A 52,440-nucleotide genomic window follows, 5' to 3' on the forward strand; every position below is an offset into this window, starting at 1 on the left:
ATCTGCCGGCTGCGCTCGACGTATCCGAGGGCCGCGGCGAGCCGCAGCGCCGCGGTGGCGGTGGCGGGGACGGCCGCCTCGATGCGCGTGCAGCCCCAGCCGCGCGCCACCTCCTCGGCGGCCAGCGCCGCGACGACGCCACGGCCGCGCCGCCGGTCGGGCTCCGCGATCCGCAGGTCACGGACGCAGCAGACGCGGGGGCCGAAGGTCTCGTGCGTGGCCAGGCTGATCGACCCCACAGGCCGGCTGTTCACGCAGACGTCGTACGTGCGCGCCTTGGCGCCGTCGGCGCCCTGCTGGAGCGGCCCGGTCGGCCGCAGGGTCGTGGTCATCCCTGACGTTCTACCCGCCCCGCGCCCGCACCGTCACCGGGGTTTTCACCGGGGTTTCAAGGAGGGCCCCACCGGTTCAGGGATCGAGGTCGTCCGCGGCACGCTCCTCGAAGATCCGCATCGCCTTGGCGGTCACCGGGCCGGGGGTGGCGGCGAGTTGGCGCCCGTCGACGCGGTGCACCGCCTGGACGTCGCGCAGCGTCGACGTCAGGAAGACCTCGTCGGCCCGCTCCAGGACGTCCAGGGGCAGATCGATCTCGCGCGCGCCCGTCCACTCGACGGTCAGCGCGCGCGTGATGCCCGCGAGGCACCCGGAGGCGACCGGCGGCGTGTGGATCTCGCCGTCGAGGACGACGAAGACGTTGGACCCGGTCCCCTCGCAGAGCTGTCCGACGGTGTTCGCGAAGAGCGCCTCCGAGGCGCCCGCTTCTCTGGCGCGGGCCAGGGCCACCACGTTCTCGGCGTACGAGGTGGTCTTCAGGCCGGTCAGCGCGCCGCGTTCGTTGCGGGTCCAGGGGACCGTGATCACCGCGGTGGTGTCGGGGCGCCGCGGGGCCTCGCCGAGCGCGACGACGAGCGTGGTGCCCTGGTCGCCGCGGTCCGAGCCGAGCGGTGAGAGCCCACCGGTGTAGGTGATCCGCAGCCGTCCGAGCGGGAGCGGATTGGCGGCCAGGACGGCCTCGCAGGCGCGGCGGACCTCGTCGAGGTCCGGCTCGGGCAGCCCGAGACCGCGCGCCGAGCGCGCGAGGCGGGCCAGGTGGCGGGTGAGCGCGAAGGGCGCGCCCTCGACCGACTTCACCGTCTCGAAGATGCCGTCGCCCACCGTGAGGCCGTGGTCGAGCACGGAGACACGGGCGGAATCGAGGTCCTGCAGCCCGCCATTGAGCCATATCTTCACGTTGGGGTTCCTCCACTCGCTGCGTAGGTCCCCGACGCTACCGCCAGCAGCCGCGCGGCCTTCAGCTCGGTCTCCCGCCACTCCCCCTCGGGGTCCGAGCCCCAGGTGATGCCCGCTCCGGTCCCGAAGCGCAGCATGCCCGCGGCCCGGTCGATCCAGAAGGTGCGGATGCCGACGGCGAGCTCACCGGTGCCCCGGTCGGCGTCCACCCAGCCGATGCCGCCGCAGTACGGGCCGCGGGGCGCCCTCTCCAGTTCGCCGATGATCCGCAGGGCGCTGGACTTCGGGGCGCCGGTGACCGAGCCGGGCGGGAAGGCCGCGCCGAACAGCTCGGACCAGCCCGCTCCGGGGCGCAGCTCGCCTGCGACGGTGGAGACGAGGTGGACGAGGCCGGGGTGCTTCTCGACGACGCAGAGGTCGGGCACGGTCACCGAGCCGGTGGCGCAGACGCGTCCGAGGTCGTTGCGGACGAGGTCCACGATCATGACGTTCTCGGCGTAGTCCTTCTGCAGGAGGTCAGCCTCGGTCCGTCCCGTGCCCTTGATGGGACCCGACTCCACCGTGCGTCCCGCGCGGCGCAGGAAGAGCTCGGGCGACGCGGTGGCCACCTCGACGCCGTGGCCGGGCAGCCGGATCGTCCCGGCGTACGGAGCGGGGTTCCCGCGCGCGAGCAGTGCGGTCAGGGCGTCCACGTCGGCATCGGCGGGGACGGGTGCGGAGAGCACGCGGCAGAGGTTGGCCTGGTAGACCTCGCCCGCGGCTATGTACGCCCGCACCCGGCGTACGCCTTCCAGGTACGCGGCCCGGTCGAGGGACGACGTCCAGGCGTCGATGCCGGGGCCGCGCCACCCGCCGGGGACGGGGGCGGGCACGGCCTCCTCGCGCACGTCGTCGAAGCGGGCGCAGACCAGGCCCCCCTCGAAGTCCGCGGAGACCGCCCAGAAGCCGGTGGAGTCCAGGGCCGCGGGATCGCTGGTCACGTCGCGGAGCCCGGTGGCCACGCGGCCGCCGAAGCGCGCCATGGGAGGGAGCGCGGAAGGTGGGGTCTGAGGGGGGTTGTGCACGGCTTTGAGTCTATGACCGGTGTCCCGGCACCGCCCTGGCCAGCGACAGCGCAGCACGCTGCGCAAACGCGTTTTTGTACTGGCCCAGGAATCCGCTAGAGTTCAACACGTCGCCGGGACGCGCAAGCGGACCGGGAAAGACAAGCGGACGTAGCTCAGTTGGTAGAGCGCAACCTTGCCAAGGTTGAGGTCGCCAGTTCGAACCTGGTCGTCCGCTCGCAGGAAAGTGGGGGATCTTCGCGACTCCCCGCACTCCTGGTGGAGTGGCCGAGAGGCGAGGCAACGGCCTGCAAAGCCGTCTACACGGGTTCAAATCCCGTCTCCACCTCCAAGGACGATTAGCTCAGCGGGAGAGCGCTTCCCTGACACGGAAGAGGTCACTGGTTCAATCCCAGTATCGTCCACTGGATCTTGATGAGGGCCGGTGAAGGTCGGCTTCATGGAGATCGTCCCGCGCGATTAGCTCAGCGGGAGAGCGCTTCCCTGACACGGAAGAGGTCACTGGTTCAATCCCAGTATCGCGCACGCAGTACGCAGCACCACGCAGGTCACCCGCGCGATTAGCTCAGCGGGAGAGCGCTTCCCTGACACGGAAGAGGTCACTGGTTCAATCCCAGTATCGCGCACCGCATAACGAAGCCCCCGGCCGTCTTCACGGCCGGGGGCTTCGTCGTTCCCTGAAGTCACTCAGGAGGAGAAGAGCATGTGCCCGAAGCTCTTGTGACGGTTGTGGCCGTAGTGACCGCCATGGCCCCCGTGACCGCCGTGGCCTCCGTGCGGAGCGCCCCAGGCCGGAGCGGGCGCCCCCGGATAGGCCTGGGGGGCGGGCGCCGCCGGGTAGGCCTGGGGGGCGGGCGGCGCGGGCGGCGGCGGGACCTGCTGGCCGCCCCACTGCGCCTCCAGGCGGGTCAGGGACTCCAGCTCGCCGTAGTCCAGGAATATCCCGCGGCAGTTGTCGCACTGCTCGATCTGGACGCCATTGCGGTTGTACGTGTGCATCGGTGCGTGACACTTGGGGCACTGCATGGGCGGCTCAACTCCTCGCCGGTGGTGAATGCTTCGCCGGGACACTGCCCGGCTTCGGTGCGTTGCACCCTACTTCGTGGCGCCCGGGGCCAACTCCGGCGGTGGAGCCGGCACTGTGGCCATCCGGTCGCAGGCGTCGACGAGCGCCTGCTCGACCTCGTCCAGGGGGCGGCCCGCGGCGACGGACTTGGCGATCGCCAGGGCCGCGGTCTGCACGGTGAGGGCGCGGGCGGGGACGTCGAGGGCCTGCCAGGGGTCGGCGCCGTCCGCGGGCACCGCCGGGCCGCCGGCTCCGCGGTAGGCGTCGAGGAAGCGGGTCCACTCCTCGGGCGCGAGGAGGCCGCACGCGTACCAGGCCGCGGGCCGCGCCAGGTCCCACGCGGGGTCGCCCGCGCCCAGGTCGTCCACGTCGATCAGCAGCCAGTTCCCCTCGGGGGCGCGTACGAGCTGGCCCAGGTGGAGGTCCCCGTGGCAGAGGCGTGGAGGCCCCGGCGTGCGGGCCTCGGCGCGGGCCCAGGGCGGCAGCCGTGCCCAGGCGCGCAGGACCGGGGGCGCGGCGGGGTGCGGTCCTGCCGCGCGCATGCGGTTGACGGCGCGGGCCGCCTTCACCGGGCCGCGCATGGGCGGGAGCGGGCGCGGGAGCGTGGCCGGGGGTGTGGCGTGCAGCCGGGCGAGGAGGGTGGCGACGGCCTCCCAGGGAGCGGCGTCGGGGTCGTCGCGGTCGACCGGGGCACCGTGGGGCCAGAGGGTGACGAGGCGGCCGTGGAGCTCCGTGGCGGCGTCGCGCAGTGGCGGCAGGAGGATGCCCGGGAGGCGGGCGGCCACGTCGAGGCGGGCCGTGAGCTGTGCGGCGTCCGTGTCGGGGGCGTGGGCCTTGGCGACGGCGCCGCCGTGGCGGACGACCGTCGCGTCGGCCCGGTCCGCCAGCACGCCGTCACCGGTTCCGCAGGCGCAGGCCGCGTCGGGCGACGGGTGGGCCGCGGCGCGAGCCCTCGCGGTGAGGGCGGTGAGAAGCGCGGGGGTCACGGTGCTGGTACGTCCATACGTCGAGGGCGTCTGTCGGCGAAGCGTACGACCGAGGGCTGAGCCCCGGGGCGACGGGGTCCGTCACCCGTCCCGCTCCTGTCGCTCACCGAACGCCTGCCCGGGAGGCCCGCCGGGCGCGGCCGTGCCGTGGGACCCCGCCCGGTACCTCTCGCCACCGAGCGGCCGCCCGCTCTCCGGGGCCCGGGCTCTTCGGCGTCCGCGCAGCGGGGCCGTCGCCCACACCACCAGTCCGACGAGGGACAGTACCAGTGCCCCTCCGATGAGGGTGGGGATCGCCGCCATGAGCGCGAAGGCGAACAGCAGCTCCCACCATGTCGGCTCCTCGCCCATCGTGCTTCCGCCTTGCACCATGTGAGCGACGACGCGGGCGGAGAGTGAACGGTTGCGCGAGTACGGACATGGCAATGCCCGCGCAGCTCCCCAGCTGCGCGGGCATTCTGCCGTCCGCCGCACCCCCGTCCCCACGGGGTTTCATGGCCGGATGTCCCCGCCCGGACCGCTCTTCCGGGCCTGGGGCGCCGCTCAGCGCCCCAGCATCACGCCCACGGACGACGCTTGTGTGACCACTGCGTCCCAGCCGCCGAAGACGACCACGAGCAGGGCTGCCAGCGGAAGAACCATGGCCGTCGCCACCAAGGGATGGCGTGTGCCGGACGGGCGGACGCCGAACGCGGAGAACCTGCGCCCTTGCGTGCGGAACATGGTCCGCGGTGCCGTGTCCGCCATGATTCCTCTCCTGACCGCTTCGATGTGGATTTGGAGCGGCGGGTGTCTGACCTCGGGGGACGAGTGCTCCACCCGCCGCTTGACCTCAAATCTAGGTGTGCGGCGGGATGCGGGCGTCATGCCTTCGTACCGATTGCCTGGCCTCCCGGAGGATGACCGCCCGGGGCCCATGTACTCCCAGGGGTGGAGAAGAGGTCCTAGGACTCGGGGTCTTCCCGGAGGGGACGGGGCCGCTACCCCCTGGCCGTCCAGCCTCGACACCGGCTACAGGGTGACTTCGCTCACTTCCGCCGCTCCCCTGCGCACCACTGTCCCCACCCGACGACTGACCCCGGTCGCCACCACCCCGCACGTCCGGAGCCTGTCGCGGACGTCCACGAGCCCCTCCCCGTGATCGCCCTTCACGGGATCAATCCCCCGCCTGTGGTGGAGGGTTGGGAATCGGGCCGACCGCAACGCCCACGCCCGCCCCGCCCCCTGACCACCCTTCAAGTTTCCCACCCGGCACTGACAATCGGTCGCCCCGCGAGGGCGCGGCCTCTGCACGTGCCCGGCCGCGGAAACGTAAGCTGTGGCTCGTCAGACGGACCGGGTAGCGGGGATGGACATGGCGATGATGCGGCTCCGGCGCGAGGACCCGCGTGTCGTCGGCTCGTTCAGGCTGCACAGGCGCCTGGGCGCCGGCGGCATGGGGGTCGTCTATCTGGGGTCGGACCGGCGGGGGCAGCGCGTCGCCCTGAAGGTGATCCGGCCCGACCTGGCGGAGGATCAGGAGTTCCGTTCGCGGTTCGCCCGCGAGGTCTCGGCCGCCCGGCGGATCAGGGGCGGCTGCACGGCGCGGCTCGTCGCCGCCGACCTCGAAGCGGACCGGCCGTGGTTCGCCACGCAGTACGTCCCCGGTCCTTCGCTGCACGACAAGGTCGCCGCCGAGGGCCCGCTCTCCGCGGCCGACGTCGCGGTGGTCGGTTCGGCGCTCGCCGAGGGCCTGGTGGCCGTGCACGAGGCCGGTGTCGTCCACCGTGACCTCAAGCCGTCGAACATCCTGCTGTCCCCCAAGGGCCCGCGGATCATCGACTTCGGCATCGCCTGGGCCACCGGGGCCTCGACGCTGACGCACGTCGGGACGGCCGTGGGGTCGCCCGGCTTCCTCGCTCCCGAACAGGTGCGCGGCGCCACGGTCACCCCCGCGACCGACGTCTTCGCGCTCGGCGCCACCCTCGCGTACGCGGGCATGGCGGACTCACCCTTCGGCCACGGCAGTTCCGAGGTCATGCTCTACCGGGTGGTGCACGAGGAGGCGCAGCTGCACGGCGTGCCCGACGCGCTCGCGCCGCTGATCAGGGCCTGTCTCGCCAAGGATCCGGAGGACCGGCCCAGCACGCTGCAGCTCTCGCTGCGGCTGAAGGAGATCGCCGCCCGCGAGGCCCAGGGGCTCGGCGACGTTCGGCCGCCCGCGCCCCGCAACACCCTCGACCAGCCGACGGGCCGGCACGTCGAGACCTACGCGGACGAACGCACCCAGCGGCGCACCGCTCCGGGCGCCGCTCCCCCGCCCCGGACCGGCCCCGCCAGGCCCGGCCCTTCCCGCACCGGCTCGTCCAGGCCGGGCGCCCCCCGTTCCGGCTCGCGGCCCTCCGCGCCCCGCAACACCGCGCGCTCGGGCGGCAGGCCCGCACCACGCAGCGGTGCCGGACGCCAGGGACCGCGCACCACGGGGACGGGTCGTCGTGTCCCCGCCAACCCACGGCTGCTGCGGCAGCGGCTCACCGTGTTCGTGGTCGTGACCCTGCTGGTGGCGCTCGGTATCGCGGCGGCGCAGGGGTGCCAGGGGCCCGCGCGGAGCCTCGGCGACACGGACGTACACGACGTGCACCAGGAGCAGACGCAGAGCGGGCAGGACGGTCAGGGGCACACGGCACGCGCTTGAGCGCACGCGTTCGCCGAGGAGTCGGAGCCGCCCAGGAGTCAGAGCTGCGGGCGGCCCGTCGCCACCGCGTAGAAGGCGACCGCCGCCGCCGCGCCCACGTTGAGCGAGTCCACGCCGTGGGCCATCGGGATGCGGACCCATTCGTCGGCGGCGACCAGGGCCTGGGTGGAGAGTCCCTCGCCCTCCGCGCCGAGCATCAAGGCGACACGGTCCATGCGGTGCGGTGCCGCCTCGTCCAGGGACTTGGCCTTCTCGTCGGGGGTGAGGGCGAGGAGGTTGAAGCCCGCCTCGCGCACCCCTTCGAGGCCCTTGGGCCAGGATTCCAGGCGGGCGTAGGGGACCGAGAAGACGGCGCCCATCGAGACCTTCACCGAGCGGCGGTAGAGCGGGTCGGCGCAGTCCGGGGAGAGCAGGACCGCGTCCATGCCGAGGGCTGCGGCGGAGCGGAAGATGGCGCCGATGTTGGTGTGGTCGTTCACCGCCTCCATGACGACCACGCGGCGGGTCGTGGCGAGGAGTTCGCCGGCGGCGGGCAGGGGCTTGCGCTGCATGGAGGCGAGGGCGCCGCGGTGCACGTGGTAGCCGGTGACCCGTTCGGCGAGGTCGGGGCTGACCGCGTACACCGGGGCAGGGAGCTCGTCGATGACGTCGCGCATGACGTCGACCCACTTGGCGGAGAGCAGCATCGAGCGCATCTCGTAACCGGCGTCCTTGGCCCGTCTGATGACCTTCTCGCCCTCCGCGATGAACAGGCCCTCGGCCGGTTCGCGCCTGCGGCGCAGCTCGACGTCGGTCAAGCCGGTGTAGTCGCGCAGGCGGGGGTCGTCGGGGTCGTCGACGGTGATGAGATCAGCCACAGGGTGATACTGCCTTGTCCTGGGTGTGGTGCCAACGGCTGCGGACGGGTTCCGTTACCGCCGGTTACGTGGATGTGCGGGGTGCGTTACGCGAGGGGCTCGGGGCCGACCTTGACGACGTCGCCGATGACGATGACCGCCGGGGGCTTCACCTCGTGGGTGCGCACCGCCTCGGCGACCGTGCCGAGCGTCGCGTCGACGCGGCGCTGGGCGGCCGTGGTGCCCTCCTGGATCAGGGCGAGCGGCGTGTCCGCGCTCTTTCCGTGGGCGATCAGCGCTTCGGCGATCCTGCCGATCTTGTCGACGCCCATCAGGATCACGAGGGTGCCGCGCAGCTTGGCCAGGGACTCCCAGTCGACCAGGGAGCGCTCGTCGTCCGGCGCCACGTGGCCGCTGACCACCGTGAACTCGTGGGCGACGCCGCGGTGGGTGACCGGGATGCCGGCGGCCGAGGGGACGGAGATCGAGCTGGAGATGCCGGGGACGACCGTGCAGGCGATGCCCGCGTCGGCGAGCGCCTGGAGTTCTTCCATGCCCCGGCCGTAGACGTAGGGGTCGCCGCCCTTGAGGCGGACGACGGCCTTGCCCTGCTTGGCGTGCTCGATCAGGGCGTTGTTGATCGCTTCCTGGGCCATGTAGCGGCCGTAGGGGATCTTCGCCGCGTCGATGACCTCGACGTGGGCCGGGAGTTCGTCGAGAAGGTCGCGGGGGCCGAGGCGGTCGGCGATGACGACGTCCGCGGCGGCGAGCAGCCGGCGGCCGCGGACCGTGATCAGGTCGGGGTCGCCGGGGCCACCGCCGACGAGGGCGACGCCCGGAGTGCGCGTACGCAGGTGGGGCGCGACGAGACTGCCGTCGCGCAGGCCCTCGACGACCGCGTCGCGGATGGCGGCGGTGCGGCGGGGGTCGCGGTCGTGGACGTCGCTGGAGAGGACCGCGACGGTGACGCCCTCGGAGCGGCCGGTGGCCGGGGTCCAGGCGGTGGCCGCCTCGGCGTCGTCGGAGCGCACGCACCACACGCGGTGGGCCTCCGCCTCGGCCGACGCGCGGGTGTTCGCCTCGCCGTCGCTGGTGGCGATCAGCGCGTACCAGGCGCCCTGGAGGTCGCCGTCCTCATAGCGGCGCCTGGCCCAGGTGATCTCGCCCGCGTCCGCCATGGCCTCCACGGAGGGGGTCGCCGAGGGCGAGACGAGGAGGACGTCGGCGCCTGCCTTGATCAGCGCCGGGAGGCGGCGCTGGGCCACCTGTCCGCCGCCGAGGACGACGACGCGGCGTCCCGCGAGGCGGAGGCCTACGGGGTAGGCGGGGTTTTCGGCCATGGCTTGGGGGCTCCTCGTGCGGGCGGAGTCTTCATCGTGCGCTACCGCTGCTGCGCTGGAGCGGCTGCTTGACGTGCGGGTTCAGTATGGCGGGGGCGGGGCCGGAGGTCTCCCCCAGCCCCGCCCCGATGCCGAAAACGGCGGCTTCGCCCCTTCGGCGGCTACTTCTCGGTGACGCCTGCCGAGTCGAACGTGGCCACCTCGTGCATCGCGCGGGCGGCGCTCTGGACGATCGGCAGCGCGAGGAGCGCGCCGGTGCCCTCGCCGAGGCGGAGGTCCAGGTCGACCAGGGGGCGCAGGCCCAGCTTGTTCAGGGCCGCGACGTGGCCGGGCTCCGCGCTGCGGTGGCCCGCGATGCAGGCCGCGAGGACCTCGGGGGCGATGGCGCGGGCGACCAGGGCGGCGGCACCGGCGCTGACGCCGTCCAGGATCACCGGCGTACGCAGGGAGGCGCCGCCGAGGAGGAGGCCGACCATGGCCGCGTGCTCCAGGCCGCCGACCGCCGCGAGGACGCCGACCGGGTCCGCCGGGTCGGGCCGGTGGAGGTCCAGGGCACGGCGGACGACCTCGACCTTGCGGGCGTGCATCTCGTCGTTGATGCCCGTGCCGCGGCCGGTGACCTCGGCGGGGTCAACCTCCGTGTAGACGGAGATCAGGGCGGCGGACGCGGTGGTGTTCGCGATGCCCATCTCGCCGGTGAGCAGGGCCTTGTTGCCCGCGGCCACCAGATCGCGGGCCGTCTCGATGCCGACCTCGATGGCCGCCTTGACCTCTTCGCGGGTCAGGGCGGGCCCGGTCGTCATGTCGGCCGTGCCCGCGCGCACCTTGCGGGGCAGCAGGCCCGGCGTGGCCGGGAGTTCGCCGGCCACACCCACGTCGATGACGCAGACCTCGGCGCCCACCTGGTTGGCGAAGGCGTTGCAGACCGCGCCGCCGCCGAGGAAGTTGGCGACCATCTGCGCGGTCACCTCCTGGGGCCAGGCGGTGACGCCCTGGGCGTGCACGCCGTGGTCGCCCGCGAAGATCGCCACGGCGGCGGGCTCCGGGATCGGCGGCGGGCACATCCGGGACAGGCCCGAGAGCTGCGCGGAGATGATCTCCAGCATGCCGAGGGCGCCCGGCGGCTTGGTCATCCGCTTCTGGCGTTCCCACGCCTCGCCGAGCGCCTTGGCGTCCAGCGGGCGGATGTTGGACACGGTCTCGGCGAGCAGGTCGTGCGGGTCCTCACCGGGCAGCGCGCGGCGGCCGTACGTCTCCTCGTGGACGACCCAGGAGAGCGGGCGGCGCTTGGACCAGCCGGCCTGCATCAGCTCGGGCTCGTCCGGGAACTCGTCGACGTATCCCACGCAGAGGTAGGCGACGACTTCGAGGTGCTCGGGCAGGCCGAGGGCGCGGACCATCTCGCGCTCGTCGAAGAAGCTGACCCAGCCGACGCCGAGGCCCTCGGCGCGGGCGGCCAGCCAGAGGTTCTCGACAGCGAGCGCCGAGGAGTACGGGGCCATCTGCGGCTGGGTGTGCCGGCCGAGGGTGTGGCGGCCGCCGCGGGTGGGGTCGGCGGTGACGACGATGTTCACCGGGGTGTCGAGGATGGCCTCGATCTTCAGTTCCTTGAACTGCTTCGCCCGGCCCTTGGGCAGCGACTTGGCGTACGCGTCGCGCTGACGCGCGGCCAGTTCGTGCATGGTGCGGCGGGTTTCCGCCGACTTGATGACGACGAAGTCCCAGGGCTGGGAGTGGCCGACCGACGGGGCGGTGTGCGCGGCCTCCAGGACGCGGAGCAGCACCTCGTGCGGGATCGGGTCGGAGCGGAAGCCGTTGCGGATGTCGCGGCGCTCGCGCATGACGCGCAGCACGGCCTCGCGCTCGGCGTCGGCGTAGCCCGGCGCGGCGGTCCCCGGGGACATGACGGGCTCGGGGAGTTCGGTGCCCGCCTCGGGCTCCGGCAGGAACTGCGCGCCCGCGGAGGTCTGGGGCACGAGGAGTTCGGGGGCTTCGGAGGCGTCCTGCGCCTCGCACGCCACGGGGGTTTCCGGCGCGGCGACGGGCGCGGGGGCCTCGAAGGCCCCGGTCGTCCCGGTCGCGGGCTGGGGGGCTTCAGGCGCTTCGGCCATCTCGGGTGCTTCGGCCACTTCGGTCACTTCGTTCGCTTCGATCGGTTCGAACGAGATGACTTCGTCGGCCTCGTCCAACTCGTCGGCCGGGTCGGCCGTCTCCGGGGCGGCCGGGAACTCGGTCGGAGCCGCCGCAGAGGAGACAATACGGGGCACAGCGGAGACGGGCGGCCCCTGGGGGGTCTCACCGGCCCCGGCCATCGGCTCAGCCGTCGTCCCGGCCGTCGCCGCATCCGTCATCGGGTCCGTCGCGCCGGCCGTCATCGCGCCCGTCGCGTCGGCCGTCGCCTCGTCCGCCGTCGGGCCCGGCTCGACGCCGTCGGCCGGCAGGCCCGCACCGCTCTCCTGAACAGGAACCGCCGTTTCCGGTGCGGGAGTCGGCTCGGCGGCGGGCGCCGCCGTGGGCTCGGCGCCGTCGCGCGGGTTGGGCACGGTGACGAGGGGCTGCTGCGCCGCCTCAGGCACGTCCCCGGTGGCCGCAGGAGCGTCGGCGGTAGCGGCCTCGGGGGCCACGGGTTCCGTCGCCTCCATGGGCGGTACGTGTACGGGGGCGGCGTCGGCCGGGTCCGCGGGCGGCACGTCGGCCTCCGGGGCGGCAGCGGCCTGGGCACCGGCGGTCTCGGGGGCGTCCTCGGCGGCCGGGTCCTCCTGCGGGACGGTCACCGGGTGCGGCGGTGTCGGGGCCAGGTGCGGCGTGGTCGGGACCGAGCCGTCGACCGGCACGAACCGGCCGATGGGCGCGCCGTCCTGGGCTCCTGCGGGGTCGCCGTGGAACGGGGCGTCCGCGGGCGCCGCGTCATGCGGATTGTGCGGCTCCGGCTGGTGCGGCTCCGGCTGGTGCGGGTCCGACTGGTGCGGGTCCGGCGCGGCGTGCCGGGCCTCGGCGGGGTGGCCGCCGTCCATCGGGTGGGGCTGCTGGGGGTGGAGGCCGCCGGGGGGCGCGGCGTGCGCGCCCTGGGCCGCGTCGGGGGCGAAGCCCGGCTGCGCCATCTCCTCGGGGTACGGGTGCTGCGCTGTCTGCCACGGCTGGGCGGAGGCGACGGCGAACGCGGGCTGCCCCGCGGCGACGGGCACGGCCTGGGCGAACGCCGGCTGCTCGGCGGCCGGAACGTGCTGCTCCCCCTGCGCGAACTGCTGCTCCCCCGTCGGGAACTGCTGGTCCTCGGCCGGGAACTGCTGCTGCTCGACCGGGGCCTGGCCGGACTCGGCGGCGTTCGGGAAGGCGGTGGTCTCGGGGGCGTACGGGGCCGGGGCGCCCGCCTCCGGCGCGTACTCCGGCGTGTGTTCCGGCGCCTGCGCCCGCGCTTGCTCCTGCTCCCACTCCTGCTCCTGTGCCTCCGCGGGCAGCTCGGCGGAGTGGGCGGTGACTTCGGCATCCGGTGCCTGGGGTGCTTGCGGTGTCTGCGGTGCCTGGGCGACGGCTGAGGCGTCGGGGGCAGTCGGGACGTCCGCGGCATCCGGGGCGCCTGTGACGTCCGGGGCGCCTGTGCCCTCTGGGACGACCGTTTCTGCCGGTGCGGGATAAGCCGCCTCATCCACGTGCCCTGCCTCCGCCGCCTCCTGCTCCTGCGGCGCTCCCCACGGCTCGGCTCCCCGCGGCGGGATCTCACCGAGCTGCGGGCCGGGCAGCCCCGAGGCGTCGCGCGGGATGTCGAGGTACTCGGGGCCGACAGACGGCGGTCCCGCCTGGCGCGCGGGCGCGGCGTGCTGCTGCGCCGGGGCCGCGTCGGCGGGCCCCCGGTCGGCGAGCGAGCGCACGGGGCTGCCCGAGCCGTCGGGCACGGCGGGGCCGGAAGGGCCGCGGTGGAGCGGACGGCGGGCGGGCCCCGGGTGGGACGGTGCGGACACCCCGCCGGGCAGGCGGACGCCGGTCAGGTCGACCGAGCCGCTGTCGCGCCCGGAGGTCTCGTGCGGCCCAGGCTGATGGACGGGGTGGCCGGAAGGACCGCCCTGACCGGCCGCCGGGCGCCCCTCCGCGGCACGGCCCGGCAGGTGACCGCCGGAAACCTGCCCGTGGCCCGGGGCCTGACCCTGCTGGGCCGAGGCCGCCGCGGCCTGCGCCTGCGCCTCGCTCCAGGCACCCTGGGCGCCCGGCATCAGCAGCAGGTCGTCGTCATCGGCGGGGTTCTCACAGGGGTCGGCGGGGTCGACGAAGGTGTACGCACCCGGTGCGGGAACGCCCGGCTGCTGCGCCCCCATGCCCTGCACGGGCCCGGAAGGTGCACCGTTGCCTGCGCCCTCCGGCAGCCCCTCACCCGGGACCTGGCCGGTGTCGGTCATGCGTAACCCCTCGCCCATCGGTTAGTGCTTCTTCGACCGCCCCCCGGCCTTCGCCGGGGCGGCCCCATCGCCCGGAGCGGCGCACCGACCGCCCGTCATCCTCAACGAGCGTGCGCGCCCCGCGGCACGAACCGCGCGCCGGACAACAGGCATTGTCCCTGTCCGTCCGCCACCGCGGCAGCTTGATCGGCCACGGCCCGCTGTGGACTGCGCCACGTTGCGCGTCCGCCGGTCATGCCGTACCACACACCCCATCGAAATGGGCGGGCTTTGTGGACATCGGCCCGCGAACTTCTGGGCGCCCGGGTGCAGTACAACGATCGGCCAGCCTACCTCGCGCTCCGCACCGGCAGGGTCACGGGGAGCGGTCGGGCAGCCGCCCGGAGAGCAGGAATACCACCGTCCGCTTCTCTTCGCGCCAGGCGCGTGTATCGAGCTCCACGGACTGCAGGAGGGCGCATTCGACGGCGTATCCGTGCTCGCTCAGGTCCCGGCCGACGAGTTCGGCGGCGTCGCGTGTCGCGGCATGCGTCACGATGCGTTCCGGCCGTCGGTCGGCGACCGCGGAGACCACCGCCGCTCCCCCGCCCCCGACCCGTACGACATCGGGTTCGGGAAGGTCTTCGAGGACGTGCGGGGCGACGCCGTGCACGGTCTGTGCCTGGACCCCGAAACGGCGGACGGCCGCCGTGGTGCGGCCGAGCGCGTCGGCGTCCCGGTCGACGGCGATCACGGCGGCGCCGAAGCGGGCCGCCTCCGCGGTGAAGGCGCCGCTGCCGCAGCCGATGTCCCAGACGAGATCGCCCGGGTGCGGTCCGAGGCGGGCGAGTTGGGCGGCGCGGAGCCGGTCGGTCTCCCCCTCGCCGAGCCAGATGTCCCCGCCGTACTCGGCGGCGGGCAGCGCCCAGCCGCGCGGTCCCGCACCCGGCTCGCGTCCCATGATCCAGCCGGTCTCGGCGGAGGCGGAGCCACCGATGACGATGACGACGTTCGGGTCGCGCCAGGCGTGGTCGGCCGCCTTGTCGGAGGTGACGACGGAGACCTGCTCGCGCTCGGTGCCGAGCTCCTCGCAGATCACGAAGGTGCGGTGGACGTCCTGGAGCAGCAGGCCGAGTTCGGCGGGGCCAGCGCCCGGGGAGGTGAGGACGGCGACCTTGGGGTGCGCGCGGCAGACGTTCACGGCGCGGCGCAGGGTGCGCTGGTGGGCGACCACGACCTCGGCGTCGTCCCATGGCATGCCCGCGCGGGCGAAGGCCTGGGCGACGGAGGAGACGGCGGGCACCACTTCGACCTCCAGGCCGAATTCGGGGGCGCGCAGGGTGCGTACGACGCCGAAGAAGCCCGGGTCGCCGTCGGCGAGGACGACGGCGGTGCCGCGGTGGGCGGCGATGCGGCGGGCGGCGAGGCCCACGCTGCCGAGGCGGATCCGTTCGGCGCGGGCGGGGACCTCGTCGAGTGCGAGGTGGTGGGCGGCGCCCGCCACGAGCGTCGCGGCGCTGAGCGCGGAGCGCGCCGCGGCGGTCAGCGGCGTACCGTCCCAGCCGATCACCGTGACCCGGTCGGCCATCGTCGTCTGTCTCCTGTGGTTCTCGCGGGTCGTCAGTGCGGGGGCGGTGGCTGTGCGGGAGCAGCCGTGCACGCGGCCAGGGCGAGCGTACCCGCTGGCACCCGAAGTGGCCGGGTGCCGGGGCCGGGTGCCGCCGGAGGGCGGCGCGGGGCCGGCCGCCGTCGGGGTGCGGAGTCAGTTCCAGTCGGAGTAGGCCGAGAACCCGCTGTCGGCCAGGCTCTCGGAGACGCCTTCGAGGTCCTCGGGGAGCAGGCTCCACACGATGAGGTCGGTGCGCACGTCCAGCCAGCCGCCGAACGGGTCGCCGCCGTTTCTCGTGCGCGCTATCCAGGCGCCGCGCAGCACGCCCTCGCTGATGGAGCCGATCTTCTGCGCCACCTGCTGGGCGGCGGTGTTGTCGGCGGCGGTGCGCAGCTCGATGCGTTCGAACTTCTGGTCGTGGAACAGCCATTGGGCGGTGGCGAGCGCCGCCTCCGAGGCGTAGCCCTCGCCGCGGGCCCAGGGCGCGACGACGTAGTTGAGCTCGGTGGAGCGCACCCGCCAGTCGGTGTCGCTGAGTCGGATGATGCCGACGAGGCGCTGGGTGAGGAACTCGGTGACGGCGAGGACGATGCCGCGGCCCTGCGAGCGCTCGGCGGGGGCCAGGCGGGTGATCCAGTCGCGGGCGTCCGCCTCGGTGTAGGGCTGCGGCACGGAGGTCCAGGCCGTGACGTTCTCGTCGTTCATCATCTCCGCGTACGCGGGGACGTCCGCCTCTTCGAGAGGGCGCAGCATCAACCGCTCCGTGCTGATGGAGATGTCGGGGAACCCCGACGTGCCCGATGTGCCCGAGGAGGCTGTAGTCATGCGCCGCTCCATAACCTTCATAGACCTGAAGGACCTTCACCTTTCGGTCTTCTGAAGTGCCCAGCATGCAGCATGTACGGGCGCAGACGCACCACGGGGTCCTCTCCCGATGAGGGAGAGAACCCCGTTGGATGTCCCGCGTGCGAGAGGCCGTTCAGCCTGCCTCGACGGGCCGGACGGACGTACGCGTGCTCAGAACGCGGCGACGACGGCGCCGTCGTACTTCTCGTCGATGAACTTCTTGACCTCGGGCGAGGTGAGCAGCTTGGCGAGCTTCTGCACGCGCGGGTCCTTCTCGTCGCCCTTCTTCACGGCGAGGAAGTTTCCGTACGGGTTGCCCTTGGCGGGCTCGGCGACGATGGCGTTCTTGGCGGGGCTGAGCGCGGGCTTGGCCTGCAGGGCGTAGTTGCCGTTGATCACCGCGGCGTCGACGTCGTCCAGGGTGCGGGGCACCGCGGGGGCCTCGAGCTCCTTGAACTTGAAGTTCTTCGGGTTCTTCGAGACGTCCTTGGGGGTGGCCTCGTAGCCGACGCCCTTCTTGAGCTCGATGACGCCGTTGTCCGCGAGGAGCTTGAGCGCGCGGGCCTCGTTCGTGGTGTCGTTCGGGATGGCGATGGTGGCGCCGTCCTTCAGCCCACCGAGCTTCTTGACGCTCTTGGAGTACACGCCGAGCGGCTCCAGGTGAACCGTGGCCCCGGGGACGGGCACGATGTCGGTGCCCCGCTTCTTGTTGAAGTCGTCCAGGTACGGCTTGTGCTGGAAGTAGTTGGCGAAGACCTCGCCCTGCTGGAGGGCGGTGTTCGGCGTGATGTAGTCGGTGAATTCCTTCACCTGGAGGTCGAGTCCGGCCTTCTTGGCGAGGTGCTTCTGGACGTAGTCCAGGATCTCGCCCTGCGGCGTCGGGGTCGCGGCGACGATGAGCGGGCCGTTCTTGTCGCCCGCGGAGCCCTTGTCGGAGCCGCAGGCGGAGAGCCCGAGGGTGAGGGCGCCGGCGGCGAGGACGGCGGTGGTGATCTTGGCGGTGTTACGCACGAAAAGTGCCTTTCTCCATGGGTGGTGCAGCCCCGCGGGGTGGTACGCGGGGAAGTCTGCGGGCGGGACGCCGCGGTCCCGCCGGGGACCGGCCGGCGCCGGTCAGCCGGTCTTGCCGACCGACTCCGCGGCGGCGGTGCCGGGCAGCACGCCGCGCAGCGGCCGGAAGAGCAGCAGCGGGGCGGAGCCGCCGCCGCGCTTGTGCAGGCGGCGGGCCGCGTAGTCACCGGCGAACTGGATGACCGAGATGACCACGGCGAGGATCGCCACGGTGATCCACATCAGCTCGGTCTCGAAGCGCTGGTAGCCGTAGCGCAGGGCCAGGTCGCCCAGGCCGCCGCCGCCGACCGTGCCGGCCATCGCGGAGTAGCCGATCAGCGCGACGATCGTGGTGGTGGCACCCGAGATCAGCGAGGGCAGCGACTCCGGGACGAGGACCTTGCGTACGACGGTCCAGGTGGAGCCGCCCATCGACTGCACGGCCTCGACGAGTCCGCCGTCGACCTCGCGGATCGAGGTCTCCACCAGGCGCGCGAAGAACGGGATGGCGCCGACGGCCAGCGGCACGAGGGCGGCCTCGCGGCCGATCGTGGTGCCGGTGATCCAGCGCGTGAAGCCCATCAGGGCGACCATCAGGATGATGAAGGGCATCGAGCGCGCGATGTTCACGATCTGCCCGATGACCTTGTTCAGGAAGGCGTTCTGCAGGAGTCCGCCGCGCTCGGTGAGCACGAGCAGGACGCCGAGCGGCAGCCCGGCGACGACGGCTATCAGCGTCGACCAGCCCACCATGTAGAGGGTGTCCCAACAGGCCTGCTCCAGCAGGGGCTGCATCTCCGACCAGGTCACTTGGCACCTTCCTTGACCAGCAGCGTCGCGTCCTTCGGCGTGGGTGCGGCGTCTTCGCCCGCGATGTCGACCTGCAGCCCCTGCTCGCGCAGGAAGCCGATGGGGACGACGTTCTCCTCGAAGCGGCCGGGCAGCTCGATGCGCATGCGGCCGACCTGCTTGCCCGCGACGGTGTCCATCGCGGCGCCGAGGATCGAGATGTCGATGTTGTACGTGCGCGACAGCTGGGAGATGACCGGCTGGGTCGCGGCCTCGCCGTGGAAGGTCACGTCGACGACGGTGCGGTCCTCGCCGGTGGCCTCGCCGCTGACCGGGAAGAGCGCGGCGGCGAGCTCCGAGCCGGGCGTCGCGAGCAGCTCGGTGACGGTGCCGGACTCGATGATCTGTCCGCGCTCCATCAGGGCGGCGGAGTCGCAGACGCTCTTGACGACGTCCATCTCGTGCGTGATGAGCAGGACGGTCAGGCCGAGCTGCCGGTTGAGGTCGCGCAGGAGCTTCAGGATGGAGCGGGTGGTCTCGGGGTCGAGGGCGCTGGTGGCCTCGTCGGAGAGCAGCACCTTGGGGTCGCCGGCCAGGGCGCGGGCGATACCGACGCGCTGCTTCTGGCCGCCGGAGAGCTGAGCCGGGTAGGCCCTGGCCTTGTCGGCGAGGCCGACGAGGTCGAGCAGTTCGAGGGCCTTGCGGGAGCGCTCGTTGCCGCTGAGGCCGAGGATCTCCAGGGGCAGCTCGACGTTGTCCTGCACGGTGCGCGAGGACAACAGGTTGAAGTGCTGGAAGACCATGCCGATGCGGCTGCGGGCCCGGCGCAGTTCCCGGCCCGCGCGCGGGCCGCGTCCCGCGAGGGCGGTGAGGTCCTGCCCGGCCACGGTCACGGTGCCGGAGGTGGGGCGCTCCAGGAGGTTGACGCAGCGGATCAGGGAGGACTTGCCGGCGCCGGACTGGCCGATGACGCCGTACACCTCGCCCTCGCGGACGTGCAGGTCGACTCCGTCGAGGGCGGTTACTTCACGACCGCGTGAGCGGTAGACCTTGGTGAGGCCGGAAGTGGTGATCACAGGGGATTCCGTCACTGTCGAGTGCGCGGCGCGGGTGTCGCCGGGCACGGGGCATTCGTTCGGAACGCGGCACGGTTCTCGCGGTGGTGTGGCGGTGGAACCGGAGGACGTGTGCGCGGGGCGGGCTCGCTTCCTGCGTCGGTACGGATCGCATCGCGTACGTCGTGCGGGGCGCGGCACAGCGGCTTCGCTTCGGGGCGCGAGGCTCAGGGTGGTGCGGGGGCCCTCAGAAGGCGCACATTCGACACATACAACGAGCACCGGGCGTCGTGATCGCCTCGGTCGCAAGGGTGCGGTTGCTCGTCGTGGTCATGGGCCCAAGTAAAACATGTGCGGGGGCGCCGTCCACCACTGCTGTCCGTATAGCGGACAGCGGTGGGACGGCGCCGGACGTCGGGGTTTCGCTCGTCAGCCGGCGAGCTCGATCTCCACGCCACCTGCCGTGGCCTGCGCGGACACGGCGGAGAGGTCCGTGACGACCACATGGGCGGAGAGTTCCGACGCCTGGTGGGTTGTGGTCAACGCCACGGTGGTCATGCCCGCGGCCCGGCCCGCCTGGAGGCCCGCGGGCGCGTCCTCGAAGACGACGCAGCGCGTCGGGTCGGCGCCGAGCTTGGCGGCCGCGAGCAGGAAGGGCTCGGGGTCGGGCTTGCCGCGGGTGATGTCGTCGGCGGCGACGACGAGGCCGGGGCGGATGCCGACCTCGGCGAGGCGGGCCTCGGCGAGGACGCGTGTCGCGGAAGTCACCACGGCCCAGCGGTCCATCGGCAGGGACTCCAGAAGCTCGCGGGTGCCGGGCAGCAGGACGACACCGCCCGCCACGTCGGAGACCTCCAGCTCCTCGATGCGGGCGACGGCCTCGGCGACCTTCTCCGGAGGCAGCAGGTCGGCGGCGATCTCGGCGGCGGGGCGGCCGTGCAGTTCGACCCGGGCGAACTCCTCGGCGGTGATCCCGTACTCCCGCGCCCACCGCGACCAGCAGCGGTACACCGACTCCAGGGAGGAGACGAGGGTGCCGTCGTTGTCGAACAGGAGCGCGTCAGCCTGGATCTTCATGGTGACCGAGGATACGGGCCGCTCCGGGAGCCGCGCACCGGGGCCATCGGCGGCGGACGCGGACCGGGCGACCCTCCCCTCGGGGGCCGAAAGGGCCCTTCTGACGGATCTCGGCGGGAGAAGGAGCGGCGTTCGGTGCGTGCCCTCGGCGTGCGGCGTGAAGGGTCATGTGGCGGAGCCACCTGTCCCTTCACGCCGTGCGATGAGGGTGCGTGCCGGGCGTCGCGACGCCACGGAGATCCGTCAGAAGGGCCCTGGGGCCGCGCACGGCGGGACGAAGGACCCGTAATAAAGTCACGGGCATGGTTGATGCCCTGACGATCGCGGTCTCCGTGGCCGCGCTCGCCCTCGCCGCCTGGTGCGGTTTCGCCGCGTACCGCGACCAGCCGACCAAGGACTGGCACTTCATCGGCATGGCCGTGGTGACCCTGCTTGCCACCGTCCAGCTGATCGTCGGCATCGTCCAGCTCGCACGCGGCGAGAAGGCGGACCAGGGCACGACGATCTTCGTGTCCTATCTGATCGGCGCCTTCGCCTGCGTGCCCGCGACGGGTTTCATGTCTCTCGCCGAACGCAGCCGGTGGGGCTCGACGACGGTCGCCGCGGGCGGCGTGGTCCTCGCCGTGCTCGAAGTGCGGCTCTACGACATCTGGGGAGGCTGAGGTGACGGTGACCGATCCCGGCAGGAACGACGAGGCCGCCCGGGGCGAATCCCCCGCGCGCCAGAAGCTGATCACGGGCCCCGGCATCCTGCTGGTGTGGCTGTACGGCGTGATGGTCGTCGCCGCCGTCTCGCGTTCGGCCGTGCAGATCTCCACGGACTTCGACAAGGCCCCGCTCGCGTACACACTGTCCGCGCTCGCCGGTCTCGTCTACGGCTTCATCACGTACTCACTGGTACGCGGCGGATCCGCGGCCCGCTCGGCGGCGCTGGTGTGCTGCGCCGCCGAACTGGTGGGCGTACTCGCGGTCGGCACCTGGACCCTGGCGGACCCGTCCGCCTTCCCGGACGCCACGGTGTGGTCGGACTTCGGGATGGGCTATCTCTTCATTCCGGTGATCCTGCCGGTTACGGCGATCTTCTGGCTGAGGAGGGCGCGGCGGGGCACGCAGTAGCGGGGCGGGCAGGTTCGCCCCGGGCAGCGCCTCGCGCCCCCGCCCCGCCCTTCCGCGGCGCCCGCGCCAACGGCAACGGCAACGGCAACGGCAACGGGACGAATGCGTCAACTCCCTGAAGATCCACCAGGAACACTCCGCGCCCAACGCCAGGCCATCTACACCCTCAGCCCGACCGACGCCCCCGATGCCCCACCCAACACAGTCGTCGTCCGCTGACGTTGCCGTCAAACGGCATGAGGCCCTCCCGAAATTCTCGGGAGGGCCTCATTTCGATGACCACTGGATTTCAGTCAGCCATTCCCAGTTGCCGGGCCTGGCACGCAGCCGTACGAACCCTTGCTCCAGGCATTCATTGAGGCTGGAAGATTCGGCACGGATAAATCCCTGCTCACCTAGCCCCGACCCCGACATCACCAACGTCCAAGGCGCCGCACCTTCCGCCAACCTCTCATCATCCATCTTTAGGATGACAGTGACGCCAGAGCGGCCCAACTTGTCCATGAGCTGCTCGATATCCATCACTTTTGCTCCCATCAATAGCCTCTCAAGGCTGCCGAGATGTCACTGACGTCATGCAGCTGACCTTTGCCTACCGGAAACAAGCGAACTGCTCAGGCTACCGTTGAGCAGTTGATGCAACAGAACGGCGTCACGAGCGGTCCCGCTTCCACTGATCTCCGAAGTGTCATCGACAGGGTTGCTGGTGAACCACTCAACAACGTCTCCCCACCGAAACCGCGGTTAATATCGGCGATCTCGTCCGGGCTGACACCCGCCTTGAACCCGTCAGTCAGCGGGCAGTTGGAATTGCGAACCAGAACCGTCGTCTGCCCCGCCAGCACATAGTACGTGTGCTACGCGAAGCCTTCGACCTGCTTTTTCGCAGGTCAATTACGGCTTGCTTGTCCGGTGAGGTGCGTGGATGTCTGTGGTTGTGCGGCATTGCCGCCGTCGCTACTGCCGTCAGACGGTTCAGCCCAGGTACGGCTTCTCGCGCTGTTCCAAGAAGTGTTGGAGCCTGAGTCGTTGGGTGTGGTGCATCGACAACTCCTCGATCTCTTCCGGCGGCACAAACCGGAGTTCGGTGGACTCGTCGGAGATCTCCAGTTGGCCGCTGGTGATGCGGGCGGTGAAGCAGACGTTGAACTGGCGGCGGACCTCGCCGTCGGTGTAGGCGATGATGTGTTTCGGGTCGGTGTACGTGCCGACCAGGCCGGTGATCTCGACGTCGAGGCCGGTCTCCTCTTTGACCTCGCGGACGGCTGTGCCCGGCAGGGAGTCGGTGAGGTCCATACCGCCTCCGGGCAGAGCCCACAGGTCGTTGTCGCGGCGGCGCTGGAGGAGGATACGCCCGTGGTCGTCGGTGACGACGGCGGAGGCGGCGACGACCATGCTGTTCGGCTTGGGCGCGTTGGGGTCCTCGTAGTACTCGGTGCGGGCCACGGTCAGCCTTCCTGTTGGACCGGGGTCGCCGTCGTCCACACGGCGTCGAAGCTCTCGGCGTAGGTGGAGAACATGCCGTCTGTCTCGTGTCGGCGAAGATGCCATACGGGAGCGGCGTAGGCGTTGACGCCCCAGACGTGGGCGTTGACGAGTTGCTGGTCGTCGGCGCGGTAAAGGGAGTTATAGAGCGTGGTGCTGTGGGTGCGGACTTCGATGCCGGGGGTGTCGGCGAGCGGCTTGTAGTGCATGAGCGCGAGGCGGCAGCGGGATTCGATGCCGTGGCCGAACCGCTCTTCCTGGCCGCGGGCTTGGACGTTGTCGCTGTCGGGGTCCCCGATCGCGATGCGGACGATGCAGCCTTCGGCGGCGCGTTCGGTGAGGAGTTCGTTCAGCCGGGGGTAGGCCTCGTGGAGGAAGACTGCCGCGTAGACGAGGATGTCGATCCGTTCCCGGGCTTGGGCCATCAGGTCGGTGAACGTCGAGACGGGGATGTCGGCCCGCTGTTCGTAGAGCGCGACCAGTTCGGGGCTGATGGCGCGGGCGGGGCGGGCCTGGCGGAGCGCCGGCCAGAGTGCGTGCACGTCTTCTCCCAGGGCCTTGGCCGCCTGGAGGGCGGTGGCACGGCGTGGAATACGCCCGAGGTTCACCCAGCGCTCGACCGACTTGGGGTCGACCTCGACCTGCTGAGCGAGTGCGGCGTACGTCCAGCCTCCCGCCGCCATGACGGCTCGTAGTCTCTCGTTCGGCACGAGTCTCCCCCTTCGTCTCAGGACGGCACCAGGGACGTTCTACACGGTGCAGGACGTTCCGAAATGGGGTTTGGTGGAGGTTCCTTCGTCCCGGTGACCGGCGTGAGGATCGGTGCCGACCCTGCGGCACCAACAGGCCCAGGGACACGTATCAACGCCGCCGAGGAGCGTCACCGTGCGAATGAGTGCCACCCCACGTGTTCCCACCCTGCGACTGGACGCCCGATCCCGCGCCGCCTCACCGGGGTGGTCACGATGACGGCCTCCACCTCGGATGCCGACGGGCATACCGTCCCGCCCGAGGTTGGCGCCCTGGTGGTCGACCGGCGAAGCGGCAAGGTGGGCGTGGTGATGGGGCACGTGGGGATGTACGTGCAGCTTCGGCCACCGCGCGGTGGCCGGGAGTGGGACGTGCCACCCGAGGACGTACGTTCGCCGACTCCGACGGAGGAGCTGAGCGCGAAGGTGGCCGTGGCCAACCGGAGGTGGGGACGGTGACTCCGCGCTCGCTCCTGCGCTATGAAACCTGGACGCTCCAGCCCGACCGCGAGTCGGACGCGGAGCCGGTCCTGTACGCGGTGCAGTGCGCCGTGGACAGAGAGACCTCACCGACGAGCGAGGGCTTCGCCGAACCGCAAGAGTGGGTGCTGCGGCACTGCGGTCAGAACCCGTCCCATCACACCTACCGGGAGATCATCACCCGCCCCTGACGGACCTGGCGCCAGACGTGACCCACCTCGCTCGCCCAGGCGCCGCACCGCGCCGGCTCACCCGCCTCCCGTACCTGTCGGGCGAATCCGATTGAGGCTTCCCCTCCTCATCAGCATGCCGGTGCGGGGTTAAGCGAGACACGCATGGCGAGTGGTCGGTCGGCACGCCCGTCGTCGTGGCTGACTTCGGTCCAGCTCCGCTTCCCGCGCCAGCAGCTCCTCGTCGCCGAGGTCGGCGAACTCGGTGGCGGCAGCACGTGCCTCGCGGGCGATCTCATCGCGCAGCAGGTAGTTCGTGACCGTCCCGTGGTGTTTGCCCGGCTCCGGTTCCTGCCGCACGAAAACACCGCGCCCCTTGACCGCGTACACCAGCCCCGCCTGCTTGAGGCTTCGATAAACGTTCTGCGCGGTGGAGTTGGGGGCTTTGAACCGCTCTTGGATCTCCCGGACGGGAGGGAGCTGGGAGCCTGGAAGGTAGGCGCCTTCCACGATTTCCCGCCGGAGGGTATCGGCAACCTGAACGTACGGCGGTCGCGGATCACCGTCGTAGATGACGTCGACCGGCCAGTCCGGCCCCTCGGCGTCGGTTTCCTCATGATCGACGCCGGCCTCTTCGGTGCTCCCACCGACGGAGTCGCGGACGTAGCCGCCCCGGTCGAGCTGGGAGTAGACGCTCTGGAAGTGGGCACACATGCTCAGCTTCCAGGGCCACTTCTCCACCAAATCCCGCCACCACTGCTCCATCACCCTCGGCGCCCTGCGCGACGCCCGCCGCGCCTGGCGCACCGAACAGACCCGCGCCCACGCCGGACTGCCCGCGCCCGACCCGACGACCACCCTCGTCGTCGGCCACTGGGACCACCTCGACTCGGGATGCAGCCCCGGCGCAGCCCTCCTCGCCCCCGCTCGCCGTCCTCCGCACGGAGGTGACCCCGGCGCTGGATCTACTCACGGTGTCCCAGGTCATGGCCCGTCTCCAGCTCGGCCGCTCCGCCGCCTACAACCTGCTCCGCCCCCGACGCCTCGAACCGCTCACCGCAGACGAAGCCCGCCTGTTCCTCAACGTCGCAAACGGCCACCGCCTGCACGCCCTGTTCGAACTCGCTCTCCACACCGGACTCCGCAAGGGCGAACTTCTCGGCCTGCACTAGCAAGACTTCGACCTCGACGCTGGTACTGCCGCCGTCCGCCGTACCTTGCAGCGCACCAGCAGGGACGGATGCACCACGCTGCCCACCATGACCCGGGCCTTTGAACGCCGCATCGCCCTTCCGACCCGCTGCGTCCAGTCGCTGAAGCTCCACCACGAACGGCAGCCGAGTGAGCGCAAGGCAGCAGGCACCGCGTGGCAGCACAGCGGGCACGTGTTCACCACCGCGCAGGGCGGCTCGGTCGACCCGACCAACCTCACCCGCACCTTCACCACGCTCCTCCGCAAGGCCGGCCTCCGCCGCATCCGCTTCCACGACCTCCGCCACCCTGCTCCTGGAACAGGGCGTCGAACTCGTCCTCATCAAGGAACTCCTCGGCCACGCCCACATCGGCGTCACCGCCGGCGTCTACGCCCACGTCCGCCTCCGCCTCCAGCGTCAGGCCATCGACACCCTCGGCAGCATCCTCGGCCCGACCTGCCCCCCCCCGATGACCCGCCCACCGCAGCCGTCATCCGCTGACGTTGCCGTCACCGTTGCCGTCGAACGCCTCTGGGGCCCGCTGAACATCAGCGGGCCCCAGAGGCGTTCGGGCCACAGCGAAGAATCTCCGTGCTTCAAGATTCTTCAATTTAGAGACCCTTCAAGAATGAGACCCCGATTTAGATTTCGAATCCCCGAGTTCTATTGAACTGACCAACTCGACATCGAGTCGGGGAGATTCAAACGCAGAAATCCCCGGAACCTATCACTGCTTCGTGAGCATCGAAATCCCACCTGTCGCAAGGGAGAACATTCGGACAAGAGCCTTCCGGACATCCGGGTCACGATCAAGCCGTTCCAACGATTCGAACCTTGCCGGATCAAGATCGATCGTGGCAATTCCGCCAGCTTCCTTGCCGTCTGCGGACGAGAACAACACTAGGCACCTGTACGCCCGCACAGCACCCCCTCGCTCCTCCCGCATCAGTGCTTGGAGGACGACAGCGCCATCCTTGACCTGACTGCGGAGTGCGTCCACGGAGGACCACCGAGTTGCCAAGGATCGCTCCTCCGCTTCCAGCTGGATCGCCAACAGCGTTTCGAAGCTGATCTGGCATACCCGGAAGTCAGGGTCGGTCGAATGGATCAGTGACATCAGGCACTACTCCCCGTCGTAGACGTCAATTCGGATTTGAGTATCTGGGCCGTTGCGCCCGTCCCTGATTCTCGCCAGGAGTTCGTCCTTGCGGTGGTGGCCTCCCAGGATCTTGCCATCACGCGAGACAAGAATTCCATCTCCTGCGCCAGGGTTGTTGATCCCGTCTAGAAGTTCCTTATTGCTCAGTTCCTCGTGATACCACTACGACGCTGGATCTCGGGTCTTCTGTGAATCGGTGCAATTGCCGATATCACCAGCCTTCTCGTTACGCGCCGAGATTCCAGGGCTGTCGGGCGTCCGCCTTCGAGGGCGTGGTCGAACAGCGTCAGGGCCCCCGCGAACGACTCGTCGCCGATGGCCTCTCCGGGCGCTCCGACAGCGACGTAGCGGCTCGTGGCCGCGAGTGAATGACCGGACCGGTCATTGGGCTCAGCCACACCCGGAACATCCGGGTCGTCCTGGTTGACCGTTGTCCTGGTGGAGCCCTGCACGTAGTGGATGCATCCCGCGTCCGAGCGGTCCCCGATGGCCTCCCCCGGTACGCCGATGGCGAGGTACGGCTTACCGCCCGATGTGGCGCCGGCCGCCAGGGCGTAGCCGAAGAGGTCGCCCGCCTCAGTGGTGGTGTCACCGTCCAGGCCGGCCCATGCCACTCAGCGCTTGGGAGATCTCGGTGACGCCCTTGTCACCGCCGAGCACGATGCGGACCAGACCTGCGTTCGCCTTGCCCTGGACGGTGGCTTCGGGATCGGCCACGGCCATGTCGCGAATGCCGTCGCCGTTGAAGTCCGAGCCCACTCCGGCAGTACACGACGCGGCGGTCGCGGACGGCGCGTCCAAAGAGAAGGACGCCGTGGCGGCCACCATCAGGGCCGCCACGGCTCCCCACTCGGCCACACTTCAATTTCATGGCAACACGGGGGAGCCGGGCCCTTTTTGGGCGGATGTGCGGTTCACAGCGGACTCACAGGCTGCCCGGCAGCGCCGGCTCAACTCCGAAGGGACGGCACGTCAGGATGGGTCTACGCGGCGAAAACCGGCCATGCCCCGAGGCGCCGCGCCGCTGGGCGTCACGGAACGCGAGGTGAAAGCCAGGCGAAATCCGTGCAGCCCCTTGGGCGATATGCCCCTCTGAGCATCGGCCACATCGAACACCTACCGACCGACAACGTCTGGCCCTGCGGCTTCACCTGGACCACCCGCGTGAACAACGCTGTGGCGCAACGCAGCGCAACGCAGCTAGGCGCTGGCCACATACGAGCCCGCGGCCGCCTCCTTGGCGAACGTCAGGACCGTGAGGCGGTCGTTCACGCGCTCGGTGGCCACCTGCGCGTAGCCGTGCTTGCGGTAGAGCTGGAGGTTCTGTTCGCTGCGGTGGCCGGTGGAGAGCTGGAAGCACTTCGTGACGCCGCCCTCGGCGAGCCGCTGCTCTATCGCGTCGAGCAGTCGGCCGCCCAGGCCGTGGCGCTGCATCCTGGGGTGGACGATGAGCTTGCCGACGCGGGCCGTGCCGCCGGCGTCGGCCGTGCCGCGTACGGAGGCCACCACCTCGTCGCGCAGGCGGGCCACCAGGACGGTGCCCGCCGCCATTTCGGCCCGGATGGAGTCGAGGGACTGGGTCAGCGGTTCGATCGAGTAGTCGCCGTAGATCTCGGCCTCGCTCTGGTAGCAGAGGTACTGCAGTTTGAGGATCTGCTCGGCGGTGTCCTGATCATCGGCCGCCGCCACCGAGATGGTCACGCTCATGCCCATGTGTGCATGCCTCCCGCTCACCTGCTCCACCGGTTGTCTACCGCTCCCTTCCCCACGGAGCGGTAGCCGCAACCTCTGTGGTCAGCATTCTGCGCAGGCATCCCAGGCAACGGGAACGTTCTGGCCCCAGACTGCCCTGTGACATTCCCAACTCTCCTGCGATTTCCCGGTAGGTGAGGTCCTCGGGGGACAGCAGCGCGGCCATGATGCCGGGGCAGCGGCCGGGGAGCCTGCGCACCGCGGCGTGCAGGGTGCGGCGGCTGTCGGCGGTCAGGGCGCGCTGCTCGGGGCCGCGCTCGGCGTCGTCGGCGGGCTCGCTCGCGTACGCCGCCTCGCGTCGGCCGGCGCGCCGGGTGCGGCGCGCCTCGGACCGGACGGCGCCGCGCAGCCAGAGCGCCGGGTCGGCGGGTGGGCCCTCGGCCGCCAGACGTTCCAACAGGCGGAGCCAGACGGCCTGTTCGAGGTCGCCGGGGTCGGCGCCGGAGCCGAGGGCCTCCGCGGACGCCTCGGCGGCGAGCAGTGGGCGCAGCGCGGGGATGAGCGTGAGCTTGAGGTCGTACGTCATGCCCGGCGGGACGCGGCCGCCGCGGTCCGAGGTTTCCGGAGCGGCCGCTTCTCACCCCAACCGGGGCCGGACGGTCGGCCGTTGACGCGAGTCACCGGCCGGGGCGCCGACGCAACCGTCAGCCGTCAGCCGTTCGTGAAGTCCGCGGCGGCGAGCAGCGCGGTGTCGCAGTTGTCGGAGAAGACGCCGTCGATGCCCGTCTCGAAGTAGGCCTTGAAGGCACCGAAGGCGTCTCCGTAGGCGTTCGGGTCGGTGCCCTTCCTGAAGTTCGCGGGCAGGAAGGTGTTCTCGTTGCGCATCGTGTACGGGTGCAGGATGAGGTCCGCCGCGTGCGCGTCCTCGACCAGGGTGGTCGGGGTGCCGAGGCTGCCGTCGGCCTTCCTCGGGATGACGAGGTCGAGGGTGGGGCCGATGCCCTGGGCGAAGGAGGCCAGCCAGCGCAGGCCCTTGGGCGTGATCAGGTCGGCGACGGTGCGCGAGTCGCCCGCCTCGACGAAGTCCCAGGGGCGGGAGTCCGCGGTGGAGAGCAGCACGACGCGGGGGCCCGCGACCAGCTCGGCCAGGCGCTGGATGCTGGACGGCTCGAAGGACTGCAGGAAGGTCGGCGAGTTCTTCTTGTGCCTGCCGTAGCGGCGGAGCAGCTTGGCGAGCGGCTCCTCGAGGCCGAGGCCCAGCTTGCGGAAGTACGTGGGGTGCTTGGTCTCGATGTGCAGCCAGACCGGCTTGCCGCGCTTGCGGCCCTCCTTCTCCGCCCACCGCAGCACCTCTTCGAGGGTGGGGACCTCCCAGCGGCCGTCGTAGAGGGTGTTGCGCTGGCGGGTGCCCGGGATGCGCTCCTTGGCGCGCAGCGTCTTCAGCTCGGCGAGCGTGAAGTCCTCGGTGAACCAGCCGGTGAGCTTGGCGCCGTCCACGGTCTTCGTGGTCTTGCGGGACGCGAACTCGGGGTGCGCCGACACGTTCGTCGTCGCGGTGATGTCGTTCTCGTGCCGGCACACGAGGTGGCCGTCCTTGGTGGGCACGACGTCCTGCTCGATGACGTGCGCGCCCATGTCCAGGGCCAGTTGGTACGAGCCGAGCGTGTGCTCGGGACGGTAGCCGCTGGTGCCCCGGTGCGCGACGATCGTGGGCACGGGCAGGCTCCGGTATCCGCCGTGGCCGTGTCCGTGCCCGTGTCCGCCGCCGTGCCGCTCACAGGCTCTTGCCACGCCGGGCACTCCCGCCACGGCCGTGCCCGCGCCGAGGACCGCGGCCCCCAGCACCGCCCGCCGCCCCGGGCTCGTTCCCGGCTGCTGCTGACCCGACTCCTGCGTCGCCATTGGCGCTCCTCCCGATGTACCGCCGCCTTGCACCTGACAAAGCGGGACTGATCGTAGGTGGCCGCGAGTGACGTGTGGGAGACCTCCGACGGAACGGCGGGATGACGCGGCGTGGCGAGTGGGCGGACGGTGGGCGCACCATGGAGGTGGCGGCCCCGCGCTGGCGGCGGCCGTCACGCGGAGCGACGGCCGCGCGTGAGAAGAACCACTGGTTCGGGCCACAACGACACCGTGGGGATGCGGGCGTCGCAAAGGAGACGGCTCAGGGCAAGACACCGCAAAATCAGGTCAACACTGCGTATTGAGTGCATGTACCCGATGTGCAAACGGCGGTGGCCCACGAGTACCGTACTCACCTGCACTTACTCGCCGTCGACCCGTTGACACCGGAGGGCCTGTTGTCCCGTCTAGCGCTCATCAAGGCAGTGCTCGGACCGATCTTGCGCCTGATGTTCCGCCCCCGGGTAGAAGGCGCCGAGAACATTCCGGGCACCGGACCGGTGATCCTGGCCGGAAACCACCTCACCTTCATCGACTCGATGATCCTGCCGCTGGTGACCAAGCGTCCGGTGTTCTTCATCGGCAAGGACGAGTACGTCACCGGCAAGGGCCTCAAGGGCCGCCTCATGGCGTGGTTCTTCACCGGCGTCGGCATGATCCCGGTGGACCGTGACGGCGGGCGCGGCGGTGTGGCCGCGCTGATGACCGGTCGGCGCATTCTCGACGACGGCAATGTCTTCGGCATCTACCCCGAGGGCACACGTTCGCCCGACGGGCGGCTGTACCGGGGCCGTACGGGGATCGCCCGGCTCACCCTGATGACCGGCGCGCCCGTCGTCCCCTTCGCGATGATCGGCACGGACAAGCTCCAGCCGGGCGGCAAGGGGCTCCCCCGTCCGGGGAAGGTGACGGTCCGCTTCGGCGAGGCGATGGAGTTCTCGCGGTACGACGGCATGGACCGTGACCGGTATGTGCTGCGGGCGGTGACGGACTCCGTGATGACGGAGGTCATGCTGTTGTCGGGGCAGGAGTACGTGGACATGTACGCCACCAAGGCGAAGGCGGCTTAGCCGCCAGGGGGGCGGTTTTACGGTGTGTCCGTCCGCGCCGGGGCTGGGGTTCTTTTCCCGGCGTCGGGGCGGACGTTCTCGTTTCGGGTGCGGGTGCGCGGTGCGGGGTGCGGGTGCGCTGTGGCTGGTCGCGCAGTTCCCCGCGCCCCCAGGAAGCACCTCCCGCGCCGCCGGACGTGAGGCCTGGTCAGACGGCGTACCCGCCCGGCCGGTTCTTCGCCTGCGGGCCGGATTCGGCTGGTCGCGCAGTTCCCCGCGCCCCTAGAAAGCACCTCCCGCGCCGCCGGACGCGAGACCGGATCAGACGGCGTACCCGCCCGGCCGGTCCTTCGCCTGCGGGCCGGATTCGGCTGGTCGCGCAGTTCCCCGCGCCCCTAAGGGGCGCCCCCCCCCCGCAGCCACACAGCCGCGGTCAACCCCTCCAGGGGCGCGAGGAACTGCGCGAGCAACCACACACCGCCCGCAGACAACACACCAACGCCCACCCCCCAAGGGGCGCGGGGAACTGCGCAAAAGGGTGGCCGTACCGCTCGCCGCCAGGCGCCCGCGTCAGTGGCCAGTGCCTGCGCCGTCCTCCAGTTTCTGGCCCTTCAGGAGGAACCACGCGACCGCCGCCGTCGCGAGGAGCACCGCCGCTCCGACGCCCGCCGCCAGGCGCAGGCCGTCGACGAAGGCGCTCTGGGCGGCCGAGAGGAGGACGTCCGCCTGGTGGACGGGGAGGTCCGCCGTCGATTCCACCGCGCCGCCGAGCGACTCGTGCGCGGCCGACGCGACATCGGGCGGCGTGCCCGGCGGCGCCGTGAAGTCGCGGTAGACGCCGGTGACGATGGAGCCGAGGAGGGCGATACCGAGTGCGGCGCCCAGCTCGTACGCCGTCTCGGAGACCGCGGAGGCCGCGCCCGCCTGTTCCTTGGGAACGCTGGAGAGGATGACGTCGGCGGTCACGGTGAAGGAGAAGCCCGCGCCGATGCCGACGACGAGGAGCGCGGCGCCGAGCAGGGGGTAGCCGGTGCTCTGGCTCAACGCAGTGAGCGCGGCGAGGGAGAGGCCGACCGCCGCAAGGCCACCGGCGACCACGACCCGTACGGAGAAGCGCCGCGCCACCATGCCCGCGATCAGCCCCGCCCCCACCGCGCCGACCGCCGCAGGCAGTTCGGCGAGGCCCGCCTCGAAGGGCCGCCGGCCCTGCACGAGTTGGAGGAACTGGGAGAGGAAGAAGACCAGGCCGGAGAGGCCGAGGACGGTCAGCAGGTCGGCGAGGACCGCCCCGGAGAAGCCGCGGTTGCGGAACAGCCGCATGTCCAGGAGCGGCGCGGGCAGCGTCAGTTGGCGGCGTACGAACCAGGTGAGCGCCGCGATGCCGACGACCGCGCCCGCCACGGCGTCCCAGCGCAGACCGTGCGCGGCCACCTCCTTGATGGCGTACACGACGGCGATCATGCCGATGAGCGAGAGCACGACGCTGAGCAGGTCCCAGGGCCCTGGCGCCGGGTTCTTGGACTCGGGCAGGAACTTGATGCCGACCAGGACGAGCACGGCCATCACCGGCAGGTTGATGAGGAAGACCGAGCCCCACCAGAAGTGTTCGAGCAGGAAGCCGCCGACGACGGGCCCGACGGCCGCGCCCGCGGACGCCATGGCGCCCCAGATGCCGACCGCGAGGCTGCGCTCGCGCGGGTCGTGGAAGATGTTGCGGATGAGGGCCAGCGTGGACGGCATCAGCGTCGCGCCCGCGACGCCGAGCAGCGCACGGGCCAGGATCATCAGCTCGGGGCTCGTGGCGTAGGAGTTGAGCACCGACACCGCGCCGAAGGCGACGGCCCCGGTGAGCAGGAGCTTCTTGCGGCCGATGCGGTCGCCGAGGCTGCCCATGGAGACGAGCAGGCCCGCGATGACGAAGGAGTAGACGTCGCCGATCCACAGCAGCTGGGTGCCGGACGGCTTGAGGTCCTCACTGATGTAGGGCGTCGCCAGGCCGAGCACGGTCGCGTCGACGGCGACCAGGAGCACGGCCAGGGCGAGGACGGCGAGCGCGAGCCAGCGGCCGGGGCTGCGCTCCGCCTCGGGAGCCGCTGTCTGCGGATGGGTGCTGGTCATGATTCCACTCTCCGCTGTGCGCCGCCGATCAGCAGCTCGGCGATCATGTACGAGAAGTCGTTGGCGGCCACCCGGCCGTCCTGCACGGCCCAGGCGCCGGAGCCGACGAGCCCGTACAGCGCCTCGGTCAGCCAGACGGGCGTGAGGTCGATGCGGAACTCGCCGTTCTCCTGGCCGCGCCGGAAGAGCGCGGCCAGCCGGTCGTCGATGCGGGACCAGCCCTCGTGCTGGGTTTCGCCTTCGAAGAGCTGGTTCTCGGTGTACAGGAACGCGAGCAGCCCCGCGGCCGGCTCGATCTCCCTCACCAGGCGCCGCAGCGCGTCACTGGCGCCGCCTTCGCCGAGGGTGGCCCGGTCGAGGGCGGCCTCGCACTCCTGGAGGCCGAGCTCTTCGAGGGCGCGCACGAGCGCGTCGCGGCCCGCGAAGTGGCGGTGGAGGGTCGCCCGGCTGATGCCCGCGGCGCGGGCGACCTCGTCCATCGTGGAGGTGGATTTGCGGGTGAGCAGGGCCGCGGCGCTGCGCAGAACCTGGTCGCGATCGACTGACATGCGACAACCATAAGCCAATTGAGACAGGACTGTCTCATTGAGCGGGTGTCGTGCAACTCGCTTGCCCGAAGGCCCCGCCTGTCGGTTCAGTTCCAGGGCAGCCGCGCCCTGCCCTCCCAGTACGCCGCCGGGTCCTGCGCCAGCCCCACGAGCCGCTCCAACCGGCCGGTCTCCAGGTCGACGGCGGCGGCGTGCAGGTTGGAGACGAGCTGGACCGAGGTGGCCGCCCCGGACAGGACCACGCCCGCCCACGGCTCGGCGAGGAGGACGGCGAGCGCCACCGCGTCGCAGCCGAGCCCCGTCTCCTCGGCGACCTCGCGCAGCGCGGTCGGCGCGTAGGGACCGGCCAGGCGGCCGTTGGCCATGCCCTCCTTGACGATCACCGTGAGCCCGGCGTCGTGCGCCTCGGCGAGCGCGGGCCCGGCCGAGGTCTCCAGGATGTTGTACGTGGCCTGGACGGTGCGGAAGAGCGGCTCGCCGTCGACGGTGACGGCGAGGGCGGCGCGGATCGCGGCCGCCTGCCCCGGGCCGCTCACGGAGAGGCCGACCGTGACGCCCTCGGCCGCCAGCTCGGCCAGGCGGCCGTGCAGTTCCTTGTCGGTGAGCGCCGGGCTCTCGGGCGTCACGGAGTGGATCTGGTAGAGGTCGAGCCGGTCGCCGAGCAGTTCGGCGCTCTCGGCGCGCTGGCGTACGTACGCGGCGACGCTGTGGTCCTTGACCTCGTGCGGGCCCTCGGCGTCGGTGCGCCAGTCCGCCGTGTACGTATAGCCCCACTTGCTGCCGATGACGACGTCACGGACGTCGGGCCTGGCGCGCAGCCAGTCGCCGAGGAACTCCTCGGAGCGGCCGTAGGACCGTGCCACGTCGAAGTAGCGGACCCCCGACGCGTAGGCGGCGTCGAGGAGTTCGTGGGCGCGCTCGCGCAGGGCCTCGACGCTGCGGGACGGCGGCAGGTCGCTCTCGCGGCCCAGGGTGATGTAGCCGGGCCTGCCGACGGCGGCGAGGCCGAGCCCCAGGTGTGCGGTCGGGGTCGTGGCTGCGGCCAGCCGGGCGAAGGGCATCGCGGGCTCCTCGTTGTAGGGGGTCCCCGTCAACGTAACCCGCGAGGCCCTTTTGTCACCCGTGGCGCCCCTTCGCCACCGGCGGGCACCCGTCCCGTCAGCCGCGGGCGCCCGCCCACTCGCGCTGGACCGACAGGTCCGCCTTGACCTCGGCCAGTTGGGCGGCGACGGCCGAGGGCGCGGTGCCGCCGCGGCCGTTGCGGGAGGCCAGGGCGCCCGGCACGTTGAGGACGGTGCGCACCTCGGGGGTGAGGTGTTCGGAGATCTTGGCGAACTGCTCGTCCGTGAGCTGGTCGAGTTCGATGCCGTGCGCCTCGCACTCCTTGACGCAGCCGCCCGCGACCTCGTGCGCCACCCGGAACGGCACGCCCTGCTTGACCAGCCACTCGGCGATGTCCGTGGCGAGCGAGAAGCCGGCCGGGGCCAGCTCCTCCATGCGCTCGCGGTGCACGGTGAGCGTCGCCATCATGCCGGTGAAGGCGGGGAGCAGGATCTCCAGCTGGTCGCAGGAGTCGAAGACCGGCTCCTTGTCCTCCTGGAGGTCACGGTTGTACGCCAGCGGGAGCGCCTTGAGGGTCGCCATCAGGCCCGTCAGGTTGCCGATGAGGCGGCCCGACTTGCCCCGCGCCAGCTCGGCGATGTCGGGGTTCTTCTTCTGCGGCATGATCGACGAGCCGGTCGAGAAGGCGTCGTGGAGGGTGACGAAGGAGAACTCCTTCGTGTTCCAGATGATGATCTCCTCGGCGATGCGGGAGAGGTTGACGCCGATCATCGCGGTGATGAAGGCGAACTCCGCGACGAAGTCTCGGGACGCCGTCCCGTCGATGGAGTTGGCGGACGAGCCGTGCTCGAAGCCGAGGTCCTTCGCGACCGCCTCGGGATCGAGGCCGAGCGAGGAGCCCGCCAGCGCGCCCGAGCCGTACGGCGACACGGCCGCCCGGGTGTCCCACTGCCGCAACCGTTCCGCGTCCCGGGAGAGCGACTGGACGTGCGCGAGGACGTGGTGCGCGAAGAGCACCGGCTGGGCGTGCTGAAGATGCGTACGGCCCGGCATGGCGACGTCGGGGTGTGCCTCGGCGAGCCCGACGAGCGCGCCCTGGAGGTCGGCGAGCAGGCCGCCGATGATCCGGGCGTGGTCGCGCAGGTACATCCGGAAGAGCGTTGCCACCTGGTCGTTACGGGAGCGGCCGGCCCGCAGCTTGCCGCCGAGGTCGGGGCCGACCCGCTCGAGGAGACCCCGCTCCAGGGCGGTGTGGACGTCCTCGTCGGCGACGGTGCCGACGAAGGAGCCGTCGGCCACGTCGGCCTGGAGACGGTCGAGTCCGTCCAGCATGCCGGTCAGCTCGTCGTCGGTGAGCAGGCCCGCCTTGTGCAGCACGCGTGCGTGGGCGCGGGAGCCGGCGATGTCGTAAGGGGCCAGGCGCCAGTCGAAGTGGACCGATGCGGACAGCTTCGCGAGGGCCTCTGCGGGCCCGTCGGCGAACCGTCCGCCCCAGAGCCGGACGTCACCGCCGTTGTTGCTGCTCACTGCACGTGCTCCTCAAGGCCGTTCCCTGCATGCACCGTCATGCATGAGTATGCAGTACTCCGTATGTTTCGTCAATCAGGCCACCCTGTGGAACGGTGATCCATTTCGTTAGACAAACAAAAAGCCTTGCCCAATAATCACTGGTCATGGGAAAGACCTATGAACGCATAGACGGCAGGCTGCGCACCTTCATCGAGGCCCAGCCGATGTTCTTCACCGCGACAGCGCCCCTCGCAGGCGACGGCACGATCAACCTCTCCCCCAAGGGCCTCAAGGGCTCCTTCGCGGTCGTCGACGAACTCACCGTCGCCTACCTCGACTTCGCGGGCAGCAACGCGGAGACCGTCGCGCACCTGCGGGAGAACGGCCGCATCACTCTCATGTGGTGCGCCTTCCAGGGGCCGCCCAACATCGTGCGGGTGCATGGTCGCGGCGAGCCCGTCTTCCGCGACGACCCGCGCTTCAAGGAACTCCTCGGCCACTTCCCCGACATCGACCCCACCCCGCACGGCCTGCGCGCCATCATCGTCGTGACGGCCGACCTCGTCCGCGACACCTGCGGGTACGCGGTGCCCTTCATGACGTACGACGAGGACCGCGACCTGCACGCCAGGCGCTTCGCCCGCGACGACGACGCGTCGCTCAACGCGTACTTCACCAAGAAGGAGCACATCGCGCAAAGCATCGACGGGCTTCCCGGCCTGCCGCTGCCGGTGCCGCCCGGCGTCGCACGGACCGAGAGCTCCGTGTAGCGACCACATACCGAGACGGGGTTGCACGCGCGCCCGGCCGGGGCGTTGCATCGCGCCGTGCAACCCGAACAGACGCTCCCCAGCCCCACCGGTGGCGGTGGCGCCGCCGACAAGGCAGCCCGCCGCGCCGTCACCGTCTTCCCCGTCCTCGTCCTGGCGGCGGGCGGACTCGGTCTCGCCGTGCCGGACACCTTCGCGGGATGGGGCACGAACGTCCCGTACCTGCTCGGCGTGGTGATGTTCTGCATGGGGCTGACCATGACCCCGCTCGACTTCCAGGGCGTGGTCAAGCGGCCCTGGGCCGTCGCGCTCGGCCTGGTGGCGCACTACGTGATCATGCCGGGGCTCGGCTGGCTGATCGCCCACGCGCTCGGTCTGTCACCGCAGCTGGCGGCCGGGGTGATCCTGGTGGGCTGCGCGCCGAGCGGCACCGCGTCCAACGTCGTCACCTATCTGGCCCGGGGCGACGTGGCCCTGTCCGTCTCCGTGGCCACTGTGTCGACCGTCCTCGCGCCGCTGGTCACGCCGCCGCTGACGCTGCTGCTCGCGGGCGAGTACCTGCCCGTCGACGCGGGCTCGATGGTCACGGACATCCTCAAGACCGTGCTGCTTCCGGTCATCGCGGGCCTGCTCGTACGGCTGCTCTTCGGGCGGTACGTCGACCGGGTACTCGGCGCGCTGCCGTGGCTGTCGGCGCTGACCATCGCCGCCATCGTGGCGATCGTCGTCGCGGGCAGCGCCGCGGCCATCAAGTCGGCCGCGGCGCTGGTGTTCCTCGCGGTGTTCCTGCACAACGGGCTCGGTCTCGCGCTCGGTTACGGCGCGGGCAAACTGGCCCGCCTCGGCCCGCCCGCCTCCCGGGCCATGGCCTTCGAGGTCGGCATGCAGAACTCGGGCCTCGCGGCGTCCCTGGCAACGGCCCACTTCAGCCCGCTCGCGGCGCTGCCCTCGGCGGTGTTCTCCGTGTGGCACAACGTGTCGGGAGCGTTGGTGGCGGCGTGGATGGCACGAAGGAATCCGAGCGCGTCCGGCGATTGAGGACGACCCAAGCGCCTGACAGCCCGTCCGGCGCGTGAGGACGAGCTCGGCGCAGCCGGCGATTGACGGTGCCCAGGGCCCAGGGGCCGGATCAGTCGTTCGACGCAAGCCGCAGCAGATGGTCCGCCAGGGCCTGACCCCCCGCCGGCTCCCTGCTGATCAGCATCAGCGTGTCGTCGCCCGCGATGGTGCCGAGGATGTCGTGCAGTTCGGCCTGGTCGATGGCCGAGGCCAGGAACTGGGCGGCGCCCGGCGGGGTGCGCAGGACGACGAGGTTCGCCGAGGCCTCCGCGGAGATCAGCAGCTCCGCGGAGAGACGCCGCATCCGCTCCTCCTTGGCCGACTCCCCGAGCGGCGCGCGCGGGGTGCGGAAGCCGCCCTCGCTCGGTACCGCGTAGATGAGGTCGCCCTCGGCGTTGCGGATCTTCACCGCGTTCAGCTCGTCGAGGTCGCGGGAGAGCGTCGCCTGAGTGACGGTCAGGCCGTCGTCGGCGAGCAGCTTCGCCAGCTGGCTCTGGGAGCGCACCGGCTGCCGGTTGAGGATGTCCACGATCCGGCGGTGGCGTGCGGTGCGGGTCTGCGGCACGGCGGGACCCGCGTGGTCGCCGTGCTCGTTGCCTTGCGCCTGGCTCATCGTCGTCTCATTCTCCGGATCGTCCGTCCCCGTCGGCTTCTAGAGCCTTGTCCAGGATGCCGGGCAGGGCCCGCAGGAACGCCTCCACCTCGTCGTCGCGCACGTTCAGCGGAGGCATCAGCCGTACGACATCGGGGGCGGGCGCGTTCATGAGGAAGCCGGCGTCCTGAGCCGCCTGCTGCGCCCGTGGCGCGAGCGGCTCGGTGAGCACGATACCCAGCAGCAGCCCCGAGCCCCTTACATGCCCTACGAGTGGGTGCCGCAGTGACTCGATCGCGTCGCGCAGCTTCTCGCCCGCCCGCTTGGTGTTCTCAAGGAGCCCCTCGGCCTCGATGGTGTCGACGACGGCGCGGCCCGCGGCGCACGCGACCGGATTGCCGCCGAATGTCGTGCCGTGGTGACCGGGCTCGAAGAGGTCGGCTGCGGCGCCGAACGCGACGGTCGCGCCGAGCGGAAGGCCGCCGCCCAGACCCTTCGCGAGCGTCACGACATCCGGCTGGACGCCGTCGTGCGCGAGGTGCTCGAACCAGTGCCCGGTGCGGCCGATTCCGGTCTGCACCTCGTCGAGGACGAGGAGCGTGCCGGTGGCCGAAGTGATGTCCCTGGCCGCCTCCAGGTAGCCCGCGGGCGGCACGACGACGCCGTTCTCGCCCTGGATCGGCTCGATGATCACGAAGGCGGTATCGGTGGTCACGGCTGCGCGGAGGGCATCCACGTCGCCGTAGGGGACGTGCGTGACCTCTCCGGGCAGCGGTACGAACGGCTTCTGCTTGCGGGGCTGGCCGGTGAGGGCGAGCGCGCCCATCGTGCGGCCGTGGAAGCCGCCCCCGGTGGCGACCATGTGCGGACGGCCGGTCAGTCGGCCGAGCTTGAACACAGCTTCGTTGGCCTCGGCGCCGGAGTTGCAGAAGTACACCCGGCCCTCGCGGCCGAAGAGCTGCAGCAGCTTCTCGGCGAGCGCGACGGGCGGTTCGGCGACGAAGAGGTTCGAGACGTGGCCGAGGGCGCCGATCTGCGCGCTCACAGCCTCGACGACCGCCGGGTGCCCGTGGCCGAGGGCGTTGACCGCGATACCGCCGACGAAGTCGAGGTACTCCTTGCCGTCGGCGTCCCACACCTTGGTGCCCGCGCCGCGCACGAGAGGCAGCCTGGGCGTGCCGTAGTTGTCCATGAGCGCGCCCTGCCAGCGCGTGGTCAGCTCCTGGTTACTCATGACTCCCCCTCCGTGTCGGGCACGACCATCGTGCCGATTCCTTCATCCGTGAAGATCTCCAGCAGGATCGAGTGCTGGACGCGTCCGTCGATGACGCGGGCGGTCTCGACGCCGTTGCGCACGGCGTGCAGACAGCCCTCCATCTTGGGGACCATGCCGCTGGCCAGCTCGGGCAGGAGTTTCTCCAGCTCGGCGGCGGTGAGGCGGCTTATCACCTCGTCGCTGTTGGGCCAGTCCTCGTAGAGGCCCTCGACGTCGGTCAGGACCATCAGGGTCTCGGCATCAAGCGCCGCAGCGAGTGCCGCAGCCGCCGTATCAGCATTGACGTTGTAGACATGGTGATCGTCCTGGGAACGGGCGATCGAGGAGACGACCGGGATACGGCCGTCGGCGAGCAGCGCCTCGATGGCGCCGGTGTCGATCTCGGTGATCTCGCCGACGCGGCCGATGTCGACCAGTTCACCCTCGATGCGGGGCCGGTGCTTGGTGGCGGTGATGGTGTGCGCGTCCTCGCCGGTGAGGCCGACGGCGAGCGGGCCGTGCCGGTTGAGCAGCCCGACCAGCTCGCGCTGCACCTGGCCGGCGAGCACCATGCGTACGACGTCCATGGCGTCCTCGGTGGTGACGCGCAGGCCCGCCTTGAACTCGCTGATGATGCCGTGCCGGTCGAGGGCCGCGCTGATCTGCGGTCCGCCGCCGTGCACGACGACGGGCCTCAGGCCCGCGTGGTGCAGGAAGACGACATCCTGGGCGAAGGCGGCCTTCAGCTCCTCGTCGACCATGGCGTTGCCGCCGAACTTGATGACGACGGTCTTGCCGCGGTGCCGGGTCAGCCAGGGCAGTGCCTCGATGAGGATCTGCGCCTTGGGGAGCGCGGTGTGCTTGCGGGCGGTGGGCTGGCTGCTCGCGTCCTTGGTCATGAGCTGTACGCGCTGTTCTCGTGGACGTAGTCCGCGGTGAGGTCGTTCGTCCAGATGGTCGCGGCCTGGTCGCCCGCGGCCAGGTCGGCGGTGATGACGATCTCCCGGTAGCGCATGTCGACGAGCTCGCGGTCCTCGCCGACGGAGCCGTTCCTGCAGACCCAGACGCCGTTGATGGCGACGTTCAGCTCGTTCGGGTCGAAGGCCGCCGATGTCGTGCCGATGGCGGAGAGCACGCGGCCCCAGTTGGGGTCCTCGCCGTGCAGGGCGCACTTGAGGAGGTTGTTGCGGGCGATGGAGCGGCCGACCTCGACGGCGTCGGCCTCGCTCGCCGCGTTCACGACCTCGACCTTGATGTCCTTGCTCGCGCCCTCGGCGTCGCCGATCAGCTGGCGTCCGAGGTCGTCGCAGACCTCGCGTACGGCGGCGGCGAACTCGGCGTACTCCGGGGTGACTCCGGCGGCGCCGGAGGCGAGCAGCAGGACGGTGTCGTTGGTCGACATGCAGCCGTCGGAGTCGACGCGGTCGAAGGTGAGCCGGGTGGCGTCGCGCAGCGCCCGGTCCAGGACGTCGGCCTCCAGCTCGGCGTCGGTGGTGAGGACGACGAGCATGGTGGCGAGGCCGGGGGCGAGCATGCCCGCGCCCTTGGCCATGCCGCCGACGGTCCAGCCGTCCTTGGTGACCACGGACGTCTTGTGGACGCTGTCGGTGGTCTTTATGGCGATGGCGGCCTTCTCTCCGCCGTGCGGGGAGAGTTCGGCGGCGGCCTTCTCGACGCCAGGCAGGAGCCTGTCCATGGGGAGGGTCACGCCGATGAGTCCGGTCGACGCGACGGCGACGTCACCGGCGTTCAAGGACAGGACATCGGCGACCTTCTCGGCGGTGGCGTGCGTGTCCTGGAAGCCCTTGGGGCCCGTACAGGCGTTGGCGCCACCGGAGTTGAGGACGACGGCGGAGACCAGGCCGCCCTTGAGGACCTGCTCGGACCAGAGGACGGGGGCGGCCTTGACGCGGTTGGAGGTGAAGACGCCCGCGGCGGCCAGGCGGGGCCCGGTGTTGACCACGAGGGCCAGGTCCGGGTTGCCGTTCTCCTTGATGCCCGCGGCGATGCCCGCGGCCGTGAATCCCTTGGCTGCCGTCACACTCACGGCGCGACTCCGATCGTAGTGAGCCCGGTGGCCTCGTCGAGGCCGAGGGCGATGTTCATGCTCTGCAGGGCGCCGCCGGCGGTGCCCTTGGTCAGGTTGTCGATGGCGCTGATCACGATCACGCGCCCGGCCGCCTCGTCGTACGCGACCTGGACCTGCACGGCGTTCGACCCGTACACGGCGGCGGTGGCGGGCCACTGCCCCTCGGGGAGCAGGTGGACGAACGGCTCGTCGGCGAAGGCCTTCACGTACACGTCCCGTACGGACTCGGCGCTGACGCCCGCCTTGGCCTTCGCGCTGCACGTGGCGAGGATGCCGCGGGGCATCGGGGCCAGGGTCGGCGTGAAGGAGACGGTGACGGGGGCGCCCGCGGCGGCGCTGAGGTTCTGGATCATCTCGGGCGTGTGCCGGTGGGCGCCGCCCACGCCGTACGGGGACATGCTGCCCATGACCTCGGAGCCCAGCAGGTGCGGCTTGGCGGCCTTGCCCGCGCCGGAGGTGCCGGACGCCGCGACGATCACCGCCTCCGCCTCGACGAGACCGGCCGCGTACGCCGGGAAGAGCGCGAGCGAGACGGCGGTGGGGTAGCAGCCGGGCACCGCGATGCGCTTGGCGCCCGCCAACGCGGCGCGGGCGCCCGGCAGCTCGGGCAGGCCGTACGGCCAGGTACCGGCGTGCGGACTCCCGTAGAACTTCTCCCAGTCCGCCGCGTCCGCGAGCCGGAAGTCCGCGCCCATGTCGACGACGAGGACGTCCGGTCCGAGCTGCTCGGCCACGGCGGCGGACTGCCCGTGGGGCAGCGCGAGGAAGACGACGTCGTGCCCGGCGAGGACGTCGCCGGTGGTCGGCTCCAGGATCCGGTCGGCGAGCGGAAGCAGATGCGGCTGCAGCGCGCCCAGGCGCTGCCCCGCGTTGGAGTTGCCGGTGAGGGCGCCGATCTCGATCCCGGGGTGCCCGAGCAGCAGACGCAGCAGCTCGCCGCCCGCGTACCCACTCGCCCCTGCCACTGCTGCGCGTACCCTCATGGAACCCTCCTCTTGGATGGCATGACTATACGTTTCACCGCAGTTTTATGCAACGTGGCTGCGGGGGCGGTACGGATGCGCTGTGACTGAGCGCGCTACCTGGCCCTTGAGCACGCGAGTCGGCCCCTGAGCGTGAAAGTTGGCCCGCGAGGTAGCGTCTGGATCACAAGCATGAGGGCGGGGCGCTGCACCGGGCGGCGGGCACGCCCCGTTGCGGGAGGGGCAGGACTGTGAGCTGGTACGTCTTGGTGGAACAGGCCGAGCACGGGGAGTCGAGGCTGTTGCGCAAGATCTCGGTCGAAGGCGGAAGGGAAGCGGCCGTTACCCGTGCTGAGGATGTCGCCCGGTCCAGTACCCCCGGCCTGCTTCAGACCGACACCTCGTTCGGTCGAACAGTGTTCCAGACTTCGCCGACAAGCTGGTTTGTCGAGCTGACCAAGTCGTACTGGTTCAAGGGTGACGAGGGACCGACGACGGTTGCCGAGCACTTGACCATCCGAGCGGCCGAGCTCGTCCATATCCAAGAGCTGATCCCTGCCGACCCTCCCAAGAAGAGCCGCTTCGGCCGGTGAGCGCACGCCGCCGCTACGCTGACCTGCCCGCCCCATTCGCAACGCGGATACAGGCCCGTTCATCAGAACTAAGCGCTGTAGTTGTCCTTCGGTGCCAACTGCAGCGCTCGGTCACAGCGTGTGAGACTGAGTTCTTGAGTTGGCCCATGAGCGCTTGAGTTGGCCCGGGTGTGCGTCGGGGGCGGCCCGCGGATCAGGGCGCGGTTTTTGGAGGTCCTTCGCTGTACGCTCGAAGCTGCCGGTGAAGAGGTAGTGGCGGAAGGTGCCGGGGTAGCCGGCGCCCCGGCCTACGCTCAGCAGTCGAACACCGACCAGCAGAGGTCGTTGCGCAAGCGCTGATCGTCAAGTACGAGTTCGCAGATCGCTTCCGGAAGCTGGTCACGCTGCCACTGGCACTCAAGTCGCCCAGCTGCTTCGCCCTCGTCTTCCTGCGCGGCAGCACGCGCAGCCTTGATCGCATAGGCAGCCGCACCCAGTTCGTGGGCGGCGACGTGTGCAACGACCGCGGCCTGGCCGGCGGCGTATGCGGCATGCCGTGCTGCGCCACGCAGGTCTCGGGCAGCGCCCATCGCATGGCCTCCCGCCGCGCGAGCTTGCATCATCTTGACCTCGCCACGCACCCAGGCTCGGGCATGTTCGATCGCTTGACGCGGTCGTGGATCCTCGGGCCGAACCGACTCGAAGAGGTCCAGGACGCGCTCCGCGCACGATGCCGCCCACAGGGCGAGGAGATGGTGATCCGTGTCGGTGAGGGTCCCGCCGCGGCGGATCGTCACGAAACGAGGGTCCCGGACCTTCGGGAGGATCATGACTGGTACTCCTTCTGCTGGTATCCGCTCCACGACCGAGGGCACGTGCCACGACCGGCTGACGCAGCTTCTGGCAAAGGGCGATGCATCTTATGTAACCGCGCCGTTGGCGAGCGGGTCCGCAGCATCGATCTCCTTGGCCAGCTTGCCTGCGTACTCGGTGAGGAGCCGTCGCAGGGCGGCATAGTGGGGGCCCGGATCCGGGCGTCCAGGCGAGTTGGTGCCAGGTGATGGGGCGCCGGGCGGCCCATGCCCGGCGGATCTGCTCGGGCTGGGTCTGTTCGAGGGGGCGGGGTGCGAAGAGGTGTTCCCCGGCGGTGACGCGGGTCCAGATGAAGATGGAGGCGATCTCGCGTTTCCGGTCGTCGCCCCCCAGAACATGCCGCCCGAAAGGTCTCGCGTACCACTTTCGTCGAAAACGACGCAGGTGAGAGCAGCGGCCGCTGCCCTGCGGGCCACCTCCTGCGCTCACCCAGGCCAACTCAAGCGCTCACGGGCCAGCTCAAGAACTCAGTCTCATGTGCGGAGCAGGATGTCGAGAGCGGCGGAGGCGGTGCTGGCCGCGGTGGCTTGAAATGCGCCCGGCGGGCCCGGTGTTCACGATCTGTGCAAGCTCCGCACTCTTGCGCCGGGTGCTGCCCGTGTAGTCGGCTGAGCCTCATGGGCAAGAGGAGCATGACCGCAATGACCGCCGCCCTTGTCGCGGGGTCCCTTCTGACGGGTATACCGGATGCCGGGGCGCGAGGCGCTGGGCATGGCGCCGGGAGTGCGTCGCCGCCGGCCGGAGCGCGTCTCGCTTCCGGGGTCGACCTGGACACCGTGACGATCCCGGAGTTGCAGGCGCGCATGACGGACGGGTCGCTGAGCGCTTCGGCGCTGACCCGGGCCTATCTGCGACGGATCGAGAAGGTCGACCCGAAGATCCACGCGGTGCTGCGGACGAGCCCGGCGGCCCTGCGCGAGGCGGCCGCAAGCGACGCCCGGCACCGGCAGGGGAAGACCCTCGGGCCGCTGGACGGCATCCCCGTCCTGCTCAAGGACAACGTGGACACGCGTGACATGCCGACGACGGCCGGATCGCTCGCGCTCGCCGGGAAGCCACCCGCCACCGACGCCGTACTGGTGGCCCGGCTGAGGAAGGCGGGGGCGGTCATCCTCGGCAAGACCAACCTGTCCGAATGGGCCAACTTCCGCGGCGCGAAGCCGACCTCGGGCTGGTCGGCCGTGGGCGGGCAGACCCACAACCCGTACGTACTCGACCGCAACCCCTGCGGGTCGTCGGCCGGTTCCGGCGCCGCGCTCGCCGCGTCGTTGGCGCAGGTGGCGATCGGCACCGAGACGGACGGCTCGATCGTGTGCCCGGCCGGGATGAACGGCGTCGTCGGCCACAAGCCCAGCCTCGGCCTGGTCAGCGGGTCCGGCGTGGTGCCGATCTCCGCCGAGCAGGACACCGCGGGGCCCATGGCGCGCAACGTCACCGACACCGCGCTCACGCTCTCGGTGCTGAGCGGGCAGAAGGCCGGTTCACGTGGCGTGGACACGGCGGCGGGCCGGGGGGACGCCGGGCTCCGCGGCAAGCGGATCGGCCTGTGGCGCCTCCCCTCGCTCGGCGCCGACGTGGACGCGGTGATGACCCATACGACGGCGAAGCTGCGCAAGGCCGGGGCCGTGGTCGTCGAGGTGACGCCCCCGTACCAGGACCGGCTCGCCGAACTCGAATTCCCGGCGCTGCTCAGCGAGTTCCACCGGGACATCGACGCCTACCTCGCCACTCGCGAAGGCCCCGAGGACCTCGCCGGGCTGATCGAGTTCAACCGCGCCCACCCCGAGGAGCAGAGCTGCTTCGCGGGCCAGGAGCTGTTCGAGCAGGCGCTCGCCGCGCCGCCCACCACCGACCCCGCGTACCGGGCGATGCGCGCCGAGCTGAAGGACCTCTCCCGGCGTTCCATCGACGAGACCATGGCCTCCCACCACCTGGACGCCATCGCCGCGCCCACGAACCCGCCCGCCTGGACGACCGACTGCGCGCGCGGCGACAACGACGTCATCCCGTCGTCGACCCCCGCGGCCGTCGCCGGATATCCGTCCCTCTCGGTGCCCGCGGGGACCGTGAACGAACTCCCGATCGGCCTGCTCCTGATGGCCGGTGACCGCCAGGACACCGAGCTTCTGTCGCTGGGGGCCGCGGTGGAGCACCGGCTGAAGGCCTGGCGTGCCCCGCGCTACCTGCCGACGGCCGGGGCCGGCGCGACCCGCTGAACAGGGCGCAGACCCGCGGCGCCGCGCTCAGGAGGTGACGGACGGCGTACGGGTGCCCGCTCCCGGACGGAGACGCGGCACCCGTCGCAGTACCGCCCAGAGGACGGTTCCGAGCGCGAAGCCGTAGGCGGCCACGAGACCGTGACCGTTGTCCTGCGCGACCCACATGAGGAGCCCGAGCACCGGGACACCGGCCGCGAGGGCCTGCTCCTTCCTGGTGCGGGCGCGCGTCAGGAGAGCGGCCGCCAGGGTGGCTCCGAGGAAGTACGTGGCACCTGAGCTGCCCGCGAAGTTGCGGGGGTCGGTGCTGTGGCCGCCGCCCAGACCGAGCAGGGCGTCGATCCGCTCCGGCAGGAGGATGCCGGCGCCGAAGAGGAGCGCGGTCAGCGGACCGCCCCAGAGCCACTGCGCGAGCGCCGCCACGGCGGCGAGAGTGGCGATGTTCCAGAGCCCGCCGGTGAAGCCGCCGTTCTGCATGAAGACGGCGGTGAGCACTCGCCACCAGCCGGATTTGGCGGGGTCGTCGTCGAGGGCGGCCATCGCCCCCTTCCAGCACAGCTGAAGGACGACACCGGCCACCGCAAGCGCCGTCAGGCCGACCGCGACCCACGGAACGGGCCGCCCGCGCAGCGAGTCCCGCCCCACCGCGCCGAGCCCGCTGTTGATCATCATCACCATCAGCGCGGCCGTCGTCGCGCCGAAGAGCAGTCCGCCCAGTCCATCCAGTCCGCCCATGTCCCCCGTGCCCTCTTCCAACAGTGTTCGAAACCAGTCAGCGGTGAGGCTAGCACGATTTTCTAACGGTGTTTGAAAAGCTGTTACGGTGCCCTCATGAAGCTCACCAGAGAGCGGATCATCGACGCCGGAATGACCACGTTCGCCGAGACCGGATACCACGGCCTGTCCATGCGCAGGGTGGCCGAGCGGCTCGGCACCCATGCGGGCAGCCTCTACTACCACGTACGCAGCAAGGGCGAGCTGCTCGCGCTGATGGCCGACCGGGTCTGCCGGCACGCGTACGACGCGGGGAGCGACGCCCTGGCCGTGCTGCCACCCGGGGCGACCCGGTGGGAAGAGATCGAGGTGCAGGCCGTGGCGCTGCGCCGGAGCCTCAAGCAGCACCCTGGGGGCGCGCTCCTGCTGGCCGACAGCCCCGGGACGCTGAGCACCGGCGGGCTGTCCCTGATGGAGCGACTCCTCGGGACCCTGCTCGACGCAGGCGTCCCCGCCGAGCACTGCGGCATCGCGGCCGACACCCTCCTCAGCCACATCACGGGCTTCGTCCTCCAGGAGCAGACCGAGCCCACGGCGCCGACCGTCACCGCCGAGACCTACGCCGACCTGTGCGCGCGCTTCCCGCTCGTCATGGAGCAGATGCCCCGGCTGAGCCAGGACGAGAAGTTCCGGCGCAACGTCCGGCTCCTGTGCGCGGCATTCGAGACCCTCACGGAGAACGAGAGGGAGCACTCGTAGAGAGGGAGCACTCGTAGAGAGGGGGCGCTCGTAGAGAGGGAACGCTCGTAGGGAGGGGCGGCGGACACGAGAGACGCGGGTCACATCCCTCCATGTCACAGGGGATCAGGCTGCCTCGTCTCAGGGGTGTCGGCACGAACAAGCCCAGAACAAGCCCAGAACGAGCCCAGAGGGAGCACATCATGGACGCGCGACTCGACTTCTTCGCCCAGCCCAACGCCGCCAAGGCGCTCAAGTACTTCATCGCGGGGAGCAACGCGCTCAAGGAGACGACGGTGCCGACCGCGACGCAGGAGCTGGTGGCGCTGCGCGTCAGCCAGATCAACGGCTGCGCCGTCTGCATCGACATGCACACCAAGGAGGCCACCGCGGCGGGTGAGAAGCCGGTGCGGCTCAACCTGGTCGCGGCCTGGCGGGAGGCCACGGTCTTCACCGAGGCCGAGCGCGCCGCGCTGGAGCTCGCGGAGGAGGCGACCCGGGTCGCGGACGCGTCCGGCGGGGTCGGCGACGAGGTGTGGGCGCGCGCCGCGGAGCACTATGACGAGGAGCAGCTCGCCGCCCTGGTGGTACACATCTCGTTCATGAACATGGTCAACCGGATGAACATCATGACCCGGCAGCCGGCCGGCGACTACGAGCCCGGCCAGATCCACTGAACGGCTGACGGGGAGCGAGACTGAGCGGCTGACGGGGAGCGAGGGGGACGGCATGGACAAGGTCGAGGAGTTCGAGGAGCTGCGGTCGCTGCTGTTCTCGATCGCCTATCGGATCCTGGGCAGCGTGAGCGAGGCCGAGGACGCGGTGCAGGAGACGTGGCTGCGCTTCGACGCGTCGGCCACCCGCCCCACGTCGGCCAAGGCCTATCTGTCCGCCGCGGTGACGCGGATCTCCATCGACGTACTGCGGTCCGCGCGGGTGCGCCGGGAGCAGTACGTGGGCCCCTGGTTCCCCGAGCCGCTGCTCGAGGACCCGTACCAGGATCCGGCACGGGCGGTGGAACTCGCCGAGTCGGTGTCGGTGGCGGCGCTCCTGCTCCTTGAGCGGCTCAGCCCGCTGGAGCGGGCGGTGTTCGTGCTGCGCGACGTGTTCGGCTTCGGGTTCGACGAGGTCGCCGCGGCGGTGGAGCGGTCGGAGGCGGCGTGCCGGCAGCTGCTGGTGCGGGCCCGGCGGCACATGGCGGCCGGACGGCCGCGCTTCGAACCAGCCCGCGAGGAGCGCGCCGAGCTGGCGTCCCGGTTCTTCGACGCCCTCAGCGAGGGCGACGTCGCCGGACTGCGGAGCCTGCTCGCCGCCGACGTGGCGATGGTCGGGGACGGCGGCGGCAAGGGTCCGCAGCTGTCGCGGACCGTCGTCGGCGGCGAGAAGGTGGCCAGGCTGCTCACCGCCGGCTTCCCCGTGATGACGCGGATCGGCGTGGCGTTCGAGGCCCATGAGGTCAACGGCGGGCCGGGCGCGGTCTTTCGCGACCGGGACGGCAAGGTGCTCCACATCCTGGCGCTCGACGTGGCCGACGGACGGATCCAGGCGATCCGCCTGATCATCAACCCCGACAAGCTCGGGCACCTGGGGCCGGTGGCGGACGCCTGGGCCATCGACCGCGAGACGCGGCGCCTGATGCGGGCGGCGCGCCGCCCGCACGCCCGGCGCGAACCCGCGGAGAAGGCCGGGGAAAAGCCGGTCACGTGCGGAACCCCCCGGACGTAGCATGCGCAACGATGACGACCTCGCGCGACACCACCATCCGGCCCTACCGCATCGCCATACCCCAGGCTGACCTGGACGATCTCCACGCGCGGCTCGACCGCACCCGCTGGCCCGACGAACTGCCCGGGGTCGGCTGGGCGTACGGCGTCCCGCGCGGCTACCTGGAGGAGCTCGTGCGGCACTGGCGCCACGTGTACGACTGGCGGGCCGCCGAAGCCGCGCTGAACGAGTGGCCGCAGTTCACCACCACGATCGACGGCGCGAACCTCCACTTCGCCCATGTCCGGTCCCCCGAGCCGGACGCGACGCCCCTGATCATGACCCATGGCTGGCCGGGCTCGATCGTCGAGTTCGCCGATGTCGTCGGCCCGCTCACCGATCCGCGGGCGCACGGCGGCGACCCGGCCGACGCGTTCCACCTGGTGCTGCCCAGCATCCCCGGGTTCGGCCTGTCCGGCCCGACCCGGGAGACCGGCTGGGAGTTCCGGCGGGTCGCCCTCGCCTCCGCCGAGCTGATGCGACGGCTCGACTACGAGCGGTACGGCGTCCAGGGCGGCGACTGGGGAGCGGCCATCTCCCGCGAACACGGCCGCCTGCGTCCGGAGAACGTCATCGGCGTACACCTGAACCTGCTGCCCAACTCGGCCCAGACGCGGGAGCCGACCGCGCGGGAGCTGAGCGCGCTGGACCCGTCGGAGCGGGCGCGCACGCTGGCCTCCTGGGAGCGCACGCGGACGTGGAGCCGGGACCGTCAGGGGTACGCCGACATCCAGAGCACCCGCCCGCAGACCCTGGCGTATGGTCTTACCGACTCACCGGTGGGCCAACTGGCCTGGATCGTCGAGAAGTTCAAGGAGTGGACGGACTCCACGGGCCGCCCCGAGGACGCCGTCGACCGCGACCGGATGCTCACGAACGTGATGCTGTACTGGCTGACCGGCACGGCGGGTTCGTCGGCCCGGATCTACTACGAGCGGGCGCAGGCCGCCTACACCGGCACCCCGCCCGAGCCGTCGACGACGCCGACCGCGCTGGCCGACTTCCCCCGTGACAACTTCATCCCGCTGCGCCACATCGCGGACCGCACCGAGAACATCGTCCAGTGGACGACGTACGACCGGGGCGGCCACTTCGCGGCGATGGAGCAGCCGGAACTGCTCGTCGACGACGTGCGGAGGTTCTTCCGGACGCTCGAGCGGCGAGGCGCCGACGGGTAGCCGAGGGGTAGGCGGCGTCAGGAGCGGGAGTCCTCGGCGCGCGTCGCGCGCTTCTCGGCCTGCTCCGCCTGCTTCTCCTTGATGCGCACGCTCTCCTTGCGGACCTCGGCCTGGACGGCGCGCTCCTGGCGCAGCCAGCCGGGCTGCTCCTCCTTCAGGGCGTCGATCTGCTCCGTGGTGAGCGGCTCGGTCACGCCGCCGCGCGCGAGGCCCGCGATGGAGACCCCGAGCTTGGCCGCGACGACGGGGCGGGGGTGCGGGCCGTTGCGCCGCAGCTCCTTGAGCCACTCGGGCGGGTCGGTCTGGAGCGCGTTCAGCTCGCTGCGCGAGATGACGCCCTCCTGGAACTCGGCGGGCGTGGCCTGGAGGTACACACCCAGCTTCTTCGCCGCGGTCGCGGGCTTCATGGTCTGGGTGGTCTGGTGCGACGTCATGGGTCAAGGGTATCGAGCATGTGCGCTACTCCTGACCACGCCGGGTAGCCTGGCGAGGTGACAGGCTCGGAAGTACCCCCGGCGTTCCGGCTCGCCTACGTCCCCGGAGTGACGCCCGCGAAATGGGTGCGGATCTGGAACGAGCGGCTGCCCGATGTCCCGCTGACCCTCCTGACGGTCTCCGCCGAAGAGGCGCCCGACGTGCTGCGGGCGGGTGGCGCGGACGCCGGTTTCGTACGGCTGCCCATCGACCGTACGGACCTCAGCGCGATCCCCCTCTACACCGAGACCACGGTCGTCGTGGCCCCCAAGGACCACGTCGTCGCGGCGGTCGACGAGGTGTCGGTCGAGGATCTCGCCGACGACATCGTGTTCCATCCGCTCGACGAGACCCTGGAGTGGGAGCGGCGGCCCGGCCTGCCCGCGCTGGAGCGGCCCGCCACGACCGAGGACGCCGTCGAGCTGGTCGCGGCGGGCGTCGGCCTCCTGGTCGTCCCCCAGTCGCTCGCCCGCCTGCACCACCGCAAGGACCTCACCTACCGCCCGGTGACGGACGCCCCCGAGTCGCGCGTCGCCCTGTCGTGGCCGGAGGCGGAGACCACCGACCTGGTCGAGGACTTCATCGGGATCGTCCGCGGCCGGACGGTCAACAGCTCGCGGGGCCGTGCGCAGGCGCCGGCGAAGGACCAGGCCAAGGCGGCCGCCCAGCCCAAGCGGAAGCCCGCGGCGGGCAAGACGGGCGGCAAGACCGGCGGCGCGTCGGGCGGCAGGGCGACCGGCAAGCCGCAGCGCGGTGCCGCAGCCCGACCCAAGCCCGCCAAGCGCGGCAAGCCCCGGCGCCGCTCGTAGCGCGGCACTCGTAGCGCTGCGCCTTCACCTCGTACGCGGAGGGGCCCCCGCCACATGGCGAATTCAAGGGGTCGTCGCAACACGGTGATCAACTGGCTGTTGCCAGGAGCTTAGCGAGGCGCTCGGCTGGGGTTTCCCAGCCGAGCGTTTT

53 protein-coding genes, 5 tRNA genes and 2 pseudogenes (1 of these 60 running past the window's edge) are annotated in these 52,440 nt (G+C 71.2%); 22 read left to right on the forward strand and 38 right to left on the reverse strand.

The window, feature by feature from the left end; all coding sequences use genetic code 11:
* The 3 genes from ACFVYR_RS29420 to ACFVYR_RS29430 all read right to left on the reverse strand — a co-directional run.
* Nucleotides 1-332 carry the 5' end (the start) of a GNAT family N-acetyltransferase gene (locus ACFVYR_RS29420; RefSeq protein WP_384262647.1) on the reverse strand. It extends 493 nt beyond the left edge of the window, so 332 of the gene's 825 nt are visible here — the first part of the coding sequence; its start codon is at nucleotides 330-332; the stop codon falls past the left edge of the window.
* A 76-nt stretch (nucleotides 333-408) separates the two neighbouring features.
* Complete coding sequence (locus ACFVYR_RS29425; protein ID WP_384262644.1) at nucleotides 409-1,230, reverse strand: aminotransferase class IV; 822 nt, start codon at nucleotides 1,228-1,230, stop codon at nucleotides 409-411.
* Nucleotides 1,227-2,252: a chorismate-binding protein gene (locus tag ACFVYR_RS29430; RefSeq protein ID WP_384262664.1), complete on the reverse strand. Its 1,026-nt coding sequence runs from the start codon at nucleotides 2,250-2,252 to the stop codon at nucleotides 1,227-1,229. The genes ACFVYR_RS29425 and ACFVYR_RS29430 overlap by 4 nt, the downstream gene beginning before the upstream one ends.
* A 186-nt stretch (nucleotides 2,253-2,438) precedes the next feature.
* Between ACFVYR_RS29430 and ACFVYR_RS29435 the strand changes: the two genes are divergently transcribed.
* The 5 genes from ACFVYR_RS29435 to ACFVYR_RS29455 all read left to right on the forward strand — a co-directional run bounded on the left by ACFVYR_RS29435 (nucleotide 2,439) and on the right by ACFVYR_RS29455 (nucleotide 2,920).
* Nucleotides 2,439-2,511: transfer RNA gene (locus ACFVYR_RS29435), tRNA-Gly, on the forward strand.
* Between the two features lie 40 nt (nucleotides 2,512-2,551).
* Nucleotides 2,552-2,625, forward strand: a tRNA-Cys gene (locus ACFVYR_RS29440).
* A gap of 1 nt (nucleotide 2,626) precedes the next feature.
* Nucleotides 2,627-2,698: transfer RNA gene (locus ACFVYR_RS29445), tRNA-Val, on the forward strand.
* A 49-nt stretch (nucleotides 2,699-2,747) separates the two neighbouring features.
* Nucleotides 2,748-2,819 (forward strand) — tRNA-Val (locus ACFVYR_RS29450).
* 29 nt (nucleotides 2,820-2,848) lie between these two features.
* Nucleotides 2,849-2,920, forward strand: a tRNA-Val gene (locus tag ACFVYR_RS29455).
* A gap of 61 nt (nucleotides 2,921-2,981) precedes the next feature.
* On the opposite strand, the gene ACFVYR_RS29460 is transcribed toward ACFVYR_RS29455, so the two are convergent.
* The 4 genes from ACFVYR_RS29460 to ACFVYR_RS29475 form a co-directional block, all read right to left on the reverse strand.
* A complete protein-coding gene (locus tag ACFVYR_RS29460; RefSeq protein ID WP_384262642.1) occupies nucleotides 2,982-3,320 on the reverse strand; it encodes a zf-TFIIB domain-containing protein in 339 nt (112 codons plus the stop codon).
* A gap of 69 nt (nucleotides 3,321-3,389) precedes the next feature.
* Nucleotides 3,390-4,346 carry a phosphotransferase gene (locus ACFVYR_RS29465; RefSeq protein ID WP_384262639.1) on the reverse strand — a complete coding sequence of 319 codons (957 nt, stop codon included), beginning with the start codon at nucleotides 4,344-4,346 and terminating at the stop codon, nucleotides 3,390-3,392.
* A gap of 81 nt (nucleotides 4,347-4,427) precedes the next feature.
* Nucleotides 4,428-4,718 (reverse strand): hypothetical protein, encoded by a 291-nt coding sequence (locus ACFVYR_RS29470; protein ID WP_384262637.1) that lies wholly within the window; start codon nucleotides 4,716-4,718, stop codon nucleotides 4,428-4,430.
* A 171-nt stretch (nucleotides 4,719-4,889) separates the two neighbouring features.
* A complete protein-coding gene (locus tag ACFVYR_RS29475) occupies nucleotides 4,890-5,093 on the reverse strand; it encodes a hypothetical protein (protein ID WP_055697491.1) in 204 nt (67 codons plus the stop codon).
* Nucleotides 5,094-5,694: 601 nt separating this feature from the next.
* Here ACFVYR_RS29475 and ACFVYR_RS29480 point away from each other — a divergent pair.
* Nucleotides 5,695-7,020 (forward strand): protein kinase, encoded by a 1,326-nt coding sequence (locus ACFVYR_RS29480; protein ID WP_384262661.1) that lies wholly within the window; start codon nucleotides 5,695-5,697, stop codon nucleotides 7,018-7,020.
* 38 nt (nucleotides 7,021-7,058) lie between these two features.
* Here the strand turns inward: ACFVYR_RS29480 and ACFVYR_RS29485 are convergent, their stop codons facing one another.
* The 9 genes from ACFVYR_RS29485 to ACFVYR_RS29525 all read right to left on the reverse strand — a co-directional run bounded on the left by ACFVYR_RS29485 (nucleotide 7,059) and on the right by ACFVYR_RS29525 (nucleotide 19,992).
* A complete protein-coding gene (locus ACFVYR_RS29485) occupies nucleotides 7,059-7,877 on the reverse strand; it encodes a TrmH family RNA methyltransferase (protein WP_384262635.1) in 819 nt (272 codons plus the stop codon).
* An 86-nt stretch (nucleotides 7,878-7,963) separates the two neighbouring features.
* A complete protein-coding gene (gene cobA, locus ACFVYR_RS29490; protein WP_384262633.1) occupies nucleotides 7,964-9,196 on the reverse strand; it encodes a uroporphyrinogen-III C-methyltransferase in 1,233 nt (410 codons plus the stop codon).
* Between the two features lie 161 nt (nucleotides 9,197-9,357).
* The gene (cobT, locus tag ACFVYR_RS29495; RefSeq protein ID WP_384262631.1) at nucleotides 9,358-13,587 is read right to left on the reverse strand and encodes a nicotinate-nucleotide--dimethylbenzimidazole phosphoribosyltransferase; all 4,230 of its coding nucleotides are present in this window, start codon (nucleotides 13,585-13,587) and stop codon (nucleotides 9,358-9,360) included.
* A 355-nt stretch (nucleotides 13,588-13,942) separates the two neighbouring features.
* Nucleotides 13,943-15,154 carry a precorrin-6y C5,15-methyltransferase (decarboxylating) subunit CbiE gene (cbiE, locus tag ACFVYR_RS29500; protein ID WP_384262629.1) on the reverse strand — a complete coding sequence of 404 codons (1,212 nt, stop codon included), beginning with the start codon at nucleotides 15,152-15,154 and terminating at the stop codon, nucleotides 13,943-13,945.
* Nucleotides 15,155-15,328: 174 nt separating this feature from the next.
* Nucleotides 15,329-16,012: a GNAT family N-acetyltransferase gene (locus ACFVYR_RS29505; protein WP_384262659.1), complete on the reverse strand. Its 684-nt coding sequence runs from the start codon at nucleotides 16,010-16,012 to the stop codon at nucleotides 15,329-15,331.
* 180 nt (nucleotides 16,013-16,192) lie between these two features.
* Nucleotides 16,193-17,032: a MetQ/NlpA family ABC transporter substrate-binding protein gene (locus tag ACFVYR_RS29510; RefSeq protein WP_384262627.1), complete on the reverse strand. Its 840-nt coding sequence runs from the start codon at nucleotides 17,030-17,032 to the stop codon at nucleotides 16,193-16,195.
* A gap of 102 nt (nucleotides 17,033-17,134) precedes the next feature.
* The gene (locus tag ACFVYR_RS29515; RefSeq protein WP_384262625.1) at nucleotides 17,135-17,881 is read right to left on the reverse strand and encodes a methionine ABC transporter permease; all 747 of its coding nucleotides are present in this window, start codon (nucleotides 17,879-17,881) and stop codon (nucleotides 17,135-17,137) included.
* A complete protein-coding gene (locus ACFVYR_RS29520; protein ID WP_384262623.1) occupies nucleotides 17,878-18,936 on the reverse strand; it encodes a methionine ABC transporter ATP-binding protein in 1,059 nt (352 codons plus the stop codon). Before ACFVYR_RS29520 ends, ACFVYR_RS29515 begins: the two co-directional genes overlap by 4 nt.
* Nucleotides 18,937-19,344: 408 nt before the next feature.
* Complete coding sequence (locus tag ACFVYR_RS29525; protein WP_384262621.1) at nucleotides 19,345-19,992, reverse strand: HAD family hydrolase; 648 nt, start codon at nucleotides 19,990-19,992, stop codon at nucleotides 19,345-19,347.
* A gap of 302 nt (nucleotides 19,993-20,294) precedes the next feature.
* Between ACFVYR_RS29525 and ACFVYR_RS29530 the strand changes: the two genes are divergently transcribed.
* On the forward strand, nucleotides 20,295-20,654 hold the full coding sequence (locus ACFVYR_RS29530; protein WP_384262618.1) for a hypothetical protein: 360 nt from the start codon (nucleotides 20,295-20,297) through the stop codon (nucleotides 20,652-20,654).
* A gap of 1 nt (nucleotide 20,655) precedes the next feature.
* Nucleotides 20,656-21,108: a hypothetical protein gene (locus ACFVYR_RS29535; protein WP_384262616.1), complete on the forward strand. Its 453-nt coding sequence runs from the start codon at nucleotides 20,656-20,658 to the stop codon at nucleotides 21,106-21,108.
* 267 nt (nucleotides 21,109-21,375) lie between these two features.
* Here ACFVYR_RS29535 and ACFVYR_RS29540 read toward each other — a convergent pair whose 3' ends face one another.
* The 3 genes from ACFVYR_RS29540 to ACFVYR_RS29550 all read right to left on the reverse strand — a co-directional run bounded on the left by ACFVYR_RS29540 (nucleotide 21,376) and on the right by ACFVYR_RS29550 (nucleotide 23,276).
* A complete protein-coding gene (locus tag ACFVYR_RS29540) occupies nucleotides 21,376-21,630 on the reverse strand; it encodes a hypothetical protein (RefSeq protein ID WP_384262613.1) in 255 nt (84 codons plus the stop codon).
* 453 nt (nucleotides 21,631-22,083) lie between these two features.
* Complete coding sequence (locus tag ACFVYR_RS29545) at nucleotides 22,084-22,554, reverse strand: NUDIX domain-containing protein (protein ID WP_384262611.1); 471 nt, start codon at nucleotides 22,552-22,554, stop codon at nucleotides 22,084-22,086.
* Between the two features lie 2 nt (nucleotides 22,555-22,556).
* Nucleotides 22,557-23,276: an XRE family transcriptional regulator gene (locus ACFVYR_RS29550; protein WP_384262657.1), complete on the reverse strand. Its 720-nt coding sequence runs from the start codon at nucleotides 23,274-23,276 to the stop codon at nucleotides 22,557-22,559.
* A gap of 282 nt (nucleotides 23,277-23,558) precedes the next feature.
* Between ACFVYR_RS29550 and ACFVYR_RS29555 the strand changes: the two genes are divergently transcribed.
* Together ACFVYR_RS29555 and ACFVYR_RS29560 are read left to right on the forward strand one after the other, a co-directional pair.
* Complete coding sequence (locus ACFVYR_RS29555; RefSeq protein WP_384262609.1) at nucleotides 23,559-23,801, forward strand: hypothetical protein; 243 nt, start codon at nucleotides 23,559-23,561, stop codon at nucleotides 23,799-23,801.
* Entirely contained in the window at nucleotides 23,789-24,013 is a 225-nt protein-coding gene (locus ACFVYR_RS29560; protein ID WP_384262607.1) for a hypothetical protein, read from the forward strand. Before ACFVYR_RS29555 ends, ACFVYR_RS29560 begins: the two co-directional genes overlap by 13 nt.
* A 129-nt stretch (nucleotides 24,014-24,142) precedes the next feature.
* Here the strand turns inward: ACFVYR_RS29560 and ACFVYR_RS29565 are convergent, their stop codons facing one another.
* Nucleotides 24,143-24,757: a GntR family transcriptional regulator gene (locus ACFVYR_RS29565; RefSeq protein WP_389613125.1), complete on the reverse strand. Its 615-nt coding sequence runs from the start codon at nucleotides 24,755-24,757 to the stop codon at nucleotides 24,143-24,145.
* Between ACFVYR_RS29565 and ACFVYR_RS29570 the strand changes: the two are divergent.
* Nucleotides 24,687-24,914: pseudogene (locus ACFVYR_RS29570) on the forward strand (replication initiator); the annotation flags it as partial. The gene ACFVYR_RS29565 and the pseudogene ACFVYR_RS29570 overlap by 71 nt on opposite strands.
* A gap of 76 nt (nucleotides 24,915-24,990) precedes the next feature.
* Nucleotides 24,991-25,686, forward strand: a pseudogene (locus ACFVYR_RS29575) (site-specific integrase); the annotation flags it as partial.
* A 226-nt stretch (nucleotides 25,687-25,912) separates the two neighbouring features.
* On the opposite strand, the gene ACFVYR_RS29580 reads toward ACFVYR_RS29575, so the two are convergent.
* From ACFVYR_RS29580 to ACFVYR_RS29605, 6 genes are all read right to left on the reverse strand, one after another.
* Nucleotides 25,913-26,302, reverse strand: coding sequence for a hypothetical protein (locus tag ACFVYR_RS29580; protein ID WP_384262866.1), 390 nt, complete (start codon nucleotides 26,300-26,302; stop codon nucleotides 25,913-25,915).
* A gap of 185 nt (nucleotides 26,303-26,487) precedes the next feature.
* Nucleotides 26,488-26,958, reverse strand: a complete 471-nt coding sequence (locus ACFVYR_RS29585; protein WP_384262863.1) for a hypothetical protein — start codon at nucleotides 26,956-26,958, stop codon at nucleotides 26,488-26,490.
* Nucleotides 26,933-27,184 carry a hypothetical protein gene (locus ACFVYR_RS29590; protein ID WP_384262860.1) on the reverse strand — a complete coding sequence of 84 codons (252 nt, stop codon included), beginning with the start codon at nucleotides 27,182-27,184 and terminating at the stop codon, nucleotides 26,933-26,935. The genes ACFVYR_RS29585 and ACFVYR_RS29590 overlap by 26 nt, the downstream gene beginning before the upstream one ends.
* Before the next feature lie 360 nt (nucleotides 27,185-27,544).
* Nucleotides 27,545-28,057 carry a GNAT family N-acetyltransferase gene (locus ACFVYR_RS29595; RefSeq protein WP_384262857.1) on the reverse strand — a complete coding sequence of 171 codons (513 nt, stop codon included), beginning with the start codon at nucleotides 28,055-28,057 and terminating at the stop codon, nucleotides 27,545-27,547.
* Nucleotides 28,058-28,094: 37 nt separating this feature from the next.
* Nucleotides 28,095-28,622, reverse strand: coding sequence for a sigma-70 family RNA polymerase sigma factor (locus ACFVYR_RS29600; RefSeq protein WP_384262854.1), 528 nt, complete (start codon nucleotides 28,620-28,622; stop codon nucleotides 28,095-28,097).
* Nucleotides 28,623-28,747: 125 nt separating this feature from the next.
* The gene (locus tag ACFVYR_RS29605; RefSeq protein ID WP_384262852.1) at nucleotides 28,748-29,938 is read right to left on the reverse strand and encodes a glycerophosphodiester phosphodiesterase; all 1,191 of its coding nucleotides are present in this window, start codon (nucleotides 29,936-29,938) and stop codon (nucleotides 28,748-28,750) included.
* 449 nt (nucleotides 29,939-30,387) lie between these two features.
* Between ACFVYR_RS29605 and ACFVYR_RS29610 the strand changes: the two genes are divergently transcribed.
* Nucleotides 30,388-31,008, forward strand: coding sequence for a lysophospholipid acyltransferase family protein (locus ACFVYR_RS29610; protein ID WP_384262849.1), 621 nt, complete (start codon nucleotides 30,388-30,390; stop codon nucleotides 31,006-31,008).
* 549 nt (nucleotides 31,009-31,557) lie between these two features.
* Here the strand turns inward: ACFVYR_RS29610 and ACFVYR_RS29615 are convergent.
* The 4 genes from ACFVYR_RS29615 to argH all read right to left on the reverse strand — a co-directional run bounded on the left by ACFVYR_RS29615 (nucleotide 31,558) and on the right by argH (nucleotide 36,242).
* On the reverse strand, nucleotides 31,558-33,105 hold the full coding sequence (locus tag ACFVYR_RS29615) for an MFS transporter (RefSeq protein ID WP_384262847.1): 1,548 nt from the start codon (nucleotides 33,103-33,105) through the stop codon (nucleotides 31,558-31,560).
* The gene (locus ACFVYR_RS29620; protein ID WP_384262845.1) at nucleotides 33,102-33,653 is read right to left on the reverse strand and encodes a TetR/AcrR family transcriptional regulator; all 552 of its coding nucleotides are present in this window, start codon (nucleotides 33,651-33,653) and stop codon (nucleotides 33,102-33,104) included. The genes ACFVYR_RS29615 and ACFVYR_RS29620 overlap by 4 nt, the downstream gene beginning before the upstream one ends.
* 86 nt (nucleotides 33,654-33,739) lie before the next feature.
* The gene (locus tag ACFVYR_RS29625) at nucleotides 33,740-34,714 is read right to left on the reverse strand and encodes an aldo/keto reductase (protein WP_384262842.1); all 975 of its coding nucleotides are present in this window, start codon (nucleotides 34,712-34,714) and stop codon (nucleotides 33,740-33,742) included.
* Between the two features lie 97 nt (nucleotides 34,715-34,811).
* Nucleotides 34,812-36,242 (reverse strand): argininosuccinate lyase, encoded by a 1,431-nt coding sequence (gene argH, locus ACFVYR_RS29630; RefSeq protein ID WP_384262840.1) that lies wholly within the window; start codon nucleotides 36,240-36,242, stop codon nucleotides 34,812-34,814.
* Between the two features lie 146 nt (nucleotides 36,243-36,388).
* Here argH and ACFVYR_RS29635 point away from each other — a divergent pair, with 146 nt between their 5' ends.
* Together ACFVYR_RS29635 and ACFVYR_RS29640 are read left to right on the forward strand one after the other, a co-directional pair.
* Nucleotides 36,389-36,994 carry a pyridoxamine 5'-phosphate oxidase family protein gene (locus ACFVYR_RS29635; protein WP_384262837.1) on the forward strand — a complete coding sequence of 202 codons (606 nt, stop codon included), beginning with the start codon at nucleotides 36,389-36,391 and terminating at the stop codon, nucleotides 36,992-36,994.
* 57 nt (nucleotides 36,995-37,051) lie between these two features.
* Complete coding sequence (locus ACFVYR_RS29640; RefSeq protein ID WP_384262835.1) at nucleotides 37,052-38,032, forward strand: bile acid:sodium symporter family protein; 981 nt, start codon at nucleotides 37,052-37,054, stop codon at nucleotides 38,030-38,032.
* A 91-nt stretch (nucleotides 38,033-38,123) separates the two neighbouring features.
* On the opposite strand, the gene ACFVYR_RS29645 is transcribed toward ACFVYR_RS29640, so the two are convergent.
* From ACFVYR_RS29645 to argC, 5 genes are read right to left on the reverse strand one after another with little or no spacing between them, the layout of a single operon-like run.
* Nucleotides 38,124-38,666 (reverse strand): arginine repressor, encoded by a 543-nt coding sequence (locus ACFVYR_RS29645; protein WP_384262832.1) that lies wholly within the window; start codon nucleotides 38,664-38,666, stop codon nucleotides 38,124-38,126.
* Between the two features lie 7 nt (nucleotides 38,667-38,673).
* On the reverse strand, nucleotides 38,674-39,879 hold the full coding sequence (locus tag ACFVYR_RS29650; RefSeq protein WP_384262830.1) for an acetylornithine transaminase: 1,206 nt from the start codon (nucleotides 39,877-39,879) through the stop codon (nucleotides 38,674-38,676).
* Nucleotides 39,876-40,799 carry an acetylglutamate kinase gene (argB, locus tag ACFVYR_RS29655; RefSeq protein ID WP_384262827.1) on the reverse strand — a complete coding sequence of 308 codons (924 nt, stop codon included), beginning with the start codon at nucleotides 40,797-40,799 and terminating at the stop codon, nucleotides 39,876-39,878. The genes ACFVYR_RS29650 and argB overlap by 4 nt, the downstream gene beginning before the upstream one ends.
* Complete coding sequence (argJ, locus tag ACFVYR_RS29660; RefSeq protein ID WP_384262825.1) at nucleotides 40,796-41,947, reverse strand: bifunctional glutamate N-acetyltransferase/amino-acid acetyltransferase ArgJ; 1,152 nt, start codon at nucleotides 41,945-41,947, stop codon at nucleotides 40,796-40,798. The genes argB and argJ overlap by 4 nt, the downstream gene beginning before the upstream one ends.
* Nucleotides 41,944-42,972, reverse strand: coding sequence for an N-acetyl-gamma-glutamyl-phosphate reductase (argC, locus tag ACFVYR_RS29665; RefSeq protein ID WP_384262823.1), 1,029 nt, complete (start codon nucleotides 42,970-42,972; stop codon nucleotides 41,944-41,946). The genes argJ and argC overlap by 4 nt, the downstream gene beginning before the upstream one ends.
* Before the next feature lie 230 nt (nucleotides 42,973-43,202).
* Here argC and ACFVYR_RS29670 point away from each other — a divergent pair, with 230 nt between their 5' ends.
* Entirely contained in the window at nucleotides 43,203-43,544 is a 342-nt protein-coding gene (locus ACFVYR_RS29670) for a hypothetical protein (protein ID WP_384262821.1), read from the forward strand.
* 293 nt (nucleotides 43,545-43,837) lie between these two features.
* Here ACFVYR_RS29670 and ACFVYR_RS29675 read toward each other — a convergent pair whose 3' ends face one another.
* Complete coding sequence (locus ACFVYR_RS29675; RefSeq protein ID WP_384262818.1) at nucleotides 43,838-44,353, reverse strand: putative immunity protein; 516 nt, start codon at nucleotides 44,351-44,353, stop codon at nucleotides 43,838-43,840.
* A gap of 660 nt (nucleotides 44,354-45,013) precedes the next feature.
* On the opposite strand from ACFVYR_RS29675, the gene ACFVYR_RS29680 reads away from it, so the two are divergent.
* Nucleotides 45,014-46,612, forward strand: coding sequence for an amidase (locus tag ACFVYR_RS29680; protein ID WP_384262816.1), 1,599 nt, complete (start codon nucleotides 45,014-45,016; stop codon nucleotides 46,610-46,612).
* Between the two features lie 27 nt (nucleotides 46,613-46,639).
* Here ACFVYR_RS29680 and ACFVYR_RS29685 read toward each other — a convergent pair whose 3' ends face one another.
* Entirely contained in the window at nucleotides 46,640-47,347 is a 708-nt protein-coding gene (locus ACFVYR_RS29685) for a hypothetical protein (RefSeq protein ID WP_384262812.1), read from the reverse strand.
* Nucleotides 47,348-47,443: 96 nt separating this feature from the next.
* Between ACFVYR_RS29685 and ACFVYR_RS29690 the strand changes: the two genes are divergently transcribed.
* From ACFVYR_RS29690 to ACFVYR_RS29705, 4 genes are all read left to right on the forward strand, one after another.
* Complete coding sequence (locus tag ACFVYR_RS29690) at nucleotides 47,444-48,085, forward strand: TetR/AcrR family transcriptional regulator (protein WP_384262810.1); 642 nt, start codon at nucleotides 47,444-47,446, stop codon at nucleotides 48,083-48,085.
* 182 nt (nucleotides 48,086-48,267) lie between these two features.
* A complete protein-coding gene (locus ACFVYR_RS29695; protein ID WP_384262808.1) occupies nucleotides 48,268-48,741 on the forward strand; it encodes a carboxymuconolactone decarboxylase family protein in 474 nt (157 codons plus the stop codon).
* 52 nt (nucleotides 48,742-48,793) lie between these two features.
* Nucleotides 48,794-49,789 (forward strand): RNA polymerase sigma-70 factor, encoded by a 996-nt coding sequence (locus ACFVYR_RS29700; protein ID WP_384262805.1) that lies wholly within the window; start codon nucleotides 48,794-48,796, stop codon nucleotides 49,787-49,789.
* A gap of 11 nt (nucleotides 49,790-49,800) precedes the next feature.
* Entirely contained in the window at nucleotides 49,801-51,006 is a 1,206-nt protein-coding gene (locus ACFVYR_RS29705) for an epoxide hydrolase family protein (protein ID WP_384262802.1), read from the forward strand.
* Between the two features lie 17 nt (nucleotides 51,007-51,023).
* Here the strand turns inward: ACFVYR_RS29705 and ACFVYR_RS29710 are convergent, their stop codons facing one another.
* A complete protein-coding gene (locus tag ACFVYR_RS29710; RefSeq protein ID WP_384262800.1) occupies nucleotides 51,024-51,440 on the reverse strand; it encodes a DUF5997 family protein in 417 nt (138 codons plus the stop codon).
* Between the two features lie 57 nt (nucleotides 51,441-51,497).
* Here ACFVYR_RS29710 and ACFVYR_RS29715 point away from each other — a divergent pair, with 57 nt between their 5' ends.
* A complete protein-coding gene (locus tag ACFVYR_RS29715) occupies nucleotides 51,498-52,289 on the forward strand; it encodes a LysR family substrate-binding domain-containing protein (RefSeq protein WP_384262797.1) in 792 nt (263 codons plus the stop codon).
* Nucleotides 52,290-52,440 lie beyond the last annotated feature (151 nt).

This window comes from Streptomyces sp. NPDC058284, from assembly GCF_042881135.1.
GTDB lineage: Bacteria > Actinomycetota > Actinomycetes > Streptomycetales > Streptomycetaceae > Streptomyces.

Bases quoted from the DNA above. Each gene is read 5' to 3' on its own strand.
- ACFVYR_RS29430 (WP_384262664.1), bottom strand. From the start codon at position 2,252: ATGGCGCGCTTCGGCGGCCGCGTGGCCACCGGGCTCCGCGACGTGACC.
- ACFVYR_RS29550 (WP_384262657.1), bottom strand. From the start codon at position 23,276: ATGGCGGCGGGAGGCTGGACGTACGCCGCACTCGCTCAGCAGGTCGAG.
- ACFVYR_RS29530 (WP_384262618.1), top strand. From the start codon at position 20,295: ATGGTTGATGCCCTGACGATCGCGGTCTCCGTGGCCGCGCTCGCCCTC.
- ACFVYR_RS29580 (WP_384262866.1), bottom strand. From the start codon at position 26,302: ATGTCACTGATCCATTCGACCGACCCTGACTTCCGGGTATGCCAGATC.
- ACFVYR_RS29605 (WP_384262852.1), bottom strand. From the start codon at position 29,938: ATGGCGACGCAGGAGTCGGGTCAGCAGCAGCCGGGAACGAGCCCGGGG.
- cobA (WP_384262633.1), bottom strand. From the start codon at position 9,196: ATGGCCGAAAACCCCGCCTACCCCGTAGGCCTCCGCCTCGCGGGACGC.
- ACFVYR_RS29555 (WP_384262609.1), top strand. From the start codon at position 23,559: ATGACGGCCTCCACCTCGGATGCCGACGGGCATACCGTCCCGCCCGAG.
- ACFVYR_RS29460 (WP_384262642.1), bottom strand. From the start codon at position 3,320: ATGCAGTGCCCCAAGTGTCACGCACCGATGCACACGTACAACCGCAAT.
- ACFVYR_RS29635 (WP_384262837.1), top strand. From the start codon at position 36,389: ATGGGAAAGACCTATGAACGCATAGACGGCAGGCTGCGCACCTTCATC.
- ACFVYR_RS29690 (WP_384262810.1), top strand. From the start codon at position 47,444: ATGAAGCTCACCAGAGAGCGGATCATCGACGCCGGAATGACCACGTTC.
- ACFVYR_RS29650 (WP_384262830.1), bottom strand. From the start codon at position 39,879: ATGAGTAACCAGGAGCTGACCACGCGCTGGCAGGGCGCGCTCATGGAC.
- ACFVYR_RS29615 (WP_384262847.1), bottom strand. From the start codon at position 33,105: ATGACCAGCACCCATCCGCAGACAGCGGCTCCCGAGGCGGAGCGCAGC.
- ACFVYR_RS29620 (WP_384262845.1), bottom strand. From the start codon at position 33,653: ATGTCAGTCGATCGCGACCAGGTTCTGCGCAGCGCCGCGGCCCTGCTC.
- cbiE (WP_384262629.1), bottom strand. From the start codon at position 15,154: ATGGCCGACCGGGTCACGGTGATCGGCTGGGACGGTACGCCGCTGACC.
- ACFVYR_RS29475 (WP_055697491.1), bottom strand. From the start codon at position 5,093: ATGGCGGACACGGCACCGCGGACCATGTTCCGCACGCAAGGGCGCAGG.
- ACFVYR_RS29685 (WP_384262812.1), bottom strand. From the start codon at position 47,347: ATGGGCGGACTGGATGGACTGGGCGGACTGCTCTTCGGCGCGACGACG.
- ACFVYR_RS29705 (WP_384262802.1), top strand. From the start codon at position 49,801: ATGACGACCTCGCGCGACACCACCATCCGGCCCTACCGCATCGCCATA.
- ACFVYR_RS29480 (WP_384262661.1), top strand. From the start codon at position 5,695: ATGGACATGGCGATGATGCGGCTCCGGCGCGAGGACCCGCGTGTCGTC.
- ACFVYR_RS29710 (WP_384262800.1), bottom strand. From the start codon at position 51,440: ATGACGTCGCACCAGACCACCCAGACCATGAAGCCCGCGACCGCGGCG.
- ACFVYR_RS29470 (WP_384262637.1), bottom strand. From the start codon at position 4,718: ATGGTGCAAGGCGGAAGCACGATGGGCGAGGAGCCGACATGGTGGGAG.
- ACFVYR_RS29700 (WP_384262805.1), top strand. From the start codon at position 48,794: ATGGACAAGGTCGAGGAGTTCGAGGAGCTGCGGTCGCTGCTGTTCTCG.
- cobT (WP_384262631.1), bottom strand. From the start codon at position 13,587: ATGACCGACACCGGCCAGGTCCCGGGTGAGGGGCTGCCGGAGGGCGCA.
- ACFVYR_RS29525 (WP_384262621.1), bottom strand. From the start codon at position 19,992: ATGAAGATCCAGGCTGACGCGCTCCTGTTCGACAACGACGGCACCCTC.
- ACFVYR_RS29625 (WP_384262842.1), bottom strand. From the start codon at position 34,714: ATGCCCTTCGCCCGGCTGGCCGCAGCCACGACCCCGACCGCACACCTG.
- ACFVYR_RS29540 (WP_384262613.1), bottom strand. From the start codon at position 21,630: ATGGATATCGAGCAGCTCATGGACAAGTTGGGCCGCTCTGGCGTCACT.
- ACFVYR_RS29645 (WP_384262832.1), bottom strand. From the start codon at position 38,666: ATGAGCCAGGCGCAAGGCAACGAGCACGGCGACCACGCGGGTCCCGCC.
- ACFVYR_RS29680 (WP_384262816.1), top strand. From the start codon at position 45,014: ATGGGCAAGAGGAGCATGACCGCAATGACCGCCGCCCTTGTCGCGGGG.
- ACFVYR_RS29695 (WP_384262808.1), top strand. From the start codon at position 48,268: ATGGACGCGCGACTCGACTTCTTCGCCCAGCCCAACGCCGCCAAGGCG.
- ACFVYR_RS29595 (WP_384262857.1), bottom strand. From the start codon at position 28,057: ATGGGCATGAGCGTGACCATCTCGGTGGCGGCGGCCGATGATCAGGAC.
- ACFVYR_RS29600 (WP_384262854.1), bottom strand. From the start codon at position 28,622: ATGACGTACGACCTCAAGCTCACGCTCATCCCCGCGCTGCGCCCACTG.
- ACFVYR_RS29565 (WP_389613125.1), bottom strand. From the start codon at position 24,757: ATGGAGCAGTGGTGGCGGGATTTGGTGGAGAAGTGGCCCTGGAAGCTG.
- argB (WP_384262827.1), bottom strand. From the start codon at position 40,799: ATGACCAAGGACGCGAGCAGCCAGCCCACCGCCCGCAAGCACACCGCG.
- argC (WP_384262823.1), bottom strand. From the start codon at position 42,972: ATGAGGGTACGCGCAGCAGTGGCAGGGGCGAGTGGGTACGCGGGCGGC.
- ACFVYR_RS29675 (WP_384262818.1), bottom strand. From the start codon at position 44,353: ATGATCCTCCCGAAGGTCCGGGACCCTCGTTTCGTGACGATCCGCCGC.
- ACFVYR_RS29505 (WP_384262659.1), bottom strand. From the start codon at position 16,012: ATGGAGCGGCGCATGACTACAGCCTCCTCGGGCACATCGGGCACGTCG.
- ACFVYR_RS29610 (WP_384262849.1), top strand. From the start codon at position 30,388: ATGTTCCGCCCCCGGGTAGAAGGCGCCGAGAACATTCCGGGCACCGGA.